We start from the raw sequence: 57,671 nt of genomic DNA on the forward strand, positions 1-57,671 counted from the left end.
CCTGTTCGAGACTCACCTCGGCGCCGACCTTGCCGACGGCCGACAGCTCACCGCCGACGAACGGCAGCTGACCGGAGGTGTAGACCAGCGATCCGCTGCGCAGCGCCGGGATGTACGCGCCCGCCGGGGCGGCCACGGCCGGCAGCCCGAGGCCGAGTCGGCTCAGATTCTCCCGCCAGTCCTGCGCCATCAGCCCTTCACCCGCTTGAGGTAGGCCACGTGCTGCTCACCGGTCGGCCCCGGCAGCACCGTGACCAACTCCCAGCCGTCCGCACCCCACTGATCCAGAATCTGCTTGGTCGCATGCGTCAGCAACGGCACGGTCGCGTATTCCCACTGCGTCACATCACTCATGCGCCCGAGCGTATAGGTGCACCCCACCCCCGAGAACCTTTGGGCTCGCCCCAATTCGGTGCCCCATCCCTGGACACATGCACCCACACACCTCGTTCCACCAACCTCGAACAACGCCGACACCGAAGTTCGCGGCCCGTCTCGCCGGTCGGACGCGTGGCGGGTGCGAGGAACGAGTACCCGACACGAGGCCGACCGGCGAGACCCCGGAGGCCGCGAACAGCCGAAGCGAAGCGGAGGCAATCAGACACAGTTCGCGGCCCGTCTCGCCGATGAGACGCGTGGCGGGTGCGAGGAACGAGTACCCGACACGGGGCTCATCGGTGAGACCAAGGGGGCCGCGAACAGCCGGAGCGGAGCGGAGGCAATCAACCACAGTTCGCGGCCCGTCTCGCCGATGAGGCGCGTGGCGGGTGCGAGGAACGAGTACCCGACACGGGGCTCATCGGTGAGACTTCGGGGGCCGCGAACCGCCGGAGCGAAGCGGAGGCCAAAGACACTGTGGTGTACCAGACAGTTGGTGGATCGCTTGGTGGGATTTTCCCAACGGGCTATAGGCTCGCGAACGTGGGAGCACCGATAGCAGCGCCCGTTTCCAGTGAAGCGGGGCCCGAGTTAGGTTGGCCGGAGCGGGCGGACAAGGCCCGGCTGCACTACGTTTCCGGGAAGGGCGGCACCGGGAAGTCGACGGTGGCCGCGGCGCTGGCGCTGGCTCTCGCGGCGGGTGGGCGGCGGGTGCTGCTGGTCGAGGTGGAGGGGCGGCAATCCATCGCGCAGCTGTTCGATCTGCCGCCGCTGCCGCCGACCGAGACCAAGATCGCGACCGCCGACGGCGGCGGCGAGGTCATGGCCTTGGCGCTCGATATCGAACACGCCTTCCTCGAATACATGGAGATGTTCTACAACCTCGGCTTCGCGGGCCGGGCGATGCGCCGGATGGGCGCCATCGAATTCGTCACCACGATCGCGCCGGGTCTCAAGGACGTCATTCTGACCGGCAAGATCAAGGAATGCGTGGTGCGCACCGAGAAGTCCGGTAACCGGACCCGCCCGGTCTACGACGAGATCGTGGTCGACGCGCCGCCGACCGGCCGCATCGCCGGATTCCTCGACGTCACCAAGGCCATGGTCGATATGGCCAAGGGCGGCCCGATCGCCTCGCAGGCCGAGGGCGTGTCGAATCTGCTGCACTCCGAGCAGACCGTCGTGCACCTGGTGACGCTGCTCGAGGCGCTGCCGGTGCAGGAGACCGCCGACGCCGTCGCGGAACTGACCGAAGCGGATTTCCGGATCGGCACGGTGATCGTCAACCGCGCCACCGAGGGCTTTCTGCCCGCCACCATGCGTGCCCGCGCCGCGGACGGCGACCTCGACGTCCAAGCCCTGCGCACCGGATTGCACGATGCGGGAATCATCCTGTCCGACAAGGACTTCCAGGGGATCGTGGAGGAGACGGTGCAGCACAGCGCGACCCTGCGCGCCCAGGACGACAGTTCGGCCGAACTGTCCCGGGTGGACATCTCCCGGCTGTATCTGCCCGCCCTGCCCGACGGTATGGACCTGGGCGGCCTGTACGAGCTGGCCGAGCATCTGAGCACTCAGGGAGTTCGCTGATGACCGTTCCGAGTACCGCAGTCCCGCTCGATATTTCGACGATCGTCGGGGACCCGTCGGCCCGCGTGGTGGTCTGCTGCGGCAGTGGCGGCGTCGGCAAGACGACCACGGCCGCGGCCATCGCACTGCGGGCGGCCGAATCGGGCCGCAAGGTCGTCGTGCTGACCATCGATCCGGCCCGGCGCCTGGCCCAGTCGCTGGGTGTGAGCGATCTGGGCAACAGCCCGCAACGCGTGCAGCTCGGCCCGGAGGCGAAGGGCGAACTGTTCGCGATGATGCTGAACATGCGCCGCACCTTCGACGAGATGGTGCTCGAGCACACCACCCCGGACAAGGCCGAACAGATCTTCGCGAACCCCTTCTATCAGACCGTGGCCTCGTCCTTCGGCGGGACGCAGGAGTACATGGCGATGGAGAAGCTGGGCCAGCTGGTCGGTCGCAAGGAGTGGGACCTGATCATCGTGGACACCCCGCCCTCACGCAACGCACTGGACTTCCTCGACGCGCCCAAACGACTCGGAAACTTCCTGAACGGCCGCATGATTCGCGTCATCATGGCCCCCGGACGCGGTGTGGGCCGGTTCGTGACCGGCGCGATGAGCCTGGCGGTGCGCGGCGTGTCCACGATCGTGGGCGGCCAGATGCTCAAGGACGCGTCACTGTTCCTGCAGTCGCTGGAGTCGATGTTCGGCGGCTTCCAGGATCGCGCCAATCGCACCTACGCGATGCTGTCCCGGCCCGGGACGCACTTCCTGGTGGTGGCCGCGGCCGAACCCGACGCGCTGCGCGAGGCGTCGTTCTTCGTCGATCGGCTCTCCACCGATGCGATGCCGCTGGCCGGGCTGGTGCTGAACCGCACCCATCCGGCGCTGTGCTCGCTGTCGGCCGAGCAGGCCGCGGCGGCCGCCGACCGGCTCGCCCCCGCGAGCGGCAACGGCGTCCCCGGCGGGACCGTCAGCGCGGAATCCGACGACGACGCGACCTCCGATCCGCGCGCGCTGGCAGCCGACGTACTTCGCATCCACGCGCATCGCGCCAGCACCGCCAAGCGCGAACAGCATCTGCTGCATCGGTTCACCGGCGCACACCCCCGGGTGCCGATCGTCGCGGTGACGGCGCTGCCGTTCGAGGTCTCGGATCTGCGCGCGCTGCGTGCTGTCGCCGATCAACTCTTCGACTCGACCGGGGCCCACATCGCCTGAGCGGCGCCCTCGACACCGCCTCGGCAACAGGGTGGTCAACGCTCGAGCAGGACGCCGACCGACCCCGGAAACGGGTCGAGCCCGCGGATGCGGGCTCGGTCCGTTGTCGGCAAGATCCTCAGATCGCGATTTTCTGGTTGCGCTGGGCGCGGAAGAACTCCGCCCAGGACGTCACCTCCGGATGCTGCTTGAGCAGCGCGCGCCGCTGCCGCTCGGTCATCCCACCCCACACACCGAACTCCACTCGATTGTCCAGGGCATCGGCACCGCACTCCATCAGGACGGGGCAGTGCCGGCAGATCGTCGCCGCTTTGCGCTGCGCTGCACCGCGTACGAACAGCTGGTCGGGGTCCACTTCCTTGCATCGGGCCTGGGAGACCCAGGCGATCCTTGCTTCGGCCTGCTCCACGTCCAATCGAGCGATGGGGGTAGTCATATGCATTTGGTGTGCCCCTTTGCAGTCCGAACACCGGGTCAACGGCGCTCCGGAATCGCGAGCAGTCCGCAGCAACCCAACCCCGCTGCGAACTGCACCACATTCCACTTTGAGTGTTAGCTCTATCACACTGGGTTCTCAATCTAGGTAAAGGTATGGGCGGAGCGCAAGACCGTCCCTGGAATTTCTGGTACGCCCGTCCATGCAAAAGCGACATAAAACCGGGCAGTCTGAACGAATTGGGCGACACGCCTGGCTTTTCTCCGCACGACGCGCCCACATGTGACGAGATGCACGCCCCGAGCAGGGCGGAAAGCGGCGGCCCGCACCGCGCAACGCTCACCCCGAGGCACTGCATTTAGTCTTGGAGCGTGCCGATCTCACAAACGCTCGCCAGACTGGCCGGGGCGTGCATCCTGGCGGCCGCTCTGATCGCCGGGCTGTTGTTCCCGCTCGCCGGTGGTTTCGGGTATATCTCCAACCGCGCCGCCGACGCCGTGGACAACGTCTCGGCGGAAGTGCTGGAGGGCACCGTGCCCGCGGTCTCCACGATGGTCGACGCCACCGGAGCACCGATCGCCTGGCTGTACGACCAGCGTCGGTTCCAGGTCCCCAGCGACAAGATCTCCAACAACATGAAGCTGGCCCAGGTCTCCATCGAGGACCGCCGCTTCCTGCAACACCACGGCGTGGACTGGCAGGGCACCTTCCGCGCCTTCCTGCGCAACACCTCGAGCGGTGAGGTGCAGCAGGGTGGTTCCACCATCGACCAGCAGTACGTGAAGAACTTCCAGCTGCTGGTCGTGGCCAAGACCGACGCCGAACGCCGCGCCGCCATCGAGACCACTCCCGCGCGCAAACTGCGCGAGATCCGCCTCGCCCTGACGCTGGACAAGCAGCTCACCAAGGACGAGATCCTCACCCGATACCTGAACCTGGTGTACTTCGGCAACGGCGCCTACGGCGTCCAGGACGCCGCGCAGACCTACTTCGGTGTGGACGCCAAGGATCTGTCCGTCCCGCAGGCCGCGATGCTGGCCGGCATCGTGCAGAGCTCCTCGCACTTCAACCCGTACACCAACGAGAAGGAAGTGCTCGCGCGCCGCAACACCGTGCTGGACACGATGATCCAGAACATCCCCGCCCGCGCCGAGGAATTCCGCGCCGCCAAGGCGACCCCGCTGGGCGTGCTGCCTGAACCCAAGGGGCTGTCCAACGGTTGCATCGCCGCCGACGACCGCGGCTACTTCTGCGATTACGCGATGCAGTACCTGGAGGACGCGGGCATCAGCAAGGATCAGCTCGACAAGGGCGGCTATCTGATCCGCACCACCCTCGACCCGGCCGTGCAGAACTCGATGAAGGCCGCGGTCAACTCGATGACCAACCCGACCCTGGCCGATATCGCCGAGGTCTCCAGCATCATCGCGCCCGGTCAGGACTCGCACAACGTGCTGGCCATGGTGTCCAGCCGCACCTACGGCCTGGACGCGAACGTCCATCAAACCGTTCAGCCGCAACCCTTCTCGATGGTCGGTGACGGTGCGGGCTCGATCTTCAAGATCTTCACCACGGCCGCGGCGATGGAGAAGGGCCTGGGGATCAACGCCAAATTGGATGTGCCCTCGTTCTACGCGGCCAAGGGCATGGGTTCGAGTGGCACGCCGGGGTGTCCGGCGATGACGTACTGCGTCAAGAACGCCGGTAACTACCGTTCGCCGATGTCGGTGACCGAGGCGCTGGCCCAGTCGCCGAACACCGCGTTCGTCAAGCTCATCCAGGCCGTCGGGGTGACCCCGACCGTCGATATGGCCATCCGCCTGGGCCTGCGGTCGTACGCCAAGGCCGGGACCTCCGGGCACGGCAACACGAGCATGGCCGACATGTTCAAACAGCAGAATCTGGGTTCGTTCACGCTGGGCCCGGTCGCGGTGAATCCGCTGGAGCTGTCCAATGTCGCGGCCACGCTGGCCTCGGGCGGCAAGTGGTGCCCGCCCTCGCCGATCAAGCAGGTCCTCGATCGCAACGGCAAGCCCGTCTCGCTGACCCAGCAGGCGTGTGAGCAGGTCATCGATCCGGGTCTGGCACGCACCCTCGCCAATGCGCTGAGCCAGGACGCCACGGGCGGTACCGCGGCCGGCTCGGCACACGCGGCGGGCTGGAACGTCCCGGTGTCCTCCAAGACGGGTACCACCGAGACCAACCGCTCCTCGGCCTTCCTGGGCTTCACCGATTCGCTGGCCGGCGCCGCCTACATCTATGGCGACTCACCGACGCCGGACGAGATCTGCTCGTTCCCGCTGCGCAACTGCGGCAGCGGAAACCTGTTCGGTGGTAACGAACCGGCCCGCAGCTGGTTCCTGGGCATCAGACCGGTGCTCGGCAACTTCCCGCCGTCGGCGCTGCCGCCACTGGACGACAAATACGTTCGCGGATCGAACAATTCGCAGATTCCGGACGTGATGGGCATGACCCAGGCCGAGGCGACCTCGGCGCTGGTCGGCGCGGGCTTCCAGGTTTCGGCGGTGACCCAGCCCGGTTCGGCCGCCAAGGGCACGGTCCAGGGCACCACGCCCAACGGGTCGGCGATCCCGGGTTCGGTGATCACGCTGTACCTCAGCGACGGCACCGAGCGTCAAGTGCCGCAGGCGGGTACGCCGCAGTTGCCGAACCTGCCCGGAATCCCGATTCCGCGGCTGCCACCGATCCCCATCCCGATTCCGCTGCCGCGATAGTCCTTCGGAAAACATCTCGGGCGGACCTCCGGATCAGGAGGTCCGCCCGAAGTGTGTCGGGAGGCCGAGACTCGACCGCGGCGAATCGACGGAGCGGACAACGCCAACCCCAAAGTTCGCGGCCCGTCTCGCCAATCGGACGCGTGGCGGGTGCCAGGAACGAGTACCCGACACGAGGCCGACCGGCGAGACCCCGGAGGCCGCGAACCGCCGGAGCGAAGCGGAGGCCAAAGACACAGCGGAGGCCGAAGACACAGCGGAGGCCAAAATTAGAGCCGGGACTTGACCGCCGCGGACAGCCGCGAACCGTCGGCGCGGCCGGCGGCCAGCGTGGTGGCGATCTTCATGACCTGACCCATCTGCCGCATCCCCGGGCGCTCGCCGTTCTCTTCGGCGACGTCGGCGATCGCGGTGTCGGCGATGTCGGCGACCTCGGCGTCGGTGAGCTGGGTGGGCAGATATTCGTCGATGATCTGCTCCTCGGCCCGCTCGTTGGCGGCGAGTTCACCGCGACCGGCCTGCTCGTAGACCACGGCGGCCTCGTTGCGCTTCTTGGCCTCCTTGGTCAGAACCCCGACCACGTCGGCATCGGAGAGCTCGCGTGCTTCCTTACCGGCGACCTCGGCGGTCTGCACGGCGGCCAGCAGCATGCGCAGGGTGTTGGTGCGCAGGGCGTCCTTGGCCTTCATCGAGGTGGTCAGATCGGCCCGAAGCTTCGATTTGAGTTCCGACATAGCGCACACGCTATCGGGTCCGGCGAGCTACTCCCAGTACTTTTGCCGCGGCGCGGATGTGACGCTGTGCGGAATCACACTCGGTATTCCACACCTGTGTCGCCTATCCTGATCGAATGCCCGTACTCTCGTCTGCCGCATTCCGACGAGCCGCGCTGGGGGCCACCGGGGCCGCAGTCGCCGGAATCGGCTATGCCACGTTGATCGAACGCAACGCCTTCGTCCTGCGTGAGACCACGTTGCCGGTGCTACAGCCGGGCTCGTCGAGTTTACGGGTGCTACATCTGTCCGATCTGCACATGACGCCCGGCCAGAAGCTCAAGCAGGCCTGGGTGCGCGAACTCGAGGGCCTGGACCCGGATCTGGTGATCAACACCGGTGACAACCTCGCTCATCAGCGGGCGGTTCCCGCGGTCGTGCAGGCGTTGTCCGGACTGCTGTCGCGGCCGGGTCTGTTCGTGTTCGGCAGCAACGACTACTTCGCGCCGGTGCCGAAGAACCCGTTCAAGTACTTCAACAAGAACCACAAGCGCGTCTACGGCGATCCGCTGCCCTGGCAGGATCTGCGCGCGGCCTTCACCGAACGCGGCTGGCACGACCTGACCCATGTGCGACGCGATGTCGAGGTGGGCGGGATCAAGATCGCGACCGGCGGTGTGGACGATCCGCATCTGCGGCGCGACCGGTACGAGACCATCGCCGGTGCGCCGAATCCGTTGGCGGAGCTGAGCATCGGACTCACCCATTCCCCCGAGCCGCGGGTGCTGGATCGGTTCGCGACCGACGGCTACGACCTGGTGCTGGCCGGGCACACCCATGGCGGGCAGCTGTGCGTGCCGGGATTCGGCGCGCTGGTCACCAACTGCGGGATCGATCGTTCCCGGGTCAAGGGCGCCTCGCGCTGGGGCGCACACACCCGGCTACACGTCTCGGCCGGTCTGGGCACCTCACCGTGGGCGCCGTACCGGTTCTGCTGCCGCCCGGAGGCCACCCTGCTGACACTGGTAGCGGCGCCGCCGCAGCGTCCCGCCGCCGACAGTGGCCATGGGGTGTCGGCTTCGGAGGCCGTGGCGCGTTAGGGTTGCTCGCGCCGATCCGATACGTCAGGGGCGAGGGTGATCTATGAGTTCGACGAGCGGTGAGTCCGGCGAGCAGTCCTCCTCGAAGGACCGTCCCCGATCACAGCAGGCGTCGGTGCTGCGCGGGTTGGATCTTCCACATCCGACCTCACCCGCCGATACGACGCATACCGAGATGATCGATATGCGCGCGGCGAGTGACGCGCGCACGCAGGCGATTCCGCAAGCCGGGCCGCGGGCCGACGACTCACGCACCGAGGTGATCCGGCAGGCCGAACCGCGTGCCGCACAGCCGGACGCACCCCGTGCCCAGCCGCCCCGCAACGAGTCGAACCTTTCTGGACGAGAAGATGTTCCGTCCGAATCGGCGCAGACCGAAGCCTTCCACCAGTTGAGTTTCGGTCAGCAGGGACCGCCCGGCGGGAAGCAGCCGCTCGCGCTGTCGCCGGAGATCGCGCAGTACGCCCCGGACGGCTCCGACGCTCGGACGAATCCGATTCCACAGCAGACGGTTTCATCGGGTCGTCGGCCTCGGTCCGGGACCGCGAAGGATGTGGGCACGCCGCCCGCGCAGCCGCCGCAGCCGGTCGGCAGGGGCCGCCCGCACGGCGGTCCGACGAGTCCTATTGCGCGACAACCGCTCGCGGATCAGGGTGCGCGGCAGCCGGAGCAGGCGTGGCAGTTGGGGACGCCGGAGCAGGCCGGATCGCGTTCGGAGTCCGCCGCGAGTGCGGGTGCGGGCGTGTCTGCCCGGCAATCGGATTCGACTCGCAAGGATGCGCCGGAATCCCGCCCGAAGCCCGCCGAGGACGAATCCGCCGACGCCGCGACCAAACATGCCGACCGTCCGTTGTCCGCGCGCGAGCGCAAGCGGTGGCTGTTCGCCGGGATCGGCGCGGCGGCCGTCGTGATCCTCGGCATCGGAGCGACCCTGTTGCTGACCGGCCGGCATTCGAACAATTCCAGCTCCATGGTGAGCGCGCTGAGCTCCGGGGCGAGCGCCGCGCCGCTGGCCACTCCGGCGGCGACCACCGCACCACCCACCATCGCCGGACTGGCGCCGCTGATTCCGGGTTATCAGGTCGTCCAGGTGCCCGAGCGGGGTGCGGCGTTCGACGTGCCCAAACAGTGGCAGCTCGACTCCAGCGGCACGAAGACCTGGGGAACCGCACCCGACACCGCCGAGATCGCCGGACTGGTCCAGGACGGTAAGGGCTACTGCCCCAACTACATCCGGACCAACGCCTTCCTGACGATGTCCGCGAAGCCGGATCCCGCGGCGGCCGCGGTCGACATCGGCACCCGGTTGGCCAAGATCGGCTGGGCCACCTCCACCGGCACCACCCCAGGCAAGGCCGAGCCACTGACCTCGCTGGACGGCCAGCTGCACGGCTCGTTCGCCGAAACCGATGGCACATTCAAGCCACCGGCTCCCGGATGCGCCAAGACCTATGCCGTCTACACCTTCGCCTTCCCCAACGAGAACGGCAATTTCGTCATCACCATCGCCGCCGACACCGGCGTGGCCCGCTCCATCGACCGCGCCACCGCTCAGAGGATCCTCGCAAGCATTCGGCCCCTACAGGCCAAGTGACCTGCCGATTTAACGTCTGAGCCCCCGCTGTTGTAAGCTACTTCAGGTTCACATCACGGGGTGTGGCGCAGCTTGGTAGCGCGCTTCGTTCGGGACGAAGAGGTCGTGGGTTCAAATCCCGCCACCCCGACTCGTGTGTGGAGACACGACAGGGCCCCTGACCTTCGCGGTCAGGGGCCTTACTCTTTGTCTGGTCGGGTTCGATCAGATGCAGAAGACGACGCTGCCGAGGGGGAAGCACAGGTTCACCGACCCGCGTACCGGTGACGCGGAAGTTGTCGACTGGGCGACGGAAGTCGTCGACTGGGCGACCGGTGCAGCCGCGGAGGCAGCCGGAGCTACTGCGATGAACATCGGCAGGGCGATCGCCGTGGCGGCCACGGTCTTCATCATTTTCGTTGACATGGTTCATACCTCGATATGCCTGGTCGATCGATGAGCGCTATCAGATAGCTGCGAGCCTGGCCGGTGGCCGACCGGCCGGGCTCCCGGGCCGCCCTTATGCAATCGAGGTGCCCGCCTTGTCGAATTCGCCCCGGTACAACCTGCGCCGGAACGATCCAAGATCACCAAGTTGTATGGGCGGGAATCCCTTCCACGACATTGGAGAAAGGATGCTACAAGGTTACTGCCGCCCGCCTGAACTGGACGAGGGACTAAAGTCGTCGCTTACCGTGGATCAAATCCACCTGGTCGAGCACACCTTCCGCCTGCGTGCGCACCCGTGCAGATCCGTTGTGGGGCAATGCCGGACGCTCGTACCATCGATGTCGAGGGTCGATGATCGAGGTAGGGATCAGGATGGGCGACCAGGGCGAGCCGATCGCGGAGATCGATATCGAGACGCCGCAGGCGGCGCGGATCTGGAACTACTGGATGGGCGGGCAGGACAATTACCCGTCCGATCGCGCGGCCGGTGATGCGGTGGCCGCGGTGTACCCGGACATCGTGCGGATGGCCAAGCTGTCGCGGGAGTTCCTGATCCAGGTGGTGAGCTATCTCGCGGGTGTGGCGGGCATCCGGCAGTTCATCGATATCGGCACCGGGCTGCCCACCATGCAGAACACGCACGAGGTCGCCCAGCACATCGCGCCGGAATCCCGAATCGTCTACGTGGACAACGATCCGCTCGTGCTGGCCCACGCCCGCGCACTGCTGACCAACACCAGCCCCGAGGGCCTCACCACCTACTTCCCCGCCGACTACCACGACCCGGATCTGATACTGGAACAGGCGGCTCGGGTCCTGGACCTGTCCCGGCCGACGGCGGTACTGCTCATGGGCGTCATGGGCTACGAACCGGACCTCGCCGTGGTGCGCGATATCGTCGGACGTCTGATGGCGCCGATGAGCACGGACAGCCATCTGGTGCTGTGGGACGGCACCGCGACCGGCGACGCGGTTCAGCAAGGCGGTCGCAAATTGGTCGAAGCCGGTGGCGCACCGTACATCCTGCGCAGTCCGGAACAGCTCGCAGGCTGTTTCGAAGGCTTGGAGCTGGTGGAACCGGGCATGGTGCGGATCACCGATTGGCGGCCGATACGCCGGATCGGGACCACCGAACCACTCGACGCCTACGGCGCGGTCGCCCGTAAACCGTGAGCCGAGCGACGTGCGGGATCAGACCGCGGCGCCGCAGGCGACCCCTTCGATGATCCGGGTCGACCGCTCGGGCTCGAGTGCCTTGACGCACAAGCGATCCCAGATCGAATGGTAGGCATCCAGATCGCTCGACCGGTCGAGGAACTGCGCACCGGTGGCGTGATACAGGTGCACGATGTCGGACAGATCGGGATTGCCGAACCGCATCAGGCAGAACGGCACCGCGCTCAGCACCGGACCGCAGACATGGTCCGGCACGATCTGGATCGTCACGTTCACCAGCTCGCCCACCCGGCCCAGATGCCCGAGCTGATCCCGCCAGACCTGCGTACTGCCGAGCTGGCGGCGCAGCACCGACTGCTCCAGCAGCACCCACAACCGCAACGGATCGGGCCCGGTGAGCCGCCGCTGACGCCGTTCCAGCAGTTCGGTGTGCGCTGGATCGTCGGGCGCGCCCGGATGGGCGATGCTCAGCAGTTCCCGCGCGTATTCGGGGGTCTGCAACAGCTCGGGGACGATGCCGGGCGAATAACTCCGCACCAGCGTGGCCGAATCCTCGAAGGCGAGGTAGGGCTCGTACCAGCGCGGTGCGACCTCGACATCGATGTGCCGGTGTCCGGGCGCATTGGCCTGTCGCGCGAGGTTTACGTACTCGGTCCGCAGCGCCGCGTCGCCGACCCCGTACAACGTCAGCAACTTCTCCAGATCCGGTAGCCGGAACCCCAGCAGTCCGGACTCGAGCCGACTGATCTTCGAATGCGAGGCGCCGATCGCGCGCCCGACGTCGTACCCCTTGAGACCTGCAGCCACCCGCAGAGTCCGCAGTCGAGTACCGAGCAGGCGACGCGCCATTGCGGGGTCCCCGCCGGAGTCCTCGTCTCCGTCGCGCAATTGCACGACGGAGGTCGTACTCTTCGTCACCGCCCCTCCCAGGGGACTCTGCTACCGCTGTCTCCGAGTTTGCCACAGCGCCGGCCGGTCGGCGAATCCAACTGTGCATCGGTCCAGACGGGAGTCGCGGTGACCGGCGGGCTACTTCACCACGGCGGCGAGGACTTCGGCCAGCGCGGTGAGCTGGTCATCGGTGCCCTGTTCACGCCAGGCGGGCTGTTCCCGGCCGTCGAGGTAGGCGCCGTGTTCGGTGAGGGTGAGCCGGGTTCCCGAATCGGTGGCGGCGAATTCGACGGTGGTGAGCGAGACGGTCGACAGGATCTCTCCCTCGCTGAGCGAGGAGGTGTAGACGATGCGGGTGTCCGGGACGACGTCCCGGTAGACGGTCTCGAAGGTGATCACCGTGTCGTTGACCGCGCCGCGCGCGATCTCGCGCCCGCCGACCCGGAAGTCGAGCTCGTGATCGGAATTCCCGCCCGCGAACCAGCGGGCCTTGGTCACGGGATCGGCCCAGGCGGCGAAGACGGCCGCCGGGGCGACGGGGTATTCGCGTTCGAGGGTGAAGGTGGCGTGGATAACGGACTGTTCGGACATGACTACTCCTGATCGGTTCCTGGACGTTCGGCGAGCACCTCACCGAGCGCGTCGAGACGGCTCTCCCACGGCATCCGGCGCGCGGCGATCCATTCCTGAATCGGCGCCAGCGCGTCGGGCACCAGCTGGCAGGTGCGAACCCGGCCGACCTTCTCGGACCGAACCAGCCCGGCCTCCTGCAACACCTGCACGTGCTGAACGACCGCCGCCAGCGACATGTCCAACGGCTCGGCCAGCGCACTGACCGCCGCCGGACCGCTACTGAGCCGTTCGATCAGCTGCCGTCGCGTGGGATCCGCGAGAGCACGGAAGATCCGGTCGATTCGCTCGGCATGGTTAAGCACATACTTAAGTGTTATGCCGGGCCGCGTAATAGTCAAGTACTCACTTGACTATTGCCGGAGCGACCCCGGAAACACAAGGGCCCCGGCATCAGCCGGGGCCCTTGTTCGTGCGACGGATCTCGCGTGCTCAGACCGGGGTGATCGGCAGGCGCAGGGCTGCCGGGGCGGCCTGGGGAACGACCGGGGACTTCGGGGCGATCGGCTCGACGCGGCGGTACGGCTGACCGAGAGCGGGGCGAGGATCGGACTCACCCTTGTTGGGCCACAAGGCCATTGCGCGCTCGGACTGGGCGGTGATGGTCAGCGACGGATTGACGCCGAGGTTCGCCGAGATGGTCGAGCCGTCGACGATGTGCAGGCCCTCGTAGCCGTAGAGCCGCTGGTAGGGATCCACGACGCCGGTCTCGGGCGAATCACCGATCGCGCAGCCGCCGATGAAGTGGCCGGTGATCGGGACGTTCGCCAGTTCGGTCCAGCTGCCCTGCGGGATGCCGTCGATCTTCTCCGCGACCCGCCGGGTGACGTCGTTGCCCTCGGGAATCCACGCGGGCGGCGCCTGACCGGAACCCGGTTTGGTGGTCATCCGGCGGCCGAACAGTCCGCGCTTGTTGTAGGTGATGATCGAGTTGTCCAGATTCTGCATGACCAGCAGGCCGATCATCCGCTCGGACCAGTGCCGCGGATTGTGCAGCCTGGCCAGATCCCTTCGCTGCCTGACCATTTCACGCATGCCGAGCACCCAGCGCCGCTTGCCCTCCTGACCGTCCACCAGCACCGTGGTCAACAGGCTCATGGCGTTGGAACCCTTGCCGTAGCGCACCGGCTCGATATGGGTGTGGTCGTTGGGGTGGATCGAGGACGTGATCGCCACGCCCCGAGTGAAATCGGTGTCCTTGCGCCGCGAACGCGCGGCGAGCACGGCCTCGGAGTTGGTGCGCGCCAGATGCCCCAGCCGCGGCGAGATGTTCGGCAGCACACCGCGATCGCGCAGATTGTGCAGCAGCTGCTGGGTGCCCAGCGCGGCCGCGGAGAACACCACCTGATCGGCGGTGAAAGTCTTGCGCCCCTTACGGATCCACCGCCCGGTCCGCATGGTCTCGATCGCGTAGCCACCCTCGGGCAACGGCCGCACGGTGACCGCGGTGGTCAGCGGATGCACTGTGGCGCCTGCCTTTTCGGCGAGGTACAGGTAGTTCTTGACCAGCGTGTTCTTCGCGCCGTGCCGGCAGCCGGTCATACATTCGCCGCAGTGCGTGCAGGTCCGCCGCTGCGGCCCGGCGCCGCCGAAGAACGGGTCATCGACCTCGCTTCCGGGCCGGGCGCCCTCACAGGCGAACAGCACGCCGACCGGAGTGCGCCGATAGGTGTCGGCGATGCCCAGATCCTGCGCGACCTCCAGCAGCACCCGATCCGAGGGCGTGGTGGCCGGGTTGGTGGTCACGCCCAGCATCCGGCGGGCCTGGTCGTAGTGCGGGGCGAGTTCGTCGCGCCAATCGGTGATGTGCGCCCACTGCTTGTCCCGGTAGAACTGCTCGGGGGCCTCGTACAGGGTGTTGGCGTAGACCAGCGAACCGCCGCCCACACCGGATCCGCTCATGATGAAGGTGTCGTTCAGCAACGTCATCCGCTGGATGCCGAAGCAGCCCAGCTTGGGCGCCCACAGATACTGGCGCATATGCCAGGAGTTCTTCGCGAACTCGTCGTCGGCGAAGCGACGGCCGGTCTCGAGTACGCCGACCCGATACCCCTTCTCGGTCAGCCGCAGAGCCGTGACACTGCCCCCGAAGCCGGACCCGATGACCAGCACGTCGTAATGCGTCATGGGTCACACCCTAGGCAGTGCACATGTCATCGAACGAGAGCCTCGCGGCCAGAAAATCGAGATATTCGGCCAGTCGGCGAACGGCCCGCGAATGTCGCGGAACCGCAGGTGACGCCGGGAGCGCTCGGCGGCTGAGCTATATTCCATCGAAGTTCTTCGCGACGAGAACGGGAAACCGGTGTGAATCCGGTGCGGTCGCGCCACTGTGTCCAGCTTGCTGGGAGTCAGACCCCGACTCGTCGCGTACCACGGACGGGGACGCGAGATCCCCAGAAGGGTGGTGCCCGCCATGGCCCCCGAAGCGACCACCCGACGTGTCCTGCGCGACGTCCTGCACGACTGGAATCGCCGCGACCGGCTCGAGGCCGCCGCCCTGCTCGGCGTCGTCGTGGTGATGCATCTGATCGGATTCGGACTGCTGTTCGGCGCGATCGCACCGCACGGCTATCACATCGGCACCCAGGTCTTCGGGGTCGGACTCGGCCTGACCGCCTACACCTTCGGGCTGCGGCACGCGTTCGACGCCGACCACATCGCGGCCATCGACAACACCACCCGCAAGCTGATGACCGACGGCAAGCGGCCCAAGGCGGTCGGATTCTGGTTCGCCATGGGCCATTCCACGATCGTGTTCGTGCTGGCCGCACTGGTGGTGGTCGGCGCCCGGGTGGTCGGCACGCTGGTCGACGACAACTCGCCCGAACGAAAGACGTTGGGCACCATCTCGACCCTGGCCTCGGGCTCGTTCCTGTATCTGATCGGACTGCTCAACATCGTTGCGCTGGTCGGCATCTGGCGGGTGTTCCGCAAGATGCGCAGCGGCGCGTTCGACGACTCCGAACTCGAGGCGGCGCTGGACGCGCGAGGATTCCTGGCCCGGCTGCTGCGCCCGGTGATGCGGATGGTCAGCCGGCCGGCGCACGTCTACCCGGTCGGCGTGCTGTTCGGCCTGGGATTCGACACCGCCACCGAGGTCGCGCTGCTCGCCCTGGCCGGATCCGGAGCCGCCGCCGGACTGCCCTGGTACGCGATCGTGGTGCTGCCCTTGTTGTTCGCCTCCGGCATGAGCCTGATGGACACCGTCGACGGCCTGTTCATGAACATCGCCTACGACTGGGCGTTCGCGAACCCGGTCCGCAAGATCTTCTACAACCTGACCATCACCGGACTCTCGATCGCGGTCGCCATCCTGGTCGGCTCGATCGAACTGATCACCGTGCTGCACGACGACGTCGGGCTCACCGATCCGGTCACCGACTGGATCTCCGGCATCAACCTGAACAACGTCGGATTCGCCATCGTCGGCCTGTTCGTGCTGGCGTGGGTTTCCGCGGTGACGTACTGGCGGCTCGCGAAGGTCGAGAAGCGCTGGGCCGTAACCCCTTCCGAATAACGCTCGCGAACGCACGTCTGCGGACCGGTCGGCGAGGAACCGGCCCGCAGACGTGGCGCGGGCGATCGGGAAGGTGCGTCAGCGCAGCTTCAGACGCCGCATCATCCGCAACGTCAGCAGCGTGCTCTGCAACTGCTTGGCGTACGGCATGGCCGCGCGGGCTGCCATCACCTGCCGCTTCTGCACACCGATGTTGACCGAATCGGTGTACTTGAGCAGGCCCGCGTCACCGTGCCGGGTGCCGACGCCGGACTGCTTCAGACCGCCCGAGGGCGTCGCCTTGGACGAGTAGGTGACCACGAAACCGTCGTTGACGTTGACGTTCCCCGCCTCGAGCTGACCGGCGATCTTCTCCGCACGAGCCAGGTTGCGGCTCCACACGCTCGCATTGAGGCCGTAGGTGGTGGCGTTGGCCTGTTCGATCGCATCGCGCTCGGAGCTGAACTTGTAGATGGTGACCACGGGCCCGAACGTCTCCATCGTCGCGTGGGTCATCTCCGGGGTCACGCCGGTCAGCACGGTCGGCTCGTAGAACGCCGGACCGATGTCCGGACGCGCCTTGCCACCGGTCAGCACGGTGGCGCCCTTGGCGCGCGCATCCTCGACATGTTCGGATATCCGCGCGAGCTGATCGGGCGACACCAGGGAGCCGAACTCCGGATCGGTGCCGTACGACGCACCCGCCTTGGCGCCCAATTCCTCTGCCGCGGCGACGAATCGGCGCACGAACTCGTCGTGGACCCGGTCGTGCACGTAGATGCGCTCGATATGCATACACGCCTGACCGGTATTGCCGAACACCGCGAACACCGCGCCGGGGATCACGTCGTCGAGGTTCGCGTCGTCCAGCACGAGCATCGGATTCTTACCGCCCAGCTCGAGGCTGCAACCGATCAGATTGCGCCCGGCCAGTTCGCCGATGGTGCGTCCGGTGGCGGTGGATCCGGTGAACATCACGTAATCGGAGTTCTCGATCAGCGTCGGGCCCACATCGGGACCGCCGCCGCAGACGACCTGCATCAGCCCGCGCGGCAGACCCGCCTTGTACAGCAGCTCCACTCCGAACAGCGTGCACAGCGCGGTCTTGTTGTCCGGCTTGAGAACCACGCCGTTGCCCGCGATCAGCGCCGGGGTGGAGTCGGACATCGCGATGGCGAAGGGGAAGTTCCACGGTGCGATGACCGCGACCACGCCCTTGGGCCGGTGCTGCTGGATAGAGCTGGAGATGACCGGCATGTAGCCGCCGCGCTGCACCGGCTTCAGCACCCGCTCGGCGGTCTTGAGGTAGTGGCTGATCACCATCGGCGGATCGCAGGACTCCTCGATCGCCATCCGCCGGGTCTTGCCGGAGCCGATCTGGATCAGGTCGGCGATGGTCTCGATCTCGGTGAGGATCAGCTCATGCCACCGCTGGAACACCTCGAGCCGGCGGCGGACCGACCAGGAGGCCCACTCCTTCTGCGCGGCGCGCGCCTGAACGGCGGCCGCGACGACGTCCTCGGGCGAGGACTGCGGCAGTTCACCGACGACCGCGCCGGTGTACACCTCGATCATTTCGTAGGGTTCGCGCTTGTCACCGGCGGTGCCCGCGGTCACCATCGCGGTCAGCCGGTCGATGAGCGTCTTCGTGATCCGCGGCGGCAGCGTGGTCGCCCCGCTCTGCGTGGTTGTCTCCATCCGCACTCTCCCTCACTTGCCGCCCCGTGACGGCGGTCACCTCCTCTAAACTAGAACACGTTATTGTTCAGGACAACGTCCCGGGGTAGCTTGCCCCTATCCACGAGAGAGAAGAGAGTCGGCGATGACCACGGCAGCCACTGAAACCGGTAGCAGTACCGAGCCACACGCGCTGGTCGAACAGCGCGGCGGGACGCTGATCATCACCATGAACCGGCCCGCGTCCCGCAACGCGCTGACCGGCGAGATGCTCGAGATCATGCTGAACGCGTGGCGGCGGGTGGACGAGGATCCGGACCTGCACTGCTGCATCCTCACCGGCGCCGGTGGCGCGTTCTGCGCGGGCGCGGACCTCAAGGCGATGAGCCGCAACGATCCGAGCAAATCCATGGGCGAGGGCGGCAAGTTCGACGCCTCGAACATTCCGGGGCTGCTCAAGGGCTACCGGCTGAGCAAGCCACTGATCGCCGCGGTCGAGGGCGCGGCCATCGCGGGCGGCACCGAACTGCTGCAGGGCACCGATATCCGCGTCGCGGGTGAGAGCGCGAAATTCGGTGTGTCCGAGGCACGTTGGAGCCTGTATCCGATGGGCGGGTCGGCGGTTCGGCTGCCGCGGCAGATTCCGTACACCATCGCCGCGGAGATCCTGCTGACCGGACGTCACATCACCGCGACCGAGGCCAAGGAGATCGGCCTGATCGGCCACGTCGTCCCGGACGGCACCGCGCTGGACAAGGCCCTCGAACTGGCCGAGATGATCAACGCCAACGGCCCGCTGGCCGTGCAGGCCATCCTCAAGACCATCCGCGACACCGAGGGGATGCACGAGGAGGAAGCGTTCAAGCTGGACGCGAAGGTGGGGCTGTCGGTGTTCGCCAGCGAGGACGCCAAGGAGGGACCGCGGGCGTTCGCGCAGAAGCGCAAGCCGGAGTTCAAGGGTCGCTGAGCGGCTCACCTGGCAATACGAGACCGGCGGGTGCTTCGAGCGCCCGCCGGTCGGTCGTTCCGGGATTCAGCGAATCTCGCGAGCATCCTCGAAAGTCATTTGCAGCGAACCGATTTCGCTGGTGAACAAGGCGCGCCGGGGTAGGCCCAGCGCACGCATCTGCTCGGCGACCGGATGTTCGCCGAGTTCGACCCGCGCACCGCCCGGCCGCATTCGCACATCGGACGGATTCATCACCCACGGCGTGCTGCGCAGGACGCCGTCGAGATTGGTGTACGCCGCGATCGACGCACCGCCCAGTTTCGCCGGCGCGGGGATGCCCCCGCTGGTCTCCAGCGCCACCACCAGACGACCGTCCATGAGCACCTCGCACCGTTTGCCGCGACCGTGCGAGGTGATCCGGATATCGGCCATCTCCTTCGGGAAGCCCCAGATCTCGCGGCCCGCCGCCAAGGTGAAGGGTTGATTCACCGGCAGCCACGAGATGTAGATGCCGATACTCGACCGGTCGCCGGGCAGCTGCGCCATCACGGCCAGGCCGAACTCGTGATACGGCCCCAGATCGCCATCGATGTAGCGGACGAAGACCAGTGTGCAGATCGCCCGCCCGGCGATCGTGACCGGTTCCAATCCGGTGCCGCCCAGGATGTTTCGCGCCGCGTCGGCGTCCGCGAGGAACATGGCCGAGGCCGCGTCCGCGACGCGGATCTCGACCGGCATCGTGACCTTTTCACCGAGAATCGAATGCACCGCTGCCATCCTTCAATTAGAACACGTTCTTATTTTGCGCGGAAGGCGTCGCGGCACACGGGCCGGGCCGTTCGGGCCCGGCTCGTGCGGACTCAGCCCTCGTGGTCCGGGTCGTGCGCCTCGGCGTACTCCTTGGCCCAGCGATAGTCGGGCTTGCCGCTGGGCGCGCGGACCACCGCGTCCACGACCCAGATCCGGCGCGGCAGTTTGTATCCGGCCAGATGAGCGCGGACATGTTTGCGCAGGGCCTCGAAATCGACCGTCGCGCCGGGTTCGGCGGAGATCACGGCCGCGACCTGCTGACCCCAGCGCTCGTGCGGAACGCCGATGACCAGGACGTCGAACACCGAGTCGTGCGCCTTGACCACGGCCTCCACCTCCTCGGTGAAGACCTTCTCGCCGCCGGTGTTGATCACCATGTTGCCGCGGCCGAGCAGGGTGATCGAACCGTCCTCCTCGACCCGGGCGCGGTCGTCGGTGACCACCATCCGGGCGCCGTCCACGGTCTGAAAAAGCTTGGCGGACTTGACCGGATCCTTGTAGTAGCCGATCGGCACCGAACCGGTCTTGGCGACCCAGCCCTCACCGCCGGGGCCGACCGGAGCGCCCTGCTCGTCCACCACCAGCGCGCCGCGCCCGGTCTGCACCCGGGGACCGCGGCTGGGATCGTCGTTCTTCTGCGCGAATCCGATTCCGCCGAAACCGGTTTCGGACGAACCGATGGAATCGGTGATGACGGTGGTCGGCAGCAGTTCGATCAGGTCGTTCTTCACCGACTGCGACAGCAACGCCGCACCCGACCCGACGGCCAGCAGCGAGGAGGCGTCGACCGGATTGGCGCGGTACGACTCCACCAGCGGACGAGCCATCGCATCGCCGGTGATGACCAGGATGTGCGGCTGCACGGTCGCCATGACCTGCCAGACCCGATCGGGATCGAAGCGCGGCTCGAACACCACGGCGTTACCCGACCACAACGCGGTGAAGGTCGGCATCATCGCCGCGGCGTGGATCAGCGGCGGCAGTACGAACCACTTGCTCGGATCACCCTGTGCGCCCACGCGGGACTGCTGATATTCATCGGTGACCGGTTCGTTGCTGTAGAAGTCGATACCGCCGCCGAGCACCCGCCACATGTCCTCCTGCCGCCACATCACGCCCTTGGGCATGCCGGTGGTGCCGCCGGTGTACATCATGAACAGGTCGTCGGCGGTGCGCTCGCCGAAATCTCTTGTCGTGGAAGTATTCTCGAATGCCGATTCGTACGGCGTCGAGGTGCTCGGCAGGTCGGCGCCGCCCTGATCGTCCTCCACGACGAGGGCGTGGCGGATCGAGGGCACCGCTTCGCGTGCCGGTTCGACCGTTGTCGAGTAGCACCGATGATGCACCAGCGCAACAAGATCCGCGTTGTCGTAGATGTACTTCAGTTCCTCGGTGCCGTACCGGTAGTTGATGTTGATCGGCACGGCCCGCACCTTGAAGCAGGCGATCAGCGTCTCGAGAGTTTCCACGGAGTTGTGCATCTGGAACCCGACATGGTCGCCCACGCCGATGCCCGACGAATCGAAGTGGTGCGCAAGCTGATTCGCGCGATTCTCCAATTCCTGGAACGTCACCCGGCGATCACCCTGGATGACCGCCACGCGGTCGGGCATGATGTCGACGGAATGTTCGAACAGATCGGCGAAGTTGTTCGGCATATTTCGGCCCTTTCGCTGCGAGCGACCCGAAAGGGTCTCATACGACGGTGAGCGGCAGCGAACGCCGCTCGGTGAAGCCGAAGTCGGCGCCGGTGCTGAACCGGGTGATCGCCACTTCCGGAATTTCCTTGAAAGATGTTGCCGCCGGGGAGATCTCGAAGACGATCTCGTCGTCTCCGGCGGTCCGGACCCGGGTGTCGAAATGCGCATTCACACCGCGCGCCATGGCGTTGATCGGCTCGAGATGCTCGGCGTCCACCAGCGCGGGCCAGCCGCCGTCGATGACGCCGGGGCAGTTCCGGCGCAGCCGCAACAGCACCGCATCCTGCTCGACGCTGATGTCGATATCGGTGTAGGGCAAGGGATTCCAGGCCGGATGCAATCGCAGGATCTGCGCCAGCGCGGCCGCGTCCGTCCCCAGGCCCAGCGCGTTGCGCAACCGTTCGGAGGTCAGTCCGGCGATACCGGTGAACTGCTTGCGGGCGATCTCGGTCGCTTGCTCCACGCTCGCGCGATCACGCAGCGCGATCAGGAAGCCCAGCGTCAGCAGATGCTGTTGCAGGCAGACCTCATCGGCCATCCGCACCAGCGCGGATTTGGAGAAGTCCCCGAAGGTGAGATCGCTCAGCAGCGGACCGGCGTAGTCGCCGTTCCCTTCGTCGGACGAATCCACCGGCGCGAGTTCGAGTTTCGCCGCGGCGGTGGCCTCGATCTCCGGCGTGTGCACCGGAATCTGCGGCGGCTCGTGCGAGGGATCGATGACAACGGTCCACGCGCACACCGGAACCCGATCCGCGGGCACCCGCGGCGGCCGGTGGATCGGGCGCACCTGTGCCTGCGGATTCGTAGCCAGCGCGGTGGCATCGAACGTCGGATCCTCGATGGTGTGGCACATCGAGACCACGAAATCCTCACCCATCGGCTCGACGTCGGCGAGCGCGCCGCAGTGATCGAGCCAGAACTCACCGTGATTGTCGTCGGTGATCCGGAAGCGGAAGTCCATGAACTGCGGGGGCGCACCGATATCCAGCTGCAACCCCTTGAAGATGGTCTCCACGCCGTTACCGGGGATGTTCAGCGCCGCGCGCATGCGCCGGGTGTAGACCGGGCTGGCCAGCTGCCATTCCTCGATCGCCACCTCGGCCATACCTTCGCGACCGAACGCCCCGATCGAATGCGCCATGCCGGAGCGGTCGATGAGATGCCCGCACAGCAGCAGTTCCGGCAGCAGAATCGCGAGCTGTTCCCGGCTCAACTCGGCGAACCGGCTCGCGCTCACCACAGCGGCACCGGGGACTCGCCGATCCGGTACCACCCGGGCAGCGGCTCATCGGACATCGATCGGGCGATCCGCTTCTGCATCCCCGGCGAGAGCGCGTCCGCGGACATCATCTCCACGAAAAGCGCTGCCACATTGCCGAAGTCGAAGAAATCGCGTTGCCAGGACCACTGGAAGTCGCCGCCGTAGCGGAACCAGCTGCCGCCGATCCCCTCCGGGCTGTAGTGGCTGCCGTCCGCGCGGGTGCGCTCGTTGATCTGTTTCCAGAAGCCGATCACGCTGCCGGACCGCTCGTCCACGACGAACTCCTGGTAGGGGTAGGTCCACCCCTCCAGTCCTTCCATCTCCTGCCCGAGCGCCAGATCGCGGATCTCGTCTCGGCCCACCGCCATGAATTCCTGCTGCGGACCGTAGTTCCAGCCGTACGTGGCCTCGGTGGTGTACATCTGCGCGAGGGGACGCCAATCCCCTTGCGCCTCACAGTTCTCGTTCTCCTGCACCCAGCGCTCGATCATCCGATCGAGTTCGTCGCGGGAATAGCCTGCCATCCGAATTCCTTTTGTTCTCAGGGCTGTTGAGGGGCGCAAGGCCCGAAGGATCTAGTCGTCGACGATGGACAGTGCCTGGGTCGGGCAGTAGCGGACCGCGGCGCGCGCGGCCTCGAGATCCGCGCCGGGATCCTCGCGCAGAATCTGCACGGTGCCCGCCTTGGGCACCTCGAACAGGTCGGGGGCTTCGGCCTGGCAGACCGCATGCCCCTGGCACAGATCGGTATCCACAACGATGCGCATCACCGGCTCCCTTGTTCGCCATCGGATTTCGGCTCGGTCAGCGGGGCCTCGGGTTGTACCTCGACCAGCACCAGATGCGCTCCGCGCGGAGTGCCGACCACCGCGGTGACGGCCGCGGCCAGATCCGATGCCCGCAGGAAATACGGATGCCGGGCGAATCCCCATTTCACCCAGTCCTCCAGCAGCGGCCCGACGACCTCGGGATTCGCGTTCATGCCCATACCGGTCTGCGTCGCGCCGGGACGGACGATGGAGGCACGAACTCCGGTGCCCTCCAGTTCCTTTCGCAGCTGAACGGCCATCGCCTCGAGTCCGGTCTTGGCGGCGTTGTACGCGCCCACACCCGGGCGCGGGACGTCCACGCAGTCCGAGCCGATCACCACGAAATCACCGCGACGTCGCTCGATCATCTGCGGCAGAAGGTGATAGGCGAAGCGCTGCGCACCCTGCAGATGCACCTGCACCTGCAAGCCGAACTCGTCCGGCTTCATGTCCCAGACGTGCCCGAACTCCAGATCGCCCGCGCCGTAGACGACGATTTCCGCAGGGCTCAAAGCCTTCTCGGCCTCGGTGATGAACTCCTCGACCGAGGCGTCGTCCGAGACGTCGAGCCGGTGGGCGAATGCCTCGCCACCGTCGGCGCGGATCTTCTCGGCCAGTTCCTGGCAGACCTCCACCCGGCGCGCACCCAGGGCCACCGGATGACCCTGTTCGGCCAGGGCCACGGCGGTGGCCGCGCCGATTCCCGAAGAGGCCCCGGCGATCAGCGCCGGACGGCGCTGCGGGTGTGGTTCGAATCTGGGCATCAGTGGCTCATCTCGTCGGCTGTAGCAGTGGTCGCATCATGGCGTGTCATCGAACCTGCACCGTCACAGGAAGTTTCGCGAAACCGCGGACGTTCGTGGAGTGCACCCGTTCGATGCCCGCGAGGTCCACCTCGTAGGCGCGGACCCGATCGGCGAACTCCCGCAACGCGATCGAAGCCTCCAGACGCGCCAGATGCGCCCCGAGGCAGAAGTGCACCCCGCGCCCGAAGCTCAGCAGTCCGCCCTTGTCCGGGCGTTCGATGTCGTAGATCTCCGGGTCGGCGAAGACGTTCTCGTCGCGATTCGCCGAACCGACCAGCAGCAGCACCTTCGCGCCCTCGGGCACGGTGTCGCCGTGGAATTCCAGGTCGACCGCGGCGGTGCGGGCCAGGATCTGACTCGAGGTGTCGTACCGCAACGTCTCCTCGACCCAGTCCGGCACCAGCTCGGCATTCGCCGCGACCTTCGCGTACTGCGCGGGGTTGATCGCGGCCCAGAACAGGGCGTTGCCGAGCAGTTTGGTGGTGGTCTCGTTCCCGGCGATCACCATCAGGAACATGAACCCGAGGATCTCCTCGTCGGTCAGCCGGTCCCCGTCGGCCTCGGCGTCCAGCAGCGCCGAGGTCAGGTCGTCGGTGCGGGCGCGGCGGCGCTGGGCGATCATCTCGGCGTAGTAGCCGACCAGTTCGAAGGTCGCCTCGACCGCGGCGACCGGGACGTCCAGCACGCCGTCCTCACGGTGCACCACCAGATCCGCCAGTCGCCGGATCTCGGCGCGATCCGGTTCGGGCACGCCCATCAGTTCGGAGATCACGTCCATCGGCAGTTTGCCCGCGACCTGCTCGATCCAGTCGAAGCTGCCCGCCGCCAGGGCCGGTTCGAGGTGTTGCAACGTCAATTCCCGGATCCGGGTGTCCATCGCGGCGACCCGGCGCGGGGTGAACCCCTTGAACACGAGTTGCCGCAGCCGCAGATGCCGCGGATCGTCCAACGCCAGGAAGGACATCGTCCTGTGCGCGTGCGGACCCCACGCGGCCGGATCCAGCGACACCCCGTTCGCACTCGACAACCGGGCGTTGTCCCGGAATCCCGCGCCGACGTCCGCATGCTGCGACAACGCCCAGAACCCGAGTTCGGGATTGTGATAGAGCGGCGCCTCGGCCCGCAACCGCCGATACAGCGGGTACGGATCCTCGTGGAAGCCGTAGTCGTACGGGTCGAAGGTGAGCGGCTGCGCCGCAACGTCCGTCATCGCCATCACCTCCGATTCGAGAACGCGTTCAGTCCCCCGCGACAACCACCGGCCGCCTTGGGAGACACGTAGCTGGACATGTGTCTGGACCGTACCACCGGCAGGGCCCGTGAACAATGTCTCTTCGATTTTCCCAGGGTTCGGGGGTTCAGGGCAGGGGTTCAGTCATTCAGCGGGAGTGTCGTCGGGAGGGCTCGGGCGCGGACGCCGCACTACACACCCGCCATCGGCTGGGCCGCGACTATCAGGCGAATTGCAACAAGTTCGGATACCGACCGGCCGACCACAGCGACCACACACTCGAGGACCGCATCGGAGGCAGCACTCGGCAACACCCGGGCGCGCAACGCGATCGACCTACCGGACATCGGGTGCGACAACCACGCAAGTACCGGCAACCGTCGGCACCGAGCCGCGACGCGGCAGCCCAACGGCGACACACCTGCGAGCTGTCAGCTCAAAAGTATTGCAGCACAGCCGAATCGAACTCGTCGCTGTCGTCGACCTCCGTCGGAGGCGTGTACTTCCGCCCCCGCACGTGCCGCAGGAACTCCTCCGGGATATCCAGCCCGTAATTCGCCAGATAATGCACCGAATCGACCCGCCAGATCCACTCACCATCCGAGATCAGCGACGAGGCACTCATGATCCGCTCGGTCCCGCCGACCAGATCGGTCAGCACGTCCAACACATCGAAAACCCCAGGCGCAGAACGCATATAGGCGGCGATCTCCGCACGATCCTCGATCACACGATCGGTGAACGACTCGGCCAGCGAGGGCAACTCGTCGTGCCGCCCCTTGCGCCGATCGGCGTACATCTCCCGGTACATCCCGACCGTCTTCAGCTCTGTCATCGGTAGTGTCTCGCCCCCGGAGCGATCGTGCAGCGGATCATTGCCGTGATCACCTTATCGTGTGCGCTGTATGTGCCGACACAGGTGCGTGATGGCTCCGCCGACGGCCAGGACTCGCACCACCGCACACGGAGATGTGCGAGGATCGGACGGTGTTCTCCCGAAGGATCCGGGCAGGGAGGACGACAAGCGAGGGGGCCGGCGAATTCGGTGTCATCACCAACATCCCGCAACTGCCGGACCGGACCGCTGCGGACAGCACTTCGACTGGCGGACAACCGATATCGTGGTGAAGTAGTACAGCCGGACAAGGATGGGGAGGGCGCAGAATGACGGAACCGGTGCGGGGACGACCCTACTCGCGAGGGCAGACTCGGTACGACACCCGGACCAGGAAACCGGTCATCTACCTGCCCGTGACTTGCGAAGGACGACTGGTCGGCTATTTGTGGGCGTCAGCCGCCGACGATGGTCTGTCAGCGGGGTTCCACCCCAAAATCGATGAGGAGATCTTCCGAGACGACATCAGCCGATTGATGGGCACCGGATTCTGGGCTGACCGGCTGCGGGAGTCTTTTCAGCAGGATTTGCTTCCTCGGGGCGGAATTCGGCACTGGATCGGGGAATCCGAGCATTCTTCGTACGGCGGGGTCGCTGCCAACGCCCGAGAATCGACCGCCGATAGTTCGGCCGAGCTGTGGAATCAACTCAACCCGACAGTACCGTTCGACCCCGACCCCAGCTACGAACCCCTGATCCAGGATGGTGAGTACCCGGACGGTTCGCGCGCACATCCACCCGAACCGGCTATGCCGATCTCTACCTATCCGGACGAAGCAGTCGGCGAACTCGTCTATCTGACAGCCTCACTCCGCGGTTCCGTCATCGGGTATGTGTGGGCTGCGGCGGCGGACGATGCCGCCGGGTGGCTACCTCTGGCCGAGGCCGGGCCGGACGGTGTCGTCGCCGGTGGTCTGTGGCGGTCACGGCTGATGGGCGCATATTCGGAGGGCTTGACCCCTTTGGCCGCATTGCGCCGGATGCGTATTCTGCGCAATCCTGCGGAAGACACCTTCGGCCGGATCGAACCGGATGCGACCGAACAGCGCATCGCGAGCCTTCAGGACCTGCGGAATCGCTCGGGCTACCGCGGCCGGTGAGCACTTCGCACGATCCGAGGCCAACCAACAATATCCAGCGGTAGGCAACACCGAGTGCTGATAGAGGATGTTCGACTGTGAGTAATGTTCCCCCGTTGGCGCGGACCAATGCCGAGGCCCGATTGTTCGTGGACCTCAAACAGTGCGCTCGATGCGGTAAACGCGGCGCGACATATCGCAGCTCGGTCATCAGGTCGGGCGGCTTGCTCATCGGCCGGTACCGCGGCACATGTGACCATTGCCAGAACCCCTTCGAGTACGACTTCCGATTGCCGGAGCAGCCTTTGCCGCCGCCGAGCGAGGGGGTTCTGTTCGGCGGTGCGGAACCGTCCGTACTTCTCGACCCCGCGATCTGGCTGCGATACTCCGACATCTGCAGCAGTCAGGTACCGATGGACAGCAGCGGATTGGATGAGCAGGCCCGCCGAACCGCCAGACATACGTTGGAGACGGCCGTGGCCGCGCTGGACGAAGTACTGAAATTCATTCCACCACAAGCTGATCGGGTGCCCGAGTCGGAATTCTGGTCGTCCGGAGGACGGATGATCTACCAGGAGGAGCCCGGACGGTTCGACAGATTCCGGCTCGAAGCTGTCCGGGAAGCGTATGCGGATTCACTGGCGAACTGGTGATCAGCCAGACCGACGAAAATGGCGCAGACGTATCAGGCTCACTCGAACGCGGCGCTATCCGGCCTCGGTGACCAGCGCCCGCCACTGCCCGTGGCGGCAGTGGAACCGCAGCGTGGCGTGCAGGGTGCACAATTCCGAGGGCACGGCCATCACCTGTACCTCGACCCGGTATCCCCAGTCGCGCAGTGTGGCCGCGAATTCCTCGGTGTCCCGGTCCGAGGTGAGTTCGAGCAGAATGTCCGCTCGTGCCAGTGCCACGTGCTCGGCCGCCAGCGCGGTCCAGCCCAGCGCATCCCACATGACGACATCGCCTGCCCGCGGATCGTCGGCGAGGGTCAGATCCCAGCTGCGGGGGTGGTAGGCGAACAGCAACTCGGGGTCGATCACCACGGCGCCCGGCCGCGCGACGTGCAGGTCGCGGATCGTGGTGGTCTTTCCCGACCCGGGTGGGCCGGTGACGATGATCGCCGTCGGATCGGTTGCGGCGGTGAGATTTCCGTACAGCTCGGGAACGATCTTGTGGGTGAACACCCACTGGTGATCGCCGCGGGCGAGCCGGAACCGATCGGGGTCTTCGCGCGGCAGGACGGCGGACGTGGCACCGAGGGCGGCGAGTTGCTCCCCGTGGGTGTGGATCGCGTCGGTGATCGCACTCCGGTCCGCCGGATCGAGATTTCGCATGGCGGACAGGTAATCCCGCCGGAGCCCGACCGTGGCCTCGGGTGTGCGGAGATCGGCGGGACCGCCGTGTTCGGCGATCCACTCCGCCGCCGAGGACGCGGCCATCAGGCTGCCCAGAATATCCACGGCCGCTTCGTAATACAGGACCGGATCGTAGGGGCCGCGCGACTCGGAAGGCGCGGGCGAGGTCGTGCGGGGCTGTTGTGATCGGGTGATCAGATCTGCGACGGCATCGGTGTAACGCGCGATCGCGGCGAGCGTCGCAGCGCCGCCTTCCCAGGTCTTGTTGCGCTGCAACAGATACTGCTGCAGTCGCAGCGCACGGGCCTGCGTGGCCGGCCAATCGGCGAGCACCTCGGACACCTGGTCCACCCACAGGTCGACCGGTATCGGCTGCCGGAACGGTTCGGGCACCAGCGGTGGTCGCAGTTCCTGCGGAAACTGTTCCGGGTCGGCCAGATACATGCCGATCCCGCTGTCGACGGGCGCGATCACCGGCACACCCTGCATCACTGCTTCCAGGCCCAGCAACCCGAATTTACCGGTCTGGCCGGGCATCACGAGGAGGTCTGCGGCCTCGAGGTCCGCGATGAAGGTCGCCCTGTCGTCCTCGACGGCCGGGAGCACTGTCACCTCGCGGTGAGCCAAGGTCGACAGTGTCTGCCGCACCGGCGCAGTCACGCTGGGATCGACCCCGCGCACGGTGAGGGCGACGTCGAAGCCGCGTTCGTTGAGGCCCCGCACGATACGAGCGGCCTCGGTGGCACCGCCGCGGGAATCCTCGGCCTGCGCGAAGGCGATGATCATCAAGGGCGGAACGGACGACGACAAGACAACTCCTGATTCGGTGGAGAACAGCGTCAGCTGAGCACGGTCTGGGACAACAGATTCTGCGCAAGCTCCTCGGCGACCATGGCCAGCGGAATCCCCTCGCGACCGGGCCCGAACGCCGCTCCGGGGCGCAAGCGGCAGGACAGCTCGGTGAGCAGTGCGACACAGGCCATTGCCCGCGGCTCACCGAAATCGATGTTGTAGTCATCGTCCCGGCGTTCGCGGACATCACGGTCCCCGGCGAGACTGCGCCGGGAATGTTCGGCTTCCTCGAGGAGAGTGGTCGGCGGTTCCTTCCCGATGGCCGCCGATTCCAGTGCCCACAGCAGGTGGTGGGACGGGTCGCCCGGGACGCGATCGGGCCGCACCTCCAACTCGGGTATCGGGCCGCGAACCGCCTGATGCAGGACGACGAGCGCGTCGCCCCGATCGCGAGAATCGCCCGAGTGCGCCTGCAGCACAGCCGAGGCCGCCTCTCGTAGCTGCCGGGCGATGGCGACCGGATCGACCTCGGTAGGCAACGGCATCGGACTTCTCTTCGCCCAATCCATTTCGGTATAACCGGACTGAGAGTCGTACAGCCAGGCGGCGATGTCACGTGCGGCGATCGCAAGATTTTTCCCGGCGTCACCGATACCGAACGCCTCGCCCGCCGCCAGGCGACTCGCCAACTCCTTCAGCAGATCAGCGATGATTATGCCGCGCATGGAGGTGATGACCACGGGGTCCCGGACTTGGCTTTTCGCTTCGAGCATTGCGCGGATATCGAGGGCTCGCTGTTCGAGCGGGATGGGCCTGCCCCGAGTGCCGAGGTAGTCGATCGCCCCGAGGCTGTGCAGAGCCGGGTCCAGAACCGGCTCGGCACGATGGCCCGTGGCAGGGGGCAATCCGGACAGTGCCCGGTCGAGATCGGCCAGGACCGCAGTCCGCGCTTCCCCGCTCGAATCGGGCACAGCGAGGACATCGAGGGCACTGATCGCGGCATTCCGCAACCAGCGATCGGCCCCGTCGTCGCCCGCGGGCTCGCCCTCGTAGCTGTTCACGCAACACTCCTCGAAAATCCGACGGTTGTCCGGGCCAGGATGGCGGCCGCTGTCAATCCTGCCCCACAACGAATACCGGTCATGTGCTCGGTTCCCGGCGATCGCTCCCCATACCGGCCGCCGGTTGCTCGCGTGGCGGGACCGTTGCGGTGGCGTCCATGAGTGCGGCTCCCGCGGATTCCCATGTGTATTGTCGGTCGCGCAGAGTCTGCTGGAGGTCCAATGCCCGATCCCAGGCAGCGTCCTGATCCGACAACTGATGTGCCAGAGCATCGACCCAGCGGTCGACCGGAACAGGGTCCTCGTACCCCTGTTCGACCAGCATTCCGGCGGTGAGGTCGCTCGGAAACAGGTCGGGGTCGCCGAAGAATCGACCGGCGCCACTGGTACTCGGCACGACGATCGGCACCCCGGCTCCTGCGGCTTCCGTGGCGACGAGCCCGAATCCCTCGGCACGAGAAGGCATCAACACCACATTGGCATCGCGCATATCGGCGAGGATTTCATCGCGCTCGAGCGTATAGGGCCGCACGTCCACGTCACGGCCCGCCGCTTCCCGAAGCGAACGCAGTTGCGCTCGCATCTGGTCTACCGGCACTCCACGCACGATCAGATCGACGTCGATTCCCTGCTCGTTGAGCTTCTTGACCATCTCCGCGGCCTGCATCGCCCCCTTCACCGGGTCATCGGCCCGGCCGAACACCAGCATCCGCTTCGTCTCGCGATCCGCCGGCGGACGGACCTGGTCGAAGAACTCGATGCCGGGGATCATCTGATGCACCACCGGCGAGGTACCCGTCATCGAGGCCAGTCGGGCAGCCTCTTCGGCGAGGGCAGGCCCCACGCCGACCGCGACATCGGTCGTGGACACCAGGTCCGCTTCGAGGCCGTGATTGACCTCGACCCGTTCGGGTTTGCCCTGCACCCGGGCCAACGAATCCGTGACCATGTGCACGATGTGTACCAACCGGGCCTGCGGATACATCCCGTCGCGGATCTCCCTGGCGGCCGGGCCTGAGAAGCGACTGTGCCCGATCACCGCATCGATGCCGGTCGGCAGATCAGCCATGTTCGAGGTCAACTGGTGCCGCAGTTCGACACTCGAATCGGGCTCGCGGGGCGCGATCAGGGTGACCTTGTCAGCGCCCTCCAGTCCGGTCACCTCGTGCCCGACCCGCACGAAGACCTCGTGCCCGAGGTCGGCCAGCGCCTCGCACAGATTCTTGTTGACCGAGACGACGCCGCCCTTGCTGGGATGCCATTCATCGATGACCGCGAGAATTCGCAGGCTCGCCTTGTCGGAAGCCGTTGCCAGATCGACCAGTTCGTGTGCCCGCGCATACGAAGCGCGGATCTGATCGTGCTGCTCCGGCGGTGCCTCGGCGAGGTCGCGTTCTTCGGCGGTGCGCAGATATTCGTGCTGTCCGGCGGTTTGCGCTTGGATGTCGTGCTGAGCGTCGTGCGCCTGGTCGTACCGGGCCTCCGCCTCCGCGGTAACCGGCGCCGCGCTATCAAGGGGTGGGCCCGTGTCATCGTCATGGTGCGATGTTGTCGCTTCGTCGTGCGCGTCGGAGTCCAGCCAGGGCAGAGCTCGGGCCTCGGTTTCACGGAGTTCCTGGCCGAGCATCGTCAGGGTCGCCGATTCTTCGGGCCGAAGCTCTGCCAGCTGCGCGATCCGGCGACGTACGTCCGCCAATTGCTCCTGATAACGGCGCTTTTCGTCGGCGGTCCACGGACGGTCGCGTTCGTGCGCCATTTCTTCCGCGGCGCGCGGCACATGTGCCCATTGCCCGTCCGGACCACGACGGTTCTCGAACAGCACGCCGCTGCGGCTGCGGACCGTCAGGGCTTCGACGCGGACCGGCGGATCGGCCGACTCCAGATGGCCCACCATCTCCTGCGACCCGGTGAACGATGCCTCGTGCAGCCGGGGCGGCGTGTAGCGGTGTACGCCGTGATCGATCCGCTCGTCGAGGTATCGGCCGATGGTCGACAGCCGACTCTGCGGTTCGGCGACCGCCATCACCTCGGCGCGCGCGGTGTAGCCGTTGTCGGCGAACTCCCGCATGATGCCCGCTTCCTTCGCGGGATCACCCATCGCCAGTTCGAGGATCACATGCTGTCGGTTGGCGATGGCATGCTCCCGCGCCATGCGGAACCAGCGCCCGGAATCCCGGACGAGGTGCCGGATCGCGTCGGGATCGCGTTGCGCCATCAACTCCGCATAGCGCGGATGGAATCGGAAGAAATCGTCACCCGACAGGTGCAGGACACTGCCGCGATCGGCGAACGAATCCTTGATCTCCGCGATCATGGTGGATTTTCCGGCACCCATCTGGCCGCCGACCACCACCAATTCCGGTTTCTCGGAAGGATGCACCGACGCTGCCTCCGACAGCAGGCCGGGGACGATCTCCTCGTGGAATATCCGGTCGAGCTCCTCCGGTTCGACGGCTGCGACCGAGCTGTCCCGCTCGCCGGTCTGGTCCCGAGGCTCGTCGGGCGTTCCGTCCGACTCGCGCACCCGCGCGGGGGCGCCTTGCTCCGGCGCCTCACGCGGCGGCGGTTCACGATCAGGGCCATCCGCGCGTCGCGCCGGTGACGGGTCGCGCGGTGATTCGGGTTCCGGGGCGCGGGAAGTCTCCCGGTGATCGGCCTGCGGCGCCTCATCGGTCGGAGTTTCGAATCGCCCCGCACGTCCCGGTTCGCCGGACTCGGATCGGTACGGGTGCTCTACTCCTCCCAGGTCAGCCGCTCCGGCCAGCTCCCGTCCTGCCTGCTCTGCCACTCCGCCCGGGCCACCGCGCTCCCCGCTCTCTGCCCGTACCCCCGACGCCGCAGTGTCTGCTTGTCGATCGTTATCTCGTACTCCTCGCTCCCCTCCGGCGGATTCGCCTGGGACAGGGCTTGGACTCGGTATCCGATCGTCTCCGGAGTTTCCTGGGTGCGTTGGATGCTCAACCGCCACAGGGGTGGATAGATCTGGCCCCCGGCGGGGTGCCGGCCCGTCGCCTTGGCCTCCCGGAAGTCGTCCGCGATCATCGTCGTGCTCCAGCTCGGGTACTCGATCACCACCCCGGTTTCCGCGTCGATCACCAGATTCGTCCCGCCCGGGTTGATCTCCTCCGGACTCTGTTCCGGCAGGACCAGCCATCCGATCTCCCCGATCGGATACGGCTGAAACCTCCTGTCGGGGTTGAAGATCTGAGCCAGGTACGCCTCGACCTGTTCCCGAGTGCGGCATTCCGCCATATGTTTCTCCTGGGTGTGAAGGGATCGGTGTGTACCACAGACCTGTTGACCCGTACGCCATATTTTGCGGCGGGTGATCCGACATGGTCCCTGCCTGCGGATCCCACCACACCGGTCCGCCGGCGTCGTGGGGATAGACGATCACCGTGGCGTGCAGACCGCCTCGACGTGGTGTGCCGTCCGGGTTGTACAGCGGTTCACCGGTATTCGCGTCACGAGCCTGCCACTCGTTGACCACCAGCGCCGAAGATCCCGGGCCCATTCGGTCGACCAGATTGTGCAGGTGACCGAACTGATTCGGGATCGGATGGCCTCCGCCGATCGTGTGCAGACCGTCACCGAGCCACTGCGCGGCACGTTCCGGACCACCGCGCTCTCCGCTTCGAATGTCCACCCCGCCAGGTATCGGGTCCGGCCATCGAGGTGCACTGACCTGGGGATTTCCATAGAACGCCGACAGCGCCGACAGCGAGCAGTCCGTGCAGTTGTTGGCCCGACCCGGAATCTCGAGACCGCCGTCGTTGATCAACTTTCCGTATGCGTTGGTCCGCGGATCAGCGCCCACGAGGAATCGATTGCCGTCACGCAACGCGTCCTCTACCGCAGCCTGATATTCGGGCCGCTCCACCTCGTCCAACCGTCGTACCCCGACCGCACGACTCTCGGACGGGTTGTCGAATCGTGTCGGTGTATTGGCGTGCGCGACATCGTTGCTCAGCTGCCGGATCTCGTGCGGGTTCAGCCCCGGATGATTCGGATCCGGCGGCAACAGCCCGAGGTGGTCGCGCAACTGCCGGGTGATCGCATCGACGGGCATGTCCGGACGCCACTGCCCGGGGCCCTCACCGACGTTGATGTGCAGATTCGCCTCGGCCGGATCCGAGGTGTGCACGAGATCGACGAACATCCGATCACCGGACAGCAGCCGTTGTTCGTGATTGAAACCGAAATCCGTTGCCTTCTGGGCATTTTCCCACAGGTGGTTCAGCCACTGTGGATGGATGTTCGGATCCGCGGTCACGTGAACCTTGATCCGCGCGACCGCGACCGGGCCGCCCTGCGTATTCGCATACCGTCGAATGTCGAACGCGGGCTTGGCATCAGGCTCGGACTTCGTGGTGACCGGAACCACCCGATTCGCGTCGGGCCGATGCGGCCGAAGCCAATCACGCCACCGGCGCGCGTGCTGCGCGCGGCGAACATCATCCTGCGACGGACCGCGCGGAGGTAGCTCATCCCGGCGCATGGACCTCGGATCACGCTGCGCGCCTCGCGGATCCCGCTCCGGTCCATTGTTCGGTGCCCGCTGCTCGGGGGTTTGCCGATCGGCAGGCTCCTCGCGGTCGGTGCGAGGACGCTCCTGCGTCGGAGGATGCTCCCGATCCGGCTGCCGAGGTTGCGGCCGATTCGATTCGGGCGCTTGCGGACGCTCACGCTGTTGCGGTACCGGAACTGAGGACTGTTCGGGCCGAGGGGACTGCCGAGCAACGTGGTCCTGCAACGCATTACGCGGCACCTCAGGCGTTCGCGGCACCTGCCGATCCGGTGGTACCGCCACACCGTGATCGGATGTGCGGCGTCCATCGACGGGGCGCGGCGTCTCCTGGTGATCCGGTTTTCGCGGGGCGGGGGCGGGAGACTCTCGGCTCGGCGGCGTCGACGTCCGTTGCGGCTCGAGGGGTGAGGACTCGCGTGGACGCGAAGAATTCTGCTGCCCAGCGCGATCCGGCTCCACCGGATCGCGTGGATTGTTCGCTGTCCGGGGATCCCGCTCCGGCTGGGGCCGCTGCACGGAAGATTCGTCCGGTGTCGGTTCCGGTGTACTCGTCGGTTCTGTCGGTGAACCGACTCGAGGTTCTTCGGGTTCCGAAGTGTGCGGTGGCGATGCATGTACCGCATCGGGCAGTGTGAGAGACCCGTGCAAACCGTCGCTTTCCACGCTGGCCGGCGGAACTTCGGATGCGTTCGAACTCTCGGTCCGCAGAGTCTTGTCGGAGACCGCCTCGGTTGTGCCGTCATATCGAGGTGACGCTCCGCTCCCGCCGATTTCGGCTCGAGGGCCGGGCTCGAGTGCGAAATCGGATGGGACGATCTTTCCTTTGAGAATGTATGTCAACCCGGATTCGGCTGGAGCATCGACGATATCGGTTATCACATATTTCAGGCCACGCTCACACAGAAATTCGTTCTCGCCACCAAGTTTCAACTCGTCACGGCTTTTGTTCTTGTTGCCGATCCACAGGCCTTTGGTACCGGCCGGCGCCTCGAGTTCGAGTTGATATTTTCCGAAACCGGACCGATCACTCAAAGCTGTGGACATCGCACCGGGCTCGGATTGAACCTGATTCCTCAGCTTCCAAATGTCACCCGCACCCAACGGCGTACCATGGTCATCGACAACAAGATGTTCCACGCTCTTCAGCCCGCGAACGACCACCATTGATTCCGAAATGGGATTGTCCACGGCCGAATCCAGGTTTCTGATGTAGTCGGCTACCGCATCTACAGTCGGGTCGACTCCCCCCAGAGTGTCACGTATATAGCGTCCCCTCCCAGCGTTTTCCGCCATCTCCTCGAGTCGAGTTTCCGACTGCCAGTGACCGATAACGTGCTCGACAGCAGCTCGCACATCCGGATGCAGATCAGGACGTTCGGCCAACTCCTTGATCGTTTCGCGGGTCGGTTCCGGGCCATCAACGTGGTTCATTATCGCGTCGAAAGCTTTACGGTCGGCTACCAGCCGATCGAGCATCCCACCCGGATCAGGGCTTCGCAGAACATCGTTGATCCATGATCCCTGGACATATCGGCGCACCGCTTCGATTCGATCCGGCGACAACGAATCCCTGACCTGCCCCAGGTTCTGCTCACCATATTCCGCACCATCATGCGGAGATTCGAAACGACGTGGCGTTTCATCCGTTTTCGAGGAATTCCGCGCCACCTCGGCATTCCGATCAGCGCGCTCGTCCAGCGCTGATCGCGCACGGGGTTCTCCGGAATGCTCTCCGACCACATCTCGGCCAGCGGGGATTCGGTCGAGCTGACGTTCCAGCCGAGGCGCCATCCGTGCATCTGTTTCGTTCAACAGACGCCATCGCGCTTGCGAATTGCCCGGGTCGCGCATACCGAGCCCATCGAGCAGGTCGGCCAGATCTCGACGAAGTCCAGGCAGTTCGTGCACTCGCTGCGGGTCGAGCTCAGCACGCTCGATATGCGCCGTCACAACCTTTACCTCGGCCAACTGCCCGCCGAGGCGAGGCGTCAGACCTTCGGCGTGATCGAGGGACGGCTCCGCCGAGACTTTCGGGTCCTGCAGGAGTTTGATCTCCGCGACTTCATGAGCCAGTGCTCGAACAATGTCCTCATCACGGGCGCGCGGCGAAATATGGACGTCGTATGTCTTCCCATCCTCCCGTACATGGAATTCCGCGACCGCACCACCGTCTATCGGCCGGACATCGAAGTGCACTTCGACGGGGTCCAGACCCGGGCGCCCTATCAAGGCAGATTTGTCTCGTGCAAACCACCCGACACCATCGGGTATGACCAACGACGAATTCTCGTTGAGGGCTCGTATGACCTCGGCCCGAGTGAGGTCCGGTTGATGCGCAGGTCGGCCATCACCATGAAAGTTGCCGAGACTGCCGGTGTCACCACGAGACCTGTCCGTAGTCGGCTCATGCTGCGGCTCAACAGCTTCCGATCGTCCGGAAACAACCGCGCCGGATTGCGTCTCCCGCGACTCGATACCGGGCTCGTCTCCCCCCATGAAATCCCAGCCGGGCGGATCATCGTAGGCGGACCTGCGGTTGTCGGAGGTGTGCGGCTGCTCGTCCGGCAACTGACCCGCGGGGTCGAGCGGATTCTCCCGGCCGGGATGTGCCTCGTCCGAATTCGGATGGAAGGTGCGGAATTCGCCGTCGCCGCGAACCGCCGCGGGAGAGTTGGGCTTTCGCGCGGTACCGACCGCATCCGACGGGGCGCGCACCGGTACGCCGAGACGATCCGCCACGTGCTGCGCCCAGCCCATATCGTTACCGCTGAAGCAGGACAGCAGCCGAACCGGCGTGCCTGGTTCGTAATTCGGATTTCCGAGAATCGCATCGACGATCTGTTCCGGATGAACCTCCGGGCCCAGGCTGGGAATCGGCGCGCCCTCGGGGCTCCCGTGCACGATGACGTCGTGTTCACCCTCGTTGAGGGTGTTCTCTCGCACCCGATGGGTACGGGGATCGTCACCGATGGATGTGCTGTCGGGCCGGTAGACGACTCCCTCACCGTTCTCCAGGTAATTGTCGAACTCGGTAACCGGCGGCACATCATCCGCAGAGCCTTCCGAGGAACCCAGCGTGTCCGTCGGTAGCGACTCGTCAGCGGCGGCCGAATCGCCTGTGTGGGAGCGGTTTTCGGTGGTCTCGGCCGGTTGATCGGCGGGCGATCGGGGTGCCTCGGACTCGTCCTGCCGAGGGGAGCGTTCAGCCGGCGAAACCGACGAATCCTGCGGATCCGAGTGAATCGACTCCCGAGTGGGTTCGGTGCGATCCGACATATTCCGGTCGGGTGCCGGCTCGGAGCGCTGGTCACGCTGGGGCCGGTCCGCTGCTTCGGCGGAACGCGGGGTCGAATCGCGGGCGGGCGTCCGGGAATTGCCGGGTGTCGGCGGACGGTCCGATTGCTGCGTGGAATCCCGTTGTTGCCGAGACGATTCGGTCGGGTTCTTCCGATCGGCCGCGGGTCCGGTCGGGTTGTCCGGACGTCGAGCCTCTCGTGACGGTTCGGGATGGGTGTCGGACGTGTCGGAGGTTCGACGGCCGGAGTCCTCGGTGACGGGGCGGGGTTCTCGGACTTGCGCGTCGCGCGCGCTCGTCGTGGTGCGGTCGCTCGGTTCCGCGTTGCGCGGCGTGTTGTCGCTCGAATCGCGGAAGCTGGATGACGCCGAGTTTCGATCGGTCGTATCGGATCGCTCGGACGCGCGTGATGTCTCGGTCGCGGACGAATTCGCTGTCGTGCTGCGATCATTCTGCGGCGCAGCGGTTTCCGGTCGCTGTGTGCTGTCCGGACGTTGCGGTGTATCCGCAGCCGGGCGGGCGGGGGTCGCCGGTGCCGAACGGTCCGCCGGGGACACCACGTCACGGTTGGACGGGGTGGTCGGGGCCTGGTTACCCGCTGATGCGGGCGTTGCGGCGCGATCTGTGTTGGGTGCTGTCGTTCCCTGCGCCGCGGGGTTCTGCGTACTCGCTCGATCGGATGCGGCCGGTCCCGCGGTGTTGGATGCGGACCGAGTCTCGGGTGCCGCAGTGGGCCGGGCGTCCTGTGTGGAGTTCGCCCCTGCCGAATCTTGCTGGACGGGCGTCGAACTCGCATTTTCGACACCGGAAGACGGTGCGACGCTTGCGTTGTCCGGAGCGGCGACCGATGCCGGCTTGCTGCTCGTATCGGCATCACTCGCCGACGAGTCACTCGCGGTTGTGGTTTGCGTTGCGCTGTCGGAGTGTTCGGCACTCGGCGTGGTCGCGGTGTCGTGCGATTCGACCTGCGGTGTGGTGTGCGAGGTCTCGGTCACATGTGGGGTGGTAGGCGCGCCGCCCTCCCCGGGCTTCACTCTGCCGAGTCCGCCCCCGGCCCCGTCGAGCACCCCCTGATCGAGCTTTCCCCCGGTTGCCACGGTCGACACCGCATTGCCCAAGACGTTCCCCGGGGCAGCCGCCACACCTCGCGCGATGACCGCCTTGGCGGAATTCGAGCCGAGATCGACGTTCTTCGCGACCTTCGCCATGCCCAGATTGGAGGGATGGCTGACAACCCCACCCACAGTCCCCGCAATCGCCCCTGCCCCGGCGGCCTGCAACGAACTGTTCCAGTTGACGTTCTCCCCCTCGGCGGCCTGAACAACGTTGGCCGCCAAGTCCGTCGCACCACCCAGCGCTGCCCCGGTCACCCCCTGCGCCAATGTGCTGACCGCGAACTTCGCCGCAGCCCCCTCCCCGAGCTTCTCCGTCTCCTTGAGAGCGACTTTCGTGGCGGCCTTCTCCGCGATCTTCAATCCGGTCCGCTCGGCCAGAGCCGTTACGCCCTTGATCGCGATCTTATCGATCAGCTCCTGCCCGAGCTTGCGGATCGCCACCTTCACCGCCGCCGAGGCCACCGCGTCGACGGCCTCGCCGATCCCGGGAATGAATGCCATCGCGATCATCGTGGCCACCGAGATGTACATGACGATCTTGGTGTGCTCGATATCGGTGGCGCCCTGCTCCAACTGTTTCGCGAAGCTGTCACACATCGCGATGATGCTGTTCAGATCACTGCCGTCCCCGCCGGCGACATCCTGCCAGTACGTGGACATCGCATCGTGAGTCTTGCCGTCGATCGCGGTCAGCGCATTGCTCATCGCCTTGTCGGCGGGATCCTTCAGCTCGGTCAATGCCTTGGACATATCCGACCAGTGCTTCGACAGGCGCCGCATCGCGTCCTCGTCGCCCTCTGGCCAATGACCGAGCAGGAAGTCTTCGATCCACCCCACAGGTCCCGAGAAATGCGGGAACCACAACGTCATCCGAACGCCCCGTTACACCTTGCGGATCTTGGCCGCGTTGTCCTCGTCCTGACTCTGTACCTTGTTGGCGACAGTGGTGATGTTGTCCCCGGTCGCCTTCAATGCCGCCGCGAAACTCTCCAGCGCCTTCAACCCTTTGCCGACACTGCCGTCCTTGGTCTCGTCCTGCGGGTAGTTCTCCTCGAACTGCTTGCCCGGGGCATCGGAGCCCCAGCACTTGCCCTCCTTGGTGATTCCCGCCTTCAACAGCTCCAGCGCGGACTCCACATCCTCGCCCAATTGCTCGAAATGCGGTGTTATCGAACGTAATTGATCAGGATCGGCAAAGAAATCTCCCACAGTCCACAACCTCCCGTACGACCGGTTCTCTCCCTTGGACGCACGGACGTGCCTCCAGGTTCCTCGAAAATGTCCCCCGCTCAGCGGGATTGCTGTGATTGCTCCGGCGGATCCACCGCGCCCGAAAGCTGAGCCTGCAGATCTCGCAGACTCGGTGCGCCCGGGACGAATTCGCTCACATCGGGCATGGAGTCCACGATGGACTGGATCGGAGCGACGACCTGTGCACGGGCCTGCGCGGCGGCCTGCGCGGCGCCGTGAATCGCCGCGTTCAGGTCCTCGGTCAGTTTCTGCGGTGTGCTGCGCCGGTACGCGTCATCGGCGATCACGATCTCGGTCACGACGCCGGACGAGTTCACCGTCACCCGTGCGAGGTTGTTCGGGCTCGTCGCCTTGATCTTCATCGTCTGCAACCTGCGGTACACCTCGCCCGCTTCGCCCAGCTCACGATCGAAATCCGCCTGGACCTGCTCCATCGCGGCCTTCACACCGTCGTTGGCCGAACGGATCTCGTCGCGTTCCCAGTCCTGCATGCTCATTCACCACCGGATTCCGAAGCAGGCCGGCTCATTCGAGCCTCGCACGACTGTCGCCACCACCGCGTCATGACAGCCACGATATCGGTGCTCCCGCTTCCAGCGCGTCGTCCTCGTCGGTCCAGTCCGTCGGCTGGACGATGGCGTTGCGGCTGTAGGTGGCGGGGCGGGCGCGTTCTTCGGCCAGGCGGGCTCGCTCGATTTCCAAGCGCGCCACGCGATCACGTTCCTCGCGTTCTCGGCGAGCGGCCAGTTCCCGGGCGGTTTCGATCTCCTGTTGGCGGGCCTGCTCGGCCAGTTGCCCGCGGAGTTCGTCGAATGCCGCCGAGCCGGCGCGGGTGGTGCGGGCGTCGGCTATGAAGAACCTCTGCTGGGTCGACCGGGAATGTGCGCGATACTCATCCAGAAGGTTGTCCATATGTGCCGCATAGTTTTTCATCTTCAACCACCCATGTCGATTTCGATCTTCACACCGTCGGTACGTGGCGCGGCGGTCGGTGCGGGGGCCGGCGCGGGAGTCGGTGCCGGGACCGGCGCGGCGGGCGGCGGGCTCGGCTGGTGGCTGGAATCTCGACCCTGCCGGGGATTCGGAGATTCTGCCGGATCCGGCTCGTACACCGCCGCAGGCTCGAAATCGAGATTCGGCACATACTGCTCGACCGGATCATCGATACCGAACTTTCCGCCGGAGGTTTGCGGTGCGGCGGCATCGATCACAGGTTTGCGATCGGAACCGGGGTTCTTGGTCCACATCGGTTTGGACTGCACCACGCCGGTGGATTTGTGCTCGCCCTCGGAGCCTTTTCCGCCACCCCCTCCGGTCGAGGGCATGTGGCCCATCGAACCGGTCGAGGAGGTTCCCGAGGACGACGAGGATGCCGTCGTCGAGGAGTCGTAGGCAGACGTGGTCGTCGTCGTGGACGAGCCCGTGCTCGGCACCGACGAACCCGACTGCTGCGAGGAATCGCTCGTGACCGACTGGGTCGCGGATCCGCCACCTGTCCCGGATGTCGAGTAGCTCCCGCTCCCAGCGCTGTCCGTGCCCGTCCCACTGCCGGTGGAGGACGTCGAATTGTGCGTGGTGGACGACTGTGTCGAAGAATCACCGCCACCCGGGGTGAAGTACGGGACACCATTCTTGATCCCCATCGTGTACTTCTGGGATTTTCCGTCCAGACCGGTCACCGTAGTGGTTATCGATCCGTCGGAACCCTGTGTCATCGAGACCTTTTCGCCGCCGATGTTGAAGCTCGCCAGGTTCTTCGAACCGTTCGTCGATGACGCGGCCGCGGTGGTGTTGCCGAAGATTCCGCTCATCCCGGACTGGAGCACGCTCGAGAGCTGGCTCGCACCGGACTGCAATGCGCTGGTCAGCTGACTCACTCCCGAGGACGCCGTCTGCAGGGTCTGCTCGGCTTGGCTCAGTAGCGTCGAGAGCGGATTACTCTGGGACGAGCTCGGATTCACCGATGTCGGGGTGGTCGACGTGGACGGGACTTTGCTCTGATCCACGCTTGCGGTGCTCGTGTTCGAGTTCGATGTCCCGCTTGCCGAGGGACCATTCTGCTGGTTGGTGTCCTTGGCGGGGTCCTGCGGTTTCGGGAAGGTGGTCGTGTCCTGATTATCCAGCAGGTCCATAACGGGCTTGTACGCTTGCTTGATGTAATAATCCGACAGCGCACACTGATGTATGAATGCCGTGAAAGCCTCCCGCACAGCGGGTGCGAAGTGGTCGGTCAACCACTCCTTGGATTTATCCCGAAGCTTGTGCGCGCCATCCGAACTCCCCGGTCCGACACCGAGATGAAACTGCCTTTCCACTTCGTCGTTCGCATCGTTGAGATAACCCCAGAACCCCTCCCCGGCCACGGTTATTATTTTACTTACCGGGTCTTCTCCACCATGTTCGCCGAGCCGCATTGCATGGCCTGCCACCGGACAATCTGCACTATTGAATCCGACGACAAATGCCGCCTTTTCACGCACTATCTGTAGCAGAACATCCGGAAGTCCACTCATTGCACTGGCCACAGCCTGCAAATATTTGTTCTGCTGATCCGCATGCGCGTGAAAGCCTGCGAGATAATCTTGGGCAGCATTTCCCGCTGAACCCTCCCAGGCTTCCGGCACCGCATTCTTCACCCCGGCCAGCTCGCTGGTGATCGCATCGGTCGACGCATTCGTACCCGTACCCGAGCCTGCGGCCTGCAACTGCGTTGCCAATGTCCGCATACTCTCCGGATTCATCCCACGCTGCTGATCGTAGTATTTATATTCCAGTCGACGCATCTCACCGTCCGGGTCGCCCGGTTCGACCGTCTCCCCACCCACCGATATCCCGCCGATGTTGAGCGGCGCGACCACGAAGCTGCCGAATCCATTCCCGCCCAGGACCTGTCCAGCACGGTTGTACCGCACCAGCGCCAAGCGGAACCACTCCAGACCGAAAGCAGCCTCGTCCAGCATGGATTTGATATCCGTGCCTCGGATATCGGTATTGCTGGACCATACCTGTTCCAGGTGATTCGTTCCGTCGTCCTGTAGCCACCGCGTCAACTCTCCATGTGCTGTCGAGTTACTTTGCGCATACTCTGCGGCATAGTCCGGTGAAGCGGCCATCTCAAGCGAGCCCGTCGGTCACAGAATTGAGCGCAGATGCGTGCTGTTGATCACCGGACACGTTCGTATTCACCGCATGCCGCAGGACATCCACAGTCGCACTGGATGCCTCGGACCACGAGTGCAGCATCGTGACGATATCGTTCACACCGGACGCGAGCTTCTTCCCCTGCTCCTGATAGTCCTGCCCAGTATGAGACGCCTCGAACCCGGCGTTCGCGATCCCCGTCGCATGTCCCTTCGTCGCTTCCGCGTGCGGTTCCATCTTCTTGGCCATGTCCGACACGGCATGTGGAACGAACAGCATCGCTCCCCCTCCTCACCTCTCGGCAAACATCCACAGGCACACCGCTTCCGGGGTGCGCCGCATCTTTCGATGATGTCAGATGCGCACCGTCGAGGACACCTGAGCGGCTGACATTCACAGGCTTTCGCGGAGACGGCGCGACAGGTTACGACGGTCAGTCGCGCCAGCTCAACGCCATTCGTGCCACCTCGTGGGCGACCATCTGGCGCGAGCACGGTTCGACGTGGAAGTCGTTGTACTGCTCGCGGAACGTGTAGCAACCGTCGCTGTCCACGTCGACCCAGCTGAAGTACTGCGGCGGGAATGGACGACGGTCGCGCCGGGCGGCGCGGACCTCGATGTGGCCCCAGCCTGCGCGGCGGACCGTGAGGAGGTTGCGCATTCGCTGGGCGGTGTTCTCCTTGGTGCCGGTCCAGGATTCCAGGCTCACCTCGATGCGGTCCACCGACTCGACGAGCGCGGGGCCGGTGCCTGCGGGAACGGAGCCGACGACTGCGGCGAACACGTTCGAAACCACTGCTGGAGAACCGATTTCGATGACGACGTTGCCGCCGAAGTCGTTGGTCTGGCCCGGGCGCTGGAACAGGGTGACGCCGATGTTGCCGTCGATCGCCCCGTAGACGCGCAATCGATGGCGGCGCTTGCCCAGCAGTGCCGCCGAGACCTCCGGATCCGCCGCGACGCGCAGTGCGGCCGACAGGTCCGGATCACCGCCGGCGGGAAGCCGCGCCCGCAGTTCCTCGGCGGCCTTCGCCGCTTCGCTCTGCCATTGCACCGACGAGATCAGGCGCAGCGGAAAGGGATACCGATCCTTGTCGGTCTCCCGCCACAGATGCATGAACTCATCGGGAGTGAACTCCCACTTCACCGATAATTGCCCTCACCATTGTCCCGCTGCGTCTGCGCCGCAGGGAAATCCGCACCGAGCGCACCGCCCGACGCGGGATCGAGCCGGCCGATCAGTTCTTCCTCGCGATCCATGATCAGATAGTCCGGGGTCTTGTGTTCGCGCTCTTCGTCTTCCGACTTGCGCGCCCCGGCGCCACCCATCCCCGGCATACCCGAGGTTCCGGAGCTGGTCGTCTTCGCGGCACCGTTCGTCGAAGCCGCTGCCGCAGCGGAATTCCCGTTGCCGGTGCCCGGAATGCTCTGTCCCGCACCACCGGAACCACCGCTGGTCGTCCCACTGTCCAGGCCGCCGAGGCCACCGGCACCGCCGCCCGCGCCACCGTTGTATCCGGCGGTCCCGGTCGAGGTCGACGGGTTGGAACTCGACGAATCCGCCGACTGCGGCGAGGTATTCGAATTCGACGTGCCCTGGTTCGCTGAACTCGGGGACTGTTGCGAGGACTGATCCGAATTCGACGGATCCTTCTGCTGCGAGTTGTTCGGGTTCTGGGAGTTGTCCTTGGTGTTGTCGTTCTTGGCGTTGCCCGGGCTGGTGTTCGACGGGCCGGTGTTCGCGTTCGGATTGGTACTGCCGCCGGGCTTGTCGACCGAGACGAATGTCGGGATACCGGTGCCTGCCGGGCCGAATGTCGGGTCGTAGTTGTTCTTCATCGCCGCGATCGCGGTCTGGTGAAGATTCTCCTCGGAGCGGCCCGAGTTCATCACGCTGCTCGCTGCGGTTACGCCGATCAGAGCGCCGACTTCGGCAGCGTCGGGTGATGTAGGGGTTGGTACGGCCGCGGCATTGTTCGGAGGTGGGACCGACAACTTCACGGCTTCGGCCCCATCAGCGACCGATCGAATCCGCGCAGCTACTGCGGTGACCACGTCCTGCAACTGCGTCATCTGCTGGAAGAACTTCTGCGCGGAATCCGCTGCAGCATTCGCGATCTGCCCTTTGGCCCCTTCGGCAAGGGCGTTCTGAACCGCAAGATTCGATCCGAACAGACCACCACCGAGGCTGCTTGCAATATTATTCCACGACGTCGCGTACATCTGTATAGAACCAGGTTTCATGGCCTGAACACCAGTATAGATATCCTGATGAGACTTTCCATCCCAGTTTTCCAGGTCAGGTATGTACGGACTGTCCGTATCCGAGTACGAGAGTTGCTTTTCCAAACTCTGAGCGCCGGCTCTAGACGTCGTCGCATCTCCCATGACTGTGACAGCCTTGGGATCCTGAGGAAACATCATCGGCAGAGGATTCTGCGAATTGCCGTCGGAGTTGGCCATGCTCAGTTACCCTTCCCGATCTCAGGCTCGATGAGCGTTGCGATATTCAACATGCCGTCACATGAAGATGACGGATTCACATTCGACTTGTCTGTGGGGTCAGTGAAAATCTGCACAAACCCCGCCTTGGTCCTGAGGTCGATTTCACAGGCTCCAGCAAATGTTTTGTCATCAACCCATATGGCCTGCCTACCATTTACGGTCGTAGCACGGGTGTGCGATGCATGCTTCTGCAGATCTTGATCCCAAGGAACATTTGAGGAATTTATCGTAAGAGTTTTCATCTCCGATTTGAATGCGCATGTCAAAAACGTCTGCTCAGCAACCATGTCTTGCAATCTGTGACGCGATGCCGGATCGAATCCTGCTTTTTGGATGGTCTGGTCGCCGATCCACGTGCAGGGATCGAAGACAACCTCGGGAAGCCCCTCCGAGTACTGATTATCCTTCTGCGAGGGAGGCTGAATATTCGACGCCATGAGTGTTGGCCGCACCGACGCAGTAGCAGCAACCGAAGATGTCGGCGACGCACTGTCATTCGAACTGTCGCCACCGTTCGACGAGCAAGCGACTACGGTTGTGAGCGCGGCTGCACCGATGCAAGCCCAAACGGACACCTTCACTTGCCAACTCCATCCGTCGCAATTTTGATTGCTTGCTGATGCAGTTCATCTGCCGCTTGAACCTGCTTAGCGGCCATCAGATGTGCTGCAGCCAATTGAAGAGCGGCCTCTTTGGCGTTTTCCAACACCTTGACCAAATCAGCAGCTTTGGCCTCGAATCCAGACTTGAGTTGATCCGATGAATGGAAGGTGCCGAACCCATCCATACGGTTGAGGTTCCTCGCCAGCTCTATCTGAGGGTCAATAGTATTCGTGACCAGCCGCTGATACGCCTCGGCGCACTTCCTCGCGACCCCCTCCTCCATCGTGAACGTCCCCGCAGCAGCCTGCTGATACAAACTGTTGGCCGTGGACACCCCCGCGTCCATCTCCCCCATCGCGCCCCTCCTCAGAGTCCCTTCTGGATCATCGCACTCTGGACGACCCTACTTCACGGGCCATCCAATCGCTGGAGTCCATCGCTCCCCCAATCCCTCCCCAACCATGTTCACCACCCGGGATACCCCGAACACCAGCCCCGACCCGCACTCCCACCCAACCAAACTGCAACAGGTTCTTGCGCTGGCAGCGACTTCGACCATATAGTCCGTACACGTGTCCAGACAGCATGGGAGCTACCGGTGAGCGAGCGAACGACGCAGGTGTGCGTCCGACGTCGCACGGCACCGGCGAGGGGGCGACGTGCGCGGACAGGCGCCCGCGCGCCCGTGAGTTCCAGGCGCCGGATTCGAGGAATGTCCGCCGAGCACCACTGATCGCGACCGCCGAACAAGCCGAACAATCTGTCGCAGAGGAGTTTTCACCATGGCCCGTTTCACCGGACGATCCGCGATCGTCACCGGCGCCGCCCAGGGTATCGGCGCCGTCTATGCCAAGGCGCTGGCCGCCGAGGGTGCGAAGGTCGTCGTCGCGGACCTGAACGCGGACAAGGGCGAGGAGGTCGCCAAGCAGATCGTCGCCGACGGCGGCACCGCCGTGTTCCACAGCGTCGACGTCTCCGATCCGGAGTCGACCACCGCACTGGCCGAATTCACCGTGGCCGAATTCGGCGGCATCGACCACCTGGTCAACAACGCCGCCATCTACGGCGATATGAAGCTCGACCTGCTGCTGACCGTCCCGTGGGACTACTACAAGAAGTTCATGAGCGTGAACTTCGACGGCGCGCTGAACATGACGCGCGCGGTGTGGCAGCCGATGTCCAAGGACGGGGGCGGCTCGATCGTCAACCAGTCCTCCACCGCCGCCTGGCTGTACTCCGGCTTCTACGGCCTGGCGAAGGTCGGGGTCAACGGCCTGACCCAGCAGCTGGCCACCGAACTCGGCGGCTCCAAGATCCGGATCAACGCCATCGCCCCCGGCCCGATCGACACCGAGGCCACCAAGACCGTCACCCCGGGCAATATGGTCAAGGACATGGTGAACCGACTTCCCTTGAAGCGCATGGGAACTCCGGAGGACCTGGTCGGCGCGTGCCTGTACCTGCTCTCGGACGAGGCGAGCTGGGTGACCGGCCACATCCTGAACGTCGACGGCGGACAGATCATCCGCTCATGACCGGGAACGACACCCCTGTCGGGTTCATCGGCCTGGGCAATATCGGCGCGCCGATGGCGAAGCGCCTGCTGGATCGGCCCGGCGGACTCGTGGTCTGCGATATGCGGGCCGAGGCGGTCGAGAAGTTCGTGGCGCGCGGCGCGAAAGCCGCGGCCACGGCCGCCGAGGTCGCCGAACAGGCCGCGGTCATCTCGATCGTGGTCGTCAACGATGAGCAGGTGCGCTCGGTGGTCTCCGGGCCGGACGGCATCCTGAGCACCGCCCGGCCCGGCACCGTGGTCGCCGTGCACTCCACCATCAGCGACGAGACCGCCGTCCAGCTGGCCGAGGAATGTGCTTCGCGCGGTGTGGAATTCGTCGACGCCCCGATCAGCGGCGGCGCGGGCGGAGCCAAGGAGGGCAACCTCGCGATCATGGTCGGCGGCACCGAGGCCGCGTACGAGAAGGTCCGCGAACCCTTCGGCCACTTCGCCGGACTGGTCGTGCACGCCGGCGATGTCGGCGCGGGCACGCGAATGAAGTTGGCGCGCAACCTGTTGCACTTCGTCTCCTTCACCGCCGCGGCGGAGGCGCAGCGCCTCGCCGAGGCCGCGGGCCTGGACATCACCGAGCTGGGCAAGGTGGTCCGGCACTCCGACGCCATCACCGGCGGCGCGGGCGCGATCATGTTGCGCGACACCACCGCACCGGTCGCGGAAGACGACTTCTGGCATTCGATCCTGACCCACGTCCGGGGCCTGGGCGAGAAGGATCTCGCCTTGGCCCTGGCGGTCGGCGATCGGCTCGAGGTTCCACTACCGTTCGCCCGACTGGCCCTGCAGGGCCTGGGCACCGGCCTGGGCGTGGGCCCCGGCGACATCGCGAAGGAGCAGGCATGAGCGGTCAGGGCCGTAGGCGGCAGCGAAGCGTCACCACGCAGGCCCTCGCTCATGCCGGAAGGGAAACAGCATGAGCGAGGAGACCGCCGCCGAACGTCGCGCCCGCGGCTTGGCGAAGATGTCCGAGGTGTACGGCTGGGACTTCGCCGACGGCCCCGGCGAGCACTTCGCCGTCACGGCGGATCACCTGTTCGCCGATATCTGGTCCCGCCCCGAACTGAGCATCCGGGATCGCCGGCTGCTGCTGCTCGGCGCGCTCACCGCGCAGGGCCTGTTCGACGTCGCCGAGATCCAGATCGGCTCGGCCCTGGGCAACGGGGAACTCACCCCGGCGCAACTGCGGGAGATCTCACTGTTCCTGTGCCACTACGTAGGCTGGCCTGCGGGAACCAGTTTAGACAGTGTGGTGGGCAAGGTGGTGGCGCGGCACGAGAAGCAGGCCGCGCGCGCCGCGGAGAATCCCACGGAGTGAGCCCGTGGCCGGTGATTCCGGTCCACACGCAGCAGGATTGAACCGCCCGGATCAACCGCCCGGTACCGGCGAAATGAACCAGACAGGAATTGCACTCATGTCCGAAACCACCACCGTACGACCGCAGCGCGCGAACGCGATCACCGAATGGGATTTCGAGGCCGACGTGGTGATCGCCGGATACGGCGTCGCGGGTGCTTGCGCGGCCATCGAGGCCAAGCGGGCCGGCGCCGACGTGCTGGTGCTCGAGCGCACCGGCGGCTGGGGCGGCGCGGCCTCGATGTCGGGCGGATTCATCTACCTCGGCGGCGGCACCGCACTGCAGAAGGCGCTGGGCTTCGAGGACACCCCGGAGAACATGGAGAAGTTCATGACCGCGGCCCTGGGGCCCGGCGTGGACGCCGCGAAGATCCACGACTACTGCCATGGCAGTGTCGAACACTTCGATTGGCTTGTCGCCCAAGGCGTTCCGTTCAAGGAGGAGTTCTGGGGCGAGCCCGGCTGGGAGCCCGCGCACGACGAGGGACTGATGTACTCCGGCGGGGAGAACTCCGCGCCGTTCAAGGACATCGCCACCCCCGCGCCGCGCGGTCACCTGCCGCAGATGGAGAACAAGCGGATCGGCGAGAAGGGCGGCGGCTACATGCTGATGAAGCCGCTGATCGACACCGCCGAAAGTCTCGGTGTGCGTGCGGAATACGACATCCGCATTCAGCGGCTGATCGTGGACGAGGACGACCGCGTCGTCGGCGTGGTCGCCAAGCGTTACGGCGATCTCGTGCACGTGCGCGCCCGCCGCGGCGTGGTCCTGGCGACCGGCAGCTTCGCCTACAACCAGGAGATGATCGAGGCCTACGTGCCGCGGCTGCTCAACCGCCCCGCCGCCTCGATCGAGGAGCACGACGGCATCGGCATCCGGGTCGCGCAGGCCCTGGGCGCGCAGGTCGCGCACATGGACGCGGCCGAGGTGGCGTTCTTCGTGGATCCGCAGATGGTGGCCCGGGGCATCATGGTCAACGCCCGCGGCCAGCGCTACATCACCGAGGACACCTACTGCGGCCGGGTCGGCCAGGCCACCCTGAACCAGCAGGACAACAAGGCCTACCTGATCATGGACGAGCAGGCGCTCGAGGCCGCGCTCGCCACCGAGAGCTCGGTGACCTTCTTCCGGCAGCCGCCCAAGTGGGCCGCGGAAACCGTGGCCGAACTCGAATCCGACATGGGCCTGCCCGAGGGCACCCTGCAGACCACCGTCGAGGTCTACAACAATCACGCGGCGCAGGGTTCGGATCCGTTGCTGGACAAGAAGACCGAGTGGGTCAAGCCGATCGGCACGCCGCTGGCCGGTTTCGACCTGCGCGAACACACCGGCGGGTTCACGCTCGGCGGTCTGAAGACCGATCTGGATTCGCGAGTACTGCACGTGTCCGGGGATCCGATCGCCGGACTGTACGCGGCGGGCCGATGCACCTCCGGCGTCTGCACCGGCGGTTACGCCAGCGGCACCTCCCTCGGTGACGGCAGCTTCTACGGACGTCGCGCGGGTAAGGCCGCCGCGGCTGCCACCCAAGACTGAAAGGAGTACGGGCCCATGCGTTTCGGCATCGTCCTGTTCACCAGCGATCGCAACATCAGCCCGGCCGCGGCCGCGAAGGGCGCGGAGGATCGTGGATTCGCCTCGTTCTTCGTGCCCGAGCACACCCACATTCCGGTGAAACGTGAAGCGGCACACCCGACCACGGGCGATGCCAGCCTGCCCGACGACCGCTACACGCGCACCCTGGACCCGTGGGTGGCGCTGGGCACGGCCGCCGCGGTCACCGAACGCATCGAATTGTCCACGGCGGTAGCGCTTCCCACCGAGCACGATCCGATCACCCTGGCCAAGACCATCGCCACGCTCGATCACCTGTCGGGCGGACGGGTCAGCCTCGGCGCCGGATTCGGTTGGAACACCGACGAACTCGCCGATCACGGCATTCCGGGAGCCAAGCGGCGCACGGCGCTGCGCGAGTACATCGAGGCGATGCGGGCGCTGTGGACCGAGGAAGAAGCCTCCTACGACGGTGAATTCGTCAAGTTCGGGCCCAGCTGGGCCTGGCCCAAGCCGACGCAGGACAAGATCGACGTGCTGATCGGCACCGCGGGCACCGAGAAGGGTTTCCGCTGGATCGCCCGCTCGGCCGACGGCTGGATCACCACCCCGTACGAGCAGGACCTACTGCTCGAGCGGCTGCAGCTGCTGCGCAAGGTGTGGCAGGAGGCCGAGCGCACCGACACCCCGCGCGTGGTCGCGCTGGCGGGCAAACCCGATCCGGCGCAGCTGACGGCCTGGGCCGAGGCCGGGGTCACCGATGTACTGTTCGGCCTGCCGGACAAGCCCGAGGCCGATGTGCTGGCCTACCTGGACCGGCTGTCTGCCAAACTGGCGCCACTGGGTCTACCGGCCTGACATCCCCGCCCGATCGCTCGAGAGTGAGACCTTAGCGTGCGCATCGCCCTGCTGTCCTACCGCAGCAAGACCCACTGTGGGGGACAGGGGGTGTACGTGCGGTACCTGAGTTCGGGTCTGGCCGAACTGGGCCACGAGGTCGAGGTCTTCTCCGGGCAGCCCTATCCCGAACTGCTCGATCCGCGGGTGCGCCTGACCGAGGTGCCCAGCCTGGATCTGTACCGTGACGACGATCCGTTCCGCACGCCGCGTCCGAGCGAGATCCGCGATCGGATCGATCTGCTCGAACTGGGCACCATGTGGACCGCGGGTTTCCCGGAACCACGCACGTTCAGCATCCGTGCCGCACAGCTGTTGCGAACGCGTGCAGCGGATTTCGATGTCGTGCACGACAATCAGTGCCTGGGTTCGGGGCTGCTGGACATCGCCCGGCAGCTGCCGGTGGTGGCCACCATCCACCACCCCATCACCCGGGACCGCGCGGTGGATCTGGCCGCCGCCCCCTGGCGGCGCAAGCTGTTCGTGCAGCGCTGGTACGGATTCCTGGGCATGCAGCAGCGGGTGGCCCGCAAGATTCCGGATCTGATCACCGTCTCCTCGTCCTCGGCCACCGATATCGCCGACGATTTCGGGGTCGCGCCCGGCCAGCTGCGCGTGGTGCCGCTCGGTGTGGACACCGAACTGTTCCGCCCGCGCGAGGGCCGCATCCCGGGCCGCATCGTCGCGGTCGCCAGCGCGGACAAGCCGCTCAAGGGCATATCCCATCTGTTGCAGGCGGTTTCGCGGTTGCGCCTCGGACACGATGTGGAACTACGGCTCGTCGCCAAGCTGGATCCCGACGGCCCCACCGAGAAATTGATCGCCGAACTGGGCCTGGCCGACGTCGTCACCGTCAGCAGCGGACTGTCCGACACCGAACTCGCCGAACTGCTCAGTTCCGCCGAGATCTCCTGCATCCCTTCGATGTACGAGGGTTTCTCGCTGCCCGCCGTGGAGGCCATGGCCAGTGGCACACCGCTGGTCGCCAGCCGGGCAGGCGCCCTGCCCGAAGTGGTGGCAGACTGTGCCGAACTCGTCGAACCGGGCAATGTCGACGAATTGACCAGGGCCATCGGCGGTCTGCTGGATTCGCGCCGCCGACTGGACGAACTGGGCGCCGCCGGGCGACGCCGGGCACTGTCGGTATACAGCTGGGAAGCCGTTGCCGCACAGACTGTTTCGGTGTACGAGCAGGCCATCGCGAGATACCGCACAGACGAGGAGAGCAGCTAGATGTTGACCGTCGATTTCGACCGGCTGGGCGTCGGACCGGGCACCCGGGTCATCGATGTGGGCGCGGGCCTGGGGCGGCATTCCTTCGAGGCGTATCGCCGCGGCGCGGATGTCGTCGCGTTCGACCAGAATGCCGACGATCTGGCCCAGGTCAAGGTCATGTTCGGCGCGATGGCCGAGGCGGGCGAGGCGCCCGAGCACGCACGTGCGGAGGCGGTGCAGGGTGATGCGCTGGCACTGCCGTACGAGGACGGCGAATTCGACGTCGTGATCGCCTCGGAGATCCTCGAGCACATCCCGTCGGACGAGCGGGCCATCGCCGAACTGGTGCGGATACTCGCACCCGGTGGCGCGCTGGTGGTGACGGTGCCGCGCTGGCTGCCCGAGCGGATCTGCTGGCTGTTCTCGGACGAGTACCACGCCAACGAGGGCGGGCACGTGCGGATCTACCGCGCCGACGAGTTGCGGCGCAAGATCGCCGGTCTCGGAATGCGATTCATCCACAGCGCGCACGCGCACGCGCTGCATTCGCCGTACTGGTGGCTCAAGTGCCTGGCCGGGGTATCCAACGAGAAGCACTGGGCGGTCGCCTCCTATCACCGAATGCTGGTGTGGGACATGATGAAACGACCGTGGCTGACCCGGACCGCGGAATCCGCGCTGGATCCGCTGATCGGCAAGAGCGTAGCGCTGTACTTCACCAAACCGGCGGTGCGGCGTGGCGGCTTCTGAGCTGCCGTCGATCGCCGGCGTGCTGACCGCCGACCAGATTCGACGAACCGCGCAATCCATTGCAGCACAACAGGAATCCGATGGGGCGTTGCCCTGGTTCACCGGCGGGCACACCGATCCGTGGGACCATCTGGAGAACGCCATGGCGCTCACGTCGGCGGGGCTGCTGGACGCCGCCCGCGCCGGCTACGCCTGGTCCGAGCGCACCCAACGTCCGGATGGCAGTTGGCCCAGCGAGTTTCGCGCCGGGGTCGTGGTTACCGAGGACGCCGACACCAACTTCTGCGCCTACATCGCCACCGGGGTCTGGCATTACGTCTGCAGTACCGGGGATCGCGGATTCGGGGCCCGGATGTGGCCGACGGTGCGCGCGGCCATCGATTACGTCATCTCACTCCAGCAGGGTCGCAACGGCGAGATCTACTGGCTGCGCGGACCGCAGGGCGTGGTGCCCGAGGCGCTGCTGACCGGCTGCGCGAGCATGTTCCACAGCATTCGCTGCGCGCTGTCGCTGGCCGAGTCGCTGGGGATCTCGCAGCCCGAATGGGAGGTCGCGGCGCTGCGGCTCGGGCATGCCATCCGGCATCATCCCGAGGCGTTCGGCGAGAAGGACCGGTATTCGATGGACTGGTACTACCCGGTCCTGTGCGGCGCCTACGACGACGCCGACGCGATGGTCCGCATCGATTCGCGCTGGGACGATTTCGTGGTCGGCGACCTGGGCATCCGCTGCGTGGCGGATCGGCCCTGGGTGACCGGCGCGGAGACCTGCGAGCTGGTGCTGGCGCTGGACCGGCTCGGTGATCGCGACCGCGCCCTCCGGTTGCTCGCGGCCATGCAGCATCTGCGCGAGCAGGACGGATCCTATTGGACCGGACTGGTTTTCGCGGACGGTAAACGCTGGCCCGAGGAGCGCACCACCTGGACCGGGGCGGCGATGATCCTGGCCGCCGACGCGCTGTCCCGCACGACGTCCGGTAACGGGATCTTCCGCGAACTGGCCGCTCCGATCGATATCACCGACGGATTCGCCTGCGACTGTGTGGCTTCGCGCCACTGAGCAACGAGTTCACGCTGCCCGGACGGTGATACGCACCGCCGGGCGCCGAGTTCGCGCCGCCGAACCAGGGCCGCGCGAGCGAGCCAGGAGTCCGCGCCGCTGAGTTGCGGCGCGGACCACGCCGCTAGTTGCGGCCGCCGCAACCGGTGTCGCGCTCCAGGATTCGCAGTGATCCGGTGGCCGACACCTCGCGGAACTTCCCGCCGTCCAACGCTTTTCGATAGATGTTGTACGGAGCGCGACCGCCGTCGGCCGGATCCGGGAAGACGTCGTGGATCGCCAGCGCGCCGCCCGCGGCGACCCAGTGTGCCCAGTTGCCGTAATCGCGCTGGGCGGCTTCCTCGGTGTGCCCGCCGTCGATGAACAGCAGCCGGATCGGGGTGCGCCACATCTTCGCGACCGTGACCGAGGAGCCCAGCACGCCCACGACCGTATCGGTGAGCCCGGCGCGCACGATCGCGCGGCGGAATTCGGTGACGGTGTCGAATTTCCCGGTTTCCGGATCGACCAGTGAGCTGTCGTGATATTCCCAGCCCGGCTGGTGTTCTTCCGAACCCTGGTGGTGATCGATCGTATAAACGGTCGCGCCGGTTTCCCGCGCGGCAGCGCCGAGATAGATCGACGACTTTCCGCAATAGGTACCGATTTCGGCGATAATTCCGTCACCGGCGTAGCGACGCGCGGCCTCGTACAGCGCGCGCCCCTCTTCGGGCGGCATGAAACCGGTTGTTTGCTCGGCAATGTCGAACAATCGCGTCGTATCCGTAGAAATCACCGAATCGGCACGAGTCATCAGCGGAGAACCTTTCTGTCGGCAAGCCGGCGTGCAGATTGCCGCGGCGGTGCGAGTTGCCCTCGAAGCGGCACCATAGTAGCATCCGGACACGTGTCCGATCCCCTTTCCGCAGAGCCGCCCGCGGTGAATATGGAGGCTACCCGCCGCCGTCTCACCGAGAAACAGGCCGACACCGTCGACCGGCTGACCAAGGCCGCGCTGGAGGTGCTCTCACGCGAGGGTTTCGCCGGTCTGACCGTGCGTATGGTCGCGGCCACCGCGGGCGTCGGCACGGCCACCGCCTACACGTACTTCTCCTCCAAGGAGCATCTGGTCGCCGAGGTGTTCTGGCGTCGCCTGGCCGCGACCCAGCCGCCCCTGGCCGATCTCACCGATCCGATCCGGCGCGTGGTCGCGGTCCTGCGTCAGATCGCCATGCTCGTCGCCGACGAACCGGCCCTCGCGGGCGCGGTGACCAGCGCCCTGCTCGGCACCGATCCGGATGTCTCGCATCTGCGCACCCGAATCGGCACCGAAATTCGCAAACGGCTCCTCGAGGCTCTGGGCCCCGACGCCGACCTCGATATCGTGGAAACCCTGGAATTGCTCTACGCGGGCGCATTGGTCCGCGCGGGCGTCGGCTACGCCTCCTACGCCGAAATCGCCGACCGTCTCGAGAAATCCGCTCTCCAGGTCCTCACCGACTGAGGTTCCGCGCCCGAGAATTCACCGGGAAATTCACCGGACGAGCTCGCTCGGCCCATTCCGGTCGAGCCGAATCCGACCGTGGTCCCGATTCCTGCTCCGAAACTCATCGGTCCCGTTCGTGATGCGCGCGGGCGCGCGCATGGGCGGTGCGCAGCAGATCGCGAGTCGCCGCATCGGACCGGGTTCCCGGATTCACCACCGCGAGCCAGCCCGCCGAGCCGTACACCGGATGCGGCAGCACGGTGTCTTCGAGGCTGTGATCGGTTGGCACATCACCGATCTCGCGCGGGGTCCGACCGACCCGGCGGATGAACTCCGCGCGCCCGGCGGCGATGTTCACCCGGAACGCGCCCGGCCGATCCAGGTGCGACGCCTCGTCACCCGGATAGTTCTTGGTGACGATCGTCGCGAAGGGCTGCGCCGAACTCGGCGTACTGCCGTCGCCCGTGTAGTAGAAGAACGTATCCCCCCAGCTGATCTCGGGTGAGCCGTCGCCCGGACCGGGGCGCATGATCAGCACGTTGTCGAGGCCGCCGAGGAATTCGATGATG

Annotated in this window: 54 protein-coding genes, 1 tRNA gene and 3 pseudogenes (2 of these 58 only partly in view); 23 read left to right on the forward strand and 35 right to left on the reverse strand. The window is 65.9% G+C overall.

What is annotated here, in order from left to right:
* Positions 1 to 190, reverse strand: partial view of a RidA family protein gene (locus tag K7711_RS05145; protein ID WP_222965271.1) — the start only. It extends 272 nt beyond the left edge of the window; 190 of the gene's 462 nt are visible here — the first part of the coding sequence; its start codon is at positions 188 to 190; the stop codon falls past the left edge of the window.
* Complete coding sequence (gene sp36 / locus K7711_RS05150; RefSeq protein ID WP_085997622.1) at positions 190 to 354, reverse strand: Sp36 family protein; 165 nt, start codon at positions 352 to 354, stop codon at positions 190 to 192. Before sp36 ends, K7711_RS05145 begins: the two co-directional genes overlap by 1 nt.
* Before the next feature lie 567 nt (positions 355 to 921).
* On the opposite strand from sp36, the gene bagA reads away from it, so the two are divergent.
* Positions 922 to 1,968 (forward strand): ATPase BagA, encoded by a 1,047-nt coding sequence (gene bagA / locus K7711_RS05155; RefSeq protein WP_222965273.1) that lies wholly within the window; start codon positions 922 to 924, stop codon positions 1,966 to 1,968.
* Complete coding sequence (gene bagB / locus K7711_RS05160) at positions 1,968 to 3,170, forward strand: ATPase BagB (RefSeq protein WP_222965275.1); 1,203 nt, start codon at positions 1,968 to 1,970, stop codon at positions 3,168 to 3,170. The genes bagA and bagB overlap by 1 nt, the downstream gene beginning before the upstream one ends.
* Positions 3,171 to 3,288: 118 nt before the next feature.
* Here the strand turns inward: bagB and K7711_RS05165 are convergent, their stop codons facing one another.
* Entirely contained in the window at positions 3,289 to 3,612 is a 324-nt protein-coding gene (locus tag K7711_RS05165; protein WP_040817773.1) for a WhiB family transcriptional regulator, read from the reverse strand.
* Between the two features lie 365 nt (positions 3,613 to 3,977).
* On the opposite strand from K7711_RS05165, the gene K7711_RS05170 reads away from it, so the two are divergent.
* Positions 3,978 to 6,341 (forward strand): penicillin-binding protein, encoded by a 2,364-nt coding sequence (locus K7711_RS05170; protein WP_222965277.1) that lies wholly within the window; start codon positions 3,978 to 3,980, stop codon positions 6,339 to 6,341.
* Between the two features lie 269 nt (positions 6,342 to 6,610).
* Here K7711_RS05170 and K7711_RS05175 read toward each other — a convergent pair whose 3' ends face one another.
* On the reverse strand, positions 6,611 to 7,075 hold the full coding sequence (locus tag K7711_RS05175) for a GatB/YqeY domain-containing protein (RefSeq protein WP_040817767.1): 465 nt from the start codon (positions 7,073 to 7,075) through the stop codon (positions 6,611 to 6,613).
* A 116-nt stretch (positions 7,076 to 7,191) separates the two neighbouring features.
* Here K7711_RS05175 and K7711_RS05180 point away from each other — a divergent pair, with 116 nt between their 5' ends.
* The 5 genes from K7711_RS05180 (at position 7,192) to K7711_RS05200 (ending at position 11,350) form a co-directional block, all read left to right on the forward strand.
* Positions 7,192 to 8,154 carry a metallophosphoesterase gene (locus K7711_RS05180; protein WP_040817765.1) on the forward strand — a complete coding sequence of 321 codons (963 nt, stop codon included), beginning with the start codon at positions 7,192 to 7,194 and terminating at the stop codon, positions 8,152 to 8,154.
* A 43-nt stretch (positions 8,155 to 8,197) separates the two neighbouring features.
* Complete coding sequence (locus tag K7711_RS05185) at positions 8,198 to 9,748, forward strand: DUF8017 domain-containing protein (RefSeq protein ID WP_222965279.1); 1,551 nt, start codon at positions 8,198 to 8,200, stop codon at positions 9,746 to 9,748.
* Positions 9,749 to 9,804: 56 nt separating this feature from the next.
* Positions 9,805 to 9,878, forward strand: a tRNA-Pro gene (locus tag K7711_RS05190).
* 78 nt (positions 9,879 to 9,956) lie between these two features.
* On the forward strand, positions 9,957 to 10,187 hold the full coding sequence (locus tag K7711_RS05195) for a hypothetical protein (RefSeq protein ID WP_222965281.1): 231 nt from the start codon (positions 9,957 to 9,959) through the stop codon (positions 10,185 to 10,187).
* Positions 10,188 to 10,528: 341 nt separating this feature from the next.
* Entirely contained in the window at positions 10,529 to 11,350 is an 822-nt protein-coding gene (locus K7711_RS05200; protein ID WP_235746563.1) for an SAM-dependent methyltransferase, read from the forward strand.
* An 18-nt stretch (positions 11,351 to 11,368) separates the two neighbouring features.
* Here K7711_RS05200 and K7711_RS05205 read toward each other — a convergent pair whose 3' ends face one another.
* The 4 genes from K7711_RS05205 to K7711_RS05220 form a co-directional block, all read right to left on the reverse strand.
* The gene (locus K7711_RS05205; RefSeq protein ID WP_308014474.1) at positions 11,369 to 12,271 is read right to left on the reverse strand and encodes a helix-turn-helix domain-containing protein; all 903 of its coding nucleotides are present in this window, start codon (positions 12,269 to 12,271) and stop codon (positions 11,369 to 11,371) included.
* 111 nt (positions 12,272 to 12,382) lie between these two features.
* Positions 12,383 to 12,835, reverse strand: coding sequence for an SRPBCC domain-containing protein (locus tag K7711_RS05210; protein WP_222965283.1), 453 nt, complete (start codon positions 12,833 to 12,835; stop codon positions 12,383 to 12,385).
* Between the two features lie 2 nt (positions 12,836 to 12,837).
* Entirely contained in the window at positions 12,838 to 13,179 is a 342-nt protein-coding gene (locus K7711_RS05215; RefSeq protein WP_222965285.1) for an ArsR/SmtB family transcription factor, read from the reverse strand.
* A 127-nt stretch (positions 13,180 to 13,306) separates the two neighbouring features.
* On the reverse strand, positions 13,307 to 15,001 hold the full coding sequence (locus K7711_RS05220) for an FAD-dependent oxidoreductase (protein ID WP_222965287.1): 1,695 nt from the start codon (positions 14,999 to 15,001) through the stop codon (positions 13,307 to 13,309).
* Between the two features lie 289 nt (positions 15,002 to 15,290).
* Here K7711_RS05220 and nicT point away from each other — a divergent pair, with 289 nt between their 5' ends.
* Positions 15,291 to 16,394, forward strand: coding sequence for a Nickel transporter NicT (nicT, locus tag K7711_RS05225; RefSeq protein ID WP_222965289.1), 1,104 nt, complete (start codon positions 15,291 to 15,293; stop codon positions 16,392 to 16,394).
* Positions 16,395 to 16,472: 78 nt separating this feature from the next.
* On the opposite strand, the gene K7711_RS05230 is transcribed toward nicT, so the two are convergent.
* Entirely contained in the window at positions 16,473 to 18,071 is a 1,599-nt protein-coding gene (locus K7711_RS05230; protein WP_222965291.1) for a succinic semialdehyde dehydrogenase, read from the reverse strand.
* Between the two features lie 124 nt (positions 18,072 to 18,195).
* On the opposite strand from K7711_RS05230, the gene K7711_RS05235 reads away from it, so the two are divergent.
* Complete coding sequence (locus K7711_RS05235; RefSeq protein ID WP_222965293.1) at positions 18,196 to 19,017, forward strand: crotonase/enoyl-CoA hydratase family protein; 822 nt, start codon at positions 18,196 to 18,198, stop codon at positions 19,015 to 19,017.
* Between the two features lie 66 nt (positions 19,018 to 19,083).
* Here the strand turns inward: K7711_RS05235 and K7711_RS05240 are convergent, their stop codons facing one another.
* The 8 genes from K7711_RS05240 to K7711_RS05275 form a co-directional block, all read right to left on the reverse strand.
* Positions 19,084 to 19,776 (reverse strand): acetoacetate decarboxylase family protein, encoded by a 693-nt coding sequence (locus tag K7711_RS05240; protein ID WP_222965295.1) that lies wholly within the window; start codon positions 19,774 to 19,776, stop codon positions 19,084 to 19,086.
* Between the two features lie 83 nt (positions 19,777 to 19,859).
* Entirely contained in the window at positions 19,860 to 21,467 is a 1,608-nt protein-coding gene (locus K7711_RS05245; protein ID WP_222965297.1) for an acyl-CoA synthetase, read from the reverse strand.
* A 37-nt stretch (positions 21,468 to 21,504) separates the two neighbouring features.
* The gene (locus K7711_RS05250; RefSeq protein ID WP_222965299.1) at positions 21,505 to 22,749 is read right to left on the reverse strand and encodes a hypothetical protein; all 1,245 of its coding nucleotides are present in this window, start codon (positions 22,747 to 22,749) and stop codon (positions 21,505 to 21,507) included.
* Positions 22,743 to 23,294, reverse strand: a complete 552-nt coding sequence (locus tag K7711_RS05255) for a nuclear transport factor 2 family protein (protein WP_222965301.1) — start codon at positions 23,292 to 23,294, stop codon at positions 22,743 to 22,745. The genes K7711_RS05250 and K7711_RS05255 overlap by 7 nt, the downstream gene beginning before the upstream one ends.
* Positions 23,295 to 23,345: 51 nt before the next feature.
* Positions 23,346 to 23,537: a ferredoxin gene (locus K7711_RS05260; RefSeq protein WP_222965303.1), complete on the reverse strand. Its 192-nt coding sequence runs from the start codon at positions 23,535 to 23,537 to the stop codon at positions 23,346 to 23,348.
* Positions 23,537 to 24,343, reverse strand: coding sequence for an SDR family oxidoreductase (locus K7711_RS05265; RefSeq protein ID WP_222965305.1), 807 nt, complete (start codon positions 24,341 to 24,343; stop codon positions 23,537 to 23,539). Before K7711_RS05265 ends, K7711_RS05260 begins: the two co-directional genes overlap by 1 nt.
* 46 nt (positions 24,344 to 24,389) lie before the next feature.
* Positions 24,390 to 25,595, reverse strand: coding sequence for a cytochrome P450 (locus K7711_RS05270; RefSeq protein ID WP_222965307.1), 1,206 nt, complete (start codon positions 25,593 to 25,595; stop codon positions 24,390 to 24,392).
* Positions 25,596 to 26,052: 457 nt separating this feature from the next.
* Positions 26,053 to 26,451, reverse strand: a complete 399-nt coding sequence (locus K7711_RS05275) for a hypothetical protein (protein WP_040817733.1) — start codon at positions 26,449 to 26,451, stop codon at positions 26,053 to 26,055.
* A 329-nt stretch (positions 26,452 to 26,780) separates the two neighbouring features.
* On the opposite strand from K7711_RS05275, the gene K7711_RS05280 reads away from it, so the two are divergent.
* Positions 26,781 to 27,611 carry a hypothetical protein gene (locus tag K7711_RS05280; protein WP_222965309.1) on the forward strand — a complete coding sequence of 277 codons (831 nt, stop codon included), beginning with the start codon at positions 26,781 to 26,783 and terminating at the stop codon, positions 27,609 to 27,611.
* 77 nt (positions 27,612 to 27,688) lie between these two features.
* Positions 27,689 to 28,243, forward strand: a complete 555-nt coding sequence (locus tag K7711_RS05285) for a hypothetical protein (RefSeq protein WP_040817730.1) — start codon at positions 27,689 to 27,691, stop codon at positions 28,241 to 28,243.
* Positions 28,244 to 28,297: 54 nt separating this feature from the next.
* Here K7711_RS05285 and K7711_RS05290 read toward each other — a convergent pair whose 3' ends face one another.
* From K7711_RS05290 to K7711_RS49235, 5 genes and pseudogenes are all read right to left on the reverse strand, one after another.
* A complete protein-coding gene (locus K7711_RS05290; protein ID WP_222965311.1) occupies positions 28,298 to 29,755 on the reverse strand; it encodes a zeta toxin family protein in 1,458 nt (485 codons plus the stop codon).
* 29 nt (positions 29,756 to 29,784) lie between these two features.
* Complete coding sequence (locus K7711_RS05295; RefSeq protein ID WP_222965313.1) at positions 29,785 to 30,798, reverse strand: hypothetical protein; 1,014 nt, start codon at positions 30,796 to 30,798, stop codon at positions 29,785 to 29,787.
* Between the two features lie 79 nt (positions 30,799 to 30,877).
* A complete protein-coding gene (locus tag K7711_RS47315; protein WP_308014476.1) occupies positions 30,878 to 33,322 on the reverse strand; it encodes a zeta toxin family protein in 2,445 nt (814 codons plus the stop codon).
* Between the two features lie 209 nt (positions 33,323 to 33,531).
* Positions 33,532 to 34,050 (reverse strand): hypothetical protein, encoded by a 519-nt coding sequence (locus tag K7711_RS47320; RefSeq protein WP_235746565.1) that lies wholly within the window; start codon positions 34,048 to 34,050, stop codon positions 33,532 to 33,534.
* 145 nt (positions 34,051 to 34,195) lie between these two features.
* Positions 34,196 to 36,619: pseudogene (locus K7711_RS49235) on the reverse strand (toxin glutamine deamidase domain-containing protein); the annotation flags it as partial.
* Positions 36,620 to 36,646: 27 nt separating this feature from the next.
* Between K7711_RS49235 and K7711_RS47330 the strand changes: the two are divergent.
* The gene (locus K7711_RS47330) at positions 36,647 to 36,844 is read left to right on the forward strand and encodes a hypothetical protein (RefSeq protein WP_235746567.1); all 198 of its coding nucleotides are present in this window, start codon (positions 36,647 to 36,649) and stop codon (positions 36,842 to 36,844) included.
* Between the two features lie 1,227 nt (positions 36,845 to 38,071).
* Here K7711_RS47330 and K7711_RS49625 read toward each other — a convergent pair.
* Positions 38,072 to 39,829: pseudogene (locus K7711_RS49625) on the reverse strand (DUF8616 domain-containing protein); the annotation flags it as partial.
* On the opposite strand from K7711_RS49625, the gene K7711_RS47340 reads away from it, so the two are divergent.
* A complete protein-coding gene (locus K7711_RS47340) occupies positions 39,774 to 39,941 on the forward strand; it encodes a hypothetical protein (protein ID WP_235746569.1) in 168 nt (55 codons plus the stop codon). The pseudogene K7711_RS49625 and the gene K7711_RS47340 sit on opposite strands and share 56 nt — an antisense overlap.
* A 293-nt stretch (positions 39,942 to 40,234) precedes the next feature.
* Here the strand turns inward: K7711_RS47340 and K7711_RS49565 are convergent.
* From K7711_RS49565 to K7711_RS05345, 10 genes and pseudogenes are all read right to left on the reverse strand, one after another.
* Positions 40,235 to 40,606, reverse strand: a pseudogene (locus K7711_RS49565) (WXG100-like domain-containing protein); the annotation flags it as partial.
* Between the two features lie 12 nt (positions 40,607 to 40,618).
* Complete coding sequence (locus K7711_RS05305; protein ID WP_157186162.1) at positions 40,619 to 40,945, reverse strand: WXG100 family type VII secretion target; 327 nt, start codon at positions 40,943 to 40,945, stop codon at positions 40,619 to 40,621.
* Between the two features lie 80 nt (positions 40,946 to 41,025).
* Positions 41,026 to 41,478: a YbaB/EbfC family nucleoid-associated protein gene (locus K7711_RS05310; RefSeq protein ID WP_222965317.1), complete on the reverse strand. Its 453-nt coding sequence runs from the start codon at positions 41,476 to 41,478 to the stop codon at positions 41,026 to 41,028.
* A 70-nt stretch (positions 41,479 to 41,548) separates the two neighbouring features.
* Positions 41,549 to 41,920 carry a hypothetical protein gene (locus tag K7711_RS05315; protein ID WP_222965319.1) on the reverse strand — a complete coding sequence of 124 codons (372 nt, stop codon included), beginning with the start codon at positions 41,918 to 41,920 and terminating at the stop codon, positions 41,549 to 41,551.
* A 2-nt stretch (positions 41,921 to 41,922) separates the two neighbouring features.
* Positions 41,923 to 44,037, reverse strand: coding sequence for a WXG100 family type VII secretion target (locus K7711_RS05320; RefSeq protein WP_222965321.1), 2,115 nt, complete (start codon positions 44,035 to 44,037; stop codon positions 41,923 to 41,925).
* Between the two features lie 64 nt (positions 44,038 to 44,101).
* Positions 44,102 to 44,407 (reverse strand): hypothetical protein, encoded by a 306-nt coding sequence (locus K7711_RS05325; RefSeq protein ID WP_222965323.1) that lies wholly within the window; start codon positions 44,405 to 44,407, stop codon positions 44,102 to 44,104.
* Between the two features lie 154 nt (positions 44,408 to 44,561).
* Positions 44,562 to 45,275 (reverse strand): ESX secretion-associated protein EspG, encoded by a 714-nt coding sequence (locus tag K7711_RS05330; RefSeq protein WP_222965325.1) that lies wholly within the window; start codon positions 45,273 to 45,275, stop codon positions 44,562 to 44,564.
* On the reverse strand, positions 45,272 to 46,591 hold the full coding sequence (locus tag K7711_RS05335) for a hypothetical protein (protein ID WP_222965327.1): 1,320 nt from the start codon (positions 46,589 to 46,591) through the stop codon (positions 45,272 to 45,274). Before K7711_RS05335 ends, K7711_RS05330 begins: the two co-directional genes overlap by 4 nt.
* A 2-nt stretch (positions 46,592 to 46,593) precedes the next feature.
* A complete protein-coding gene (locus tag K7711_RS05340) occupies positions 46,594 to 47,214 on the reverse strand; it encodes a DUF3558 family protein (RefSeq protein WP_222965329.1) in 621 nt (206 codons plus the stop codon).
* On the reverse strand, positions 47,211 to 47,591 hold the full coding sequence (locus K7711_RS05345; RefSeq protein WP_222965331.1) for a hypothetical protein: 381 nt from the start codon (positions 47,589 to 47,591) through the stop codon (positions 47,211 to 47,213). The genes K7711_RS05340 and K7711_RS05345 overlap by 4 nt, the downstream gene beginning before the upstream one ends.
* A gap of 427 nt (positions 47,592 to 48,018) precedes the next feature.
* On the opposite strand from K7711_RS05345, the gene K7711_RS05350 reads away from it, so the two are divergent.
* The 8 genes from K7711_RS05350 (at position 48,019) to K7711_RS05385 (ending at position 55,637) form a co-directional block, all read left to right on the forward strand.
* A complete protein-coding gene (locus tag K7711_RS05350) occupies positions 48,019 to 48,771 on the forward strand; it encodes an SDR family oxidoreductase (RefSeq protein WP_222965333.1) in 753 nt (250 codons plus the stop codon).
* Positions 48,768 to 49,649 carry an NAD(P)-dependent oxidoreductase gene (locus tag K7711_RS05355; RefSeq protein WP_222965335.1) on the forward strand — a complete coding sequence of 294 codons (882 nt, stop codon included), beginning with the start codon at positions 48,768 to 48,770 and terminating at the stop codon, positions 49,647 to 49,649. The genes K7711_RS05350 and K7711_RS05355 overlap by 4 nt, the downstream gene beginning before the upstream one ends.
* Before the next feature lie 70 nt (positions 49,650 to 49,719).
* Positions 49,720 to 50,121 carry a carboxymuconolactone decarboxylase family protein gene (locus K7711_RS05360; protein WP_040817701.1) on the forward strand — a complete coding sequence of 134 codons (402 nt, stop codon included), beginning with the start codon at positions 49,720 to 49,722 and terminating at the stop codon, positions 50,119 to 50,121.
* A 97-nt stretch (positions 50,122 to 50,218) separates the two neighbouring features.
* Positions 50,219 to 51,697, forward strand: a complete 1,479-nt coding sequence (locus tag K7711_RS05365) for an FAD-dependent oxidoreductase (protein WP_222965337.1) — start codon at positions 50,219 to 50,221, stop codon at positions 51,695 to 51,697.
* Positions 51,698 to 51,712: 15 nt separating this feature from the next.
* Complete coding sequence (locus K7711_RS05370; RefSeq protein WP_067885603.1) at positions 51,713 to 52,573, forward strand: LLM class F420-dependent oxidoreductase; 861 nt, start codon at positions 51,713 to 51,715, stop codon at positions 52,571 to 52,573.
* A 36-nt stretch (positions 52,574 to 52,609) separates the two neighbouring features.
* The gene (locus K7711_RS05375; protein WP_222965339.1) at positions 52,610 to 53,845 is read left to right on the forward strand and encodes a glycosyltransferase family 4 protein; all 1,236 of its coding nucleotides are present in this window, start codon (positions 52,610 to 52,612) and stop codon (positions 53,843 to 53,845) included.
* Positions 53,846 to 54,577: a class I SAM-dependent methyltransferase gene (locus K7711_RS05380; protein ID WP_222965341.1), complete on the forward strand. Its 732-nt coding sequence runs from the start codon at positions 53,846 to 53,848 to the stop codon at positions 54,575 to 54,577.
* Positions 54,564 to 55,637: a glucosidase family protein gene (locus K7711_RS05385; RefSeq protein ID WP_222965343.1), complete on the forward strand. Its 1,074-nt coding sequence runs from the start codon at positions 54,564 to 54,566 to the stop codon at positions 55,635 to 55,637. The genes K7711_RS05380 and K7711_RS05385 overlap by 14 nt, the downstream gene beginning before the upstream one ends.
* Before the next feature lie 124 nt (positions 55,638 to 55,761).
* Here the strand turns inward: K7711_RS05385 and K7711_RS05390 are convergent, their stop codons facing one another.
* Positions 55,762 to 56,430, reverse strand: a complete 669-nt coding sequence (locus tag K7711_RS05390; RefSeq protein WP_222965345.1) for a class I SAM-dependent methyltransferase — start codon at positions 56,428 to 56,430, stop codon at positions 55,762 to 55,764.
* 126 nt (positions 56,431 to 56,556) lie between these two features.
* Here K7711_RS05390 and K7711_RS05395 point away from each other — a divergent pair, with 126 nt between their 5' ends.
* Complete coding sequence (locus tag K7711_RS05395) at positions 56,557 to 57,120, forward strand: TetR/AcrR family transcriptional regulator (RefSeq protein WP_222966714.1); 564 nt, start codon at positions 56,557 to 56,559, stop codon at positions 57,118 to 57,120.
* Positions 57,121 to 57,223: 103 nt separating this feature from the next.
* On the opposite strand, the gene K7711_RS05400 is transcribed toward K7711_RS05395, so the two are convergent.
* Positions 57,224 to 57,671: the 3' portion of a DUF6194 family protein gene (locus K7711_RS05400; RefSeq protein ID WP_222965346.1), read on the reverse strand. The gene runs 14 nt beyond the window's last position; 448 of the gene's 462 nt are visible here — the last part of the coding sequence; its start codon lies beyond the right edge, outside the window — the gene reads right to left on this strand; the stop codon is at positions 57,224 to 57,226.

The sequence above is a fragment of the Nocardia coffeae genome, assembly GCF_019890715.1.
In the GTDB taxonomy this organism is placed as follows: domain Bacteria; phylum Actinomycetota; class Actinomycetes; order Mycobacteriales; family Mycobacteriaceae; genus Nocardia; species Nocardia jiangxiensis.

Coding starts and splice junctions, on each gene's coding strand:
- sp36 (WP_085997622.1), bottom strand. CDS start 354: ATGAGTGATGTGACGCAGTGGGAATACGCGACCGTGCCGTTGCTGACG.
- bagB (WP_222965275.1), top strand. CDS start 1,968: ATGACCGTTCCGAGTACCGCAGTCCCGCTCGATATTTCGACGATCGTC.
- K7711_RS05165 (WP_040817773.1), bottom strand. CDS start 3,612: ATGCATATGACTACCCCCATCGCTCGATTGGACGTGGAGCAGGCCGAA.
- K7711_RS05175 (WP_040817767.1), bottom strand. CDS start 7,075: ATGTCGGAACTCAAATCGAAGCTTCGGGCCGATCTGACCACCTCGATG.
- K7711_RS05180 (WP_040817765.1), top strand. CDS start 7,192: ATGCCCGTACTCTCGTCTGCCGCATTCCGACGAGCCGCGCTGGGGGCC.
- K7711_RS05185 (WP_222965279.1), top strand. CDS start 8,198: ATGAGTTCGACGAGCGGTGAGTCCGGCGAGCAGTCCTCCTCGAAGGAC.
- K7711_RS05195 (WP_222965281.1), top strand. CDS start 9,957: ATGCAGAAGACGACGCTGCCGAGGGGGAAGCACAGGTTCACCGACCCG.
- K7711_RS05200 (WP_235746563.1), top strand. CDS start 10,529: ATGATCGAGGTAGGGATCAGGATGGGCGACCAGGGCGAGCCGATCGCG.
- K7711_RS05210 (WP_222965283.1), bottom strand. CDS start 12,835: ATGTCCGAACAGTCCGTTATCCACGCCACCTTCACCCTCGAACGCGAA.
- K7711_RS05220 (WP_222965287.1), bottom strand. CDS start 15,001: ATGACGCATTACGACGTGCTGGTCATCGGGTCCGGCTTCGGGGGCAGT.
- nicT (WP_222965289.1), top strand. CDS start 15,291: ATGGCCCCCGAAGCGACCACCCGACGTGTCCTGCGCGACGTCCTGCAC.
- K7711_RS05230 (WP_222965291.1), bottom strand. CDS start 18,071: ATGGAGACAACCACGCAGAGCGGGGCGACCACGCTGCCGCCGCGGATC.
- K7711_RS05235 (WP_222965293.1), top strand. CDS start 18,196: ATGACCACGGCAGCCACTGAAACCGGTAGCAGTACCGAGCCACACGCG.
- K7711_RS05240 (WP_222965295.1), bottom strand. CDS start 19,776: ATGGCAGCGGTGCATTCGATTCTCGGTGAAAAGGTCACGATGCCGGTC.
- K7711_RS05245 (WP_222965297.1), bottom strand. CDS start 21,467: ATGCCGAACAACTTCGCCGATCTGTTCGAACATTCCGTCGACATCATG.
- K7711_RS05255 (WP_222965301.1), bottom strand. CDS start 23,294: ATGGCAGGCTATTCCCGCGACGAACTCGATCGGATGATCGAGCGCTGG.
- K7711_RS05260 (WP_222965303.1), bottom strand. CDS start 23,537: ATGCGCATCGTTGTGGATACCGATCTGTGCCAGGGGCATGCGGTCTGC.
- K7711_RS05265 (WP_222965305.1), bottom strand. CDS start 24,343: ATGCCCAGATTCGAACCACACCCGCAGCGCCGTCCGGCGCTGATCGCC.
- K7711_RS05270 (WP_222965307.1), bottom strand. CDS start 25,595: ATGACGGACGTTGCGGCGCAGCCGCTCACCTTCGACCCGTACGACTAC.
- K7711_RS05275 (WP_040817733.1), bottom strand. CDS start 26,451: ATGACAGAGCTGAAGACGGTCGGGATGTACCGGGAGATGTACGCCGAT.
- K7711_RS05280 (WP_222965309.1), top strand. CDS start 26,781: ATGACGGAACCGGTGCGGGGACGACCCTACTCGCGAGGGCAGACTCGG.
- K7711_RS47320 (WP_235746565.1), bottom strand. CDS start 34,050: ATGGCGGAATGCCGCACTCGGGAACAGGTCGAGGCGTACCTGGCTCAG.
- K7711_RS47340 (WP_235746569.1), top strand. CDS start 39,774: ATGACCGCCTTGGCGGAATTCGAGCCGAGATCGACGTTCTTCGCGACC.
- K7711_RS05310 (WP_222965317.1), bottom strand. CDS start 41,478: ATGCAGGACTGGGAACGCGACGAGATCCGTTCGGCCAACGACGGTGTG.
- K7711_RS05315 (WP_222965319.1), bottom strand. CDS start 41,920: ATGAAAAACTATGCGGCACATATGGACAACCTTCTGGATGAGTATCGC.
- K7711_RS05325 (WP_222965323.1), bottom strand. CDS start 44,407: ATGCTGTTCGTTCCACATGCCGTGTCGGACATGGCCAAGAAGATGGAA.
- K7711_RS05335 (WP_222965327.1), bottom strand. CDS start 46,591: ATGGCCAACTCCGACGGCAATTCGCAGAATCCTCTGCCGATGATGTTT.
- K7711_RS05345 (WP_222965331.1), bottom strand. CDS start 47,591: ATGGGGGAGATGGACGCGGGGGTGTCCACGGCCAACAGTTTGTATCAG.
- K7711_RS05350 (WP_222965333.1), top strand. CDS start 48,019: ATGGCCCGTTTCACCGGACGATCCGCGATCGTCACCGGCGCCGCCCAG.
- K7711_RS05355 (WP_222965335.1), top strand. CDS start 48,768: ATGACCGGGAACGACACCCCTGTCGGGTTCATCGGCCTGGGCAATATC.
- K7711_RS05360 (WP_040817701.1), top strand. CDS start 49,720: ATGAGCGAGGAGACCGCCGCCGAACGTCGCGCCCGCGGCTTGGCGAAG.
- K7711_RS05365 (WP_222965337.1), top strand. CDS start 50,219: ATGTCCGAAACCACCACCGTACGACCGCAGCGCGCGAACGCGATCACC.
- K7711_RS05370 (WP_067885603.1), top strand. CDS start 51,713: ATGCGTTTCGGCATCGTCCTGTTCACCAGCGATCGCAACATCAGCCCG.
- K7711_RS05380 (WP_222965341.1), top strand. CDS start 53,846: ATGTTGACCGTCGATTTCGACCGGCTGGGCGTCGGACCGGGCACCCGG.
- K7711_RS05390 (WP_222965345.1), bottom strand. CDS start 56,430: ATGACTCGTGCCGATTCGGTGATTTCTACGGATACGACGCGATTGTTC.